The sequence below is a fragment of the Pseudomonas sp. BW16M2 genome (assembly GCF_014268865.1).
Classification (GTDB): Bacteria; Pseudomonadota; Gammaproteobacteria; order Pseudomonadales; family Pseudomonadaceae; genus Aquipseudomonas; species Aquipseudomonas peradeniyensis.
In genome coordinates this window covers 56613-107105 of the sequence record NZ_JABWRI010000018.1, presented here as the reverse complement: position 1 = coordinate 107105, position 50493 = coordinate 56613, and the positions used below count along the sequence as shown (strand labels likewise).

Genomic DNA, 50493 nt, shown 5'->3' with positions numbered 1-50493 from the left:
GAAGACCTGCAGGTAGCAGACCTCGATATCGTTGCGATGGCGGCGGTTGTCGCGTTCCACCAGCACGGCGCTGGCCGTGCCTGCGGTGGTGCAGGTCGGCTGGACCTGGCTGGCGGCGTCCAGCACGGGGGCGAGCATACGGCACGAGGAAGCGTGCACCTGGGCCACCACCGGGCCGACGACCTCCACGGCGTAGTCCTGCTTGGCCTGCGGGCCGAAGTCGCCAAGGTGGTCGGCGCTGTAGTTGATGCCGCCGATGAACGCGCGCCGCCCGTCGATCACCAGGATCTTGCGGTGCAGGCGGCGGAACAAATTGGTGCGCATGCCAGCCAGCCGGGGTTGCGGATCGAACGAATGGAAACGCACCCCGGCCTCGGTCATCGAGGCGATGAAGCCGTCGGGCAGGTCTGCGGTGCCGTAGCCGTCCACCGCCACCTCGACCCGCACCCCGCGCCGCGCGGCGTCGATCAGGGCCTGGCGCAAGGGTTGGCCGACCTTGTCGTCGTAGATGATGAAGGTCTCCAGGAGGATTTCCTCCCGTGCCTGGGCCATGGCCTCGAACACGCGCGGGTAGTACTGCTCGCCGTTGATTAATAGTTCGACACGGTTGCCGTCGCTCCAGGACTGCTTCATAGCGTCACCTGCGCCACCAGCGGGGCATGGTCGGAGAGGTATGACCACGGGTATCGGGACAACACCCGCGCCTCACAGGCTTGTGCATTGCGCAGGTAGATGCGGTCAAGGCGTAGCAGCGGCAGACGCGCGGGAAAGCTGCGCGCCGGTTTGCCGAAGGCTTCGCGCAGATGGCTCGACAGTCGCGCATCGGCTTTCAGGCGCCAGTCGTTGAAGTCGCCAGCGACGATGACCGGCTCGTCCGGCGGCAGGCTGTCGAGCAACGCCAGCAGCAGGCCGACCTGGCGCTGACGATGGTCTTCGCGCAGTCCCAGGTGCACGCAGATCGCGTGCACCTGCTCATGGCCGGGCACTTCGAGGAGGCAATGCAAAAGACCGCGCTCCTCGTTGCCGTGGATCGTGACGTCGAGGTTGTCGTGGGCGCGGATCGGAAACTTGGACAGCAGGGCGTTGCCATGGTCGCCATGGGGATAGACCGCGTTGCGCCCGTAGGCGAACTGCGGCCACATGCTGTCGGCGAGGAATTCGTACTGAGGTGCCGTCGGCCAGGTCGGATGGCGTTCGGCATGCCGCTGGTGGCTGCCGTGCACCTCTTGCAGGAACACCAGGTCGGCCCCGGTGGTTCGCACCGCCTCGCGCAGCTCCGGCAGGATGAAGCGGCGGTTGAACAGGGTGAAGCCCTTGTGCACGTTGAGGGTCAGCACCGTCAGGCGGTGCACGGCGGTCACTTTGTCGATGATGCAGCGGGGGGCAGGCAGGGTCCCGTTCATAGCGGCTCCTGCGGCTCGACGCCAGGCTCGGTCACCAGCTCGCCTTCAAGGCCGAGCTTGGCCAGCAGGCGGCGGGCATCGTAGGGGGCATGCACTTTCTGGTCGTTGTCGAAGTAGCAGTACACGTCACGGGAGGCGCGTTTTGCCGGGGCGCGGCCTACCACGCGCTGGGCATCTTCCGGCTGGCCGCCGGCAGCCCAGGCCTGGATGCGCAGGCGCCAGCGGCGTAGTGCGCTGGCGGTGTAGCCGCTGCTATAGACCTCGACATCGCCATGCAGGCGCAGGTACACGAAATCGGCCGTGACCTCCTCGACATAAGGCCATTTGCCCGCGCTGTCAGCAACCACCAAGGCAATCTTGTGCTTGCGCAGCAGGCTGATGAAGGTGTCGCAGAGGAAGCTGGGGTGGCGAATCTCCACAGCGTGGCGCAGGCGTGCGTTACCTCGGATGGCAATGCCGCCGTTGCCTTGCAGGCGCTCGGCCGCCTGGCGGGCGAGGAGGCGGGCAGCATCGCGGTCACGCGGCAACTTGGCCAGAAAGTCGCTGAAGCGTTGCGCGTCGAACTTCAGGTTCGGCGGAAACTGCCACAGGAATGGTCCCAGCTTGTCGCCCAGCAGCAATGGGCCCGATGCAAAAAAGTTGGCAAGCGCTTCATCGATCTCGCGAAGCCTGCGCACATGGGTGATGTAACGCGGTGCCTTGACCGAGAACACGAAACCCTGCGGTGTCTCGTCACGCCAATGACCATAGCGTTCCGGTGTCTGCAGCGCGTAGAACGAACCATTGATCTCGATGCTGTTGACCGCCCGCGAGGCGAACGCCAGCTCGTCGTCCTGGCGCAGTCCCTTGGGGTAGAAGTCCTTGCGCCATGGGCCATAGCGCCAACCGGAAATGCCAATGCGGATCTCGCTCACGAGAGCCCCCTGCGTTCGAGTACTCATCAGTAGCGACTGGTAGCGGGATGGGAGGGTTCAGCATGATTGACGAGTGGCGCTGACGGGAAAGTCCTGGTCGAGCGCGGAGTTTCTGTCTGATACTGTCAAGTCAGCGACAACTTCGCTCAACTTTTTGAAAAGGTTCCAGAAATTCGATCAGCGGTCAGTCTCGTTTCCGACAATGTGTCTTACTTACATCTCACCCTGGGAGAAAGTGATGAGAGAAAGAGGCCAGACTTATTGGGATTGGATGGATGCCCAGCTGCACTGCCGTACGCACACTGAAATACTTGATTGCGGCTGGACTATCGATGTCCAGGTGCGCCTATCACGCGTGGGTACCACGCAATTGTTCATGGGCATCTATGGTCACGAGGGCGCATTGATCCACGAAGAGGCCTATGGAACGCGTCCAGGGCAGTCCATGACGACCGCCATGCTGTGGGGTGTCGCCAGAGCGCGTGAACTGGCGTCTTCTCAATCTTGTTCGGATGCCGCTTCCCACTGAAGAGGGAGCGACCGGCCTATGAGTAACTTCCTAGCAAATTTGTCCTGCCCGCTTGAGCAGGTCCAGGTTGGTAGGTTTCACCGTCACATGAACCAACTCGATGGGGGTAAACCAGCGGCATTCGACTATCTCCCCGGATGCGCGCGGTACCTCTGAACACTCGACAGGCATCCGGTAAAGGTAATGTTCTTCCATCGCATAGGCGTGATGGCCAAGGTACCGAGCGTTTCGCAGTGTCAGGCTTGTCTCCTCCCGCAGTTCCCGACGGACCGCCTCGAGTGGTTGTTCGTCCGGTTCGAGCTTGCCGCCGGGCAAAGACCACTCTGGCGCCTCTTTGCGCACGAACAGGATCTTTCCCTCCTGCACGCAAATGACGGTTGAATGCAACTCTCGGGGTTCACTCATGAGGCCTCCCGGGGCAAGTGCTGAATCGACAGCACTCAACCCGCCAGTGCCTTGATCAACTGCTCGTTGAAGGCCGGGATATCGTCTGGCTGGCGACTGGTGATCAGGTTGCCGTCCACCACCACTTCTTCATCTACCCAGTTGCCACCGGCGTTGCGAATATCATCCTGCAACGTCTTGTAGCTGGTCAGCCGCCTTCCTTTGGCCAGATCACTTGACACCAGCAGCCAGGCACCGTGACAAATCACCGCCAGTGGTCTGCCTGCCGAGTTGTGGCTTTTCACCAGTTTCTGAGCCGCGGGTATCAGGCGAATGGTATCGGCGTTCTGTACGCCACCCGGCAGCACAATGGCATCGTACAGATCAAGGTGGGCGCTCTCGAAGGTGGCGTCCACTGCAAACTCGTCGGCAAGCTTGTCGTGATGCCAGCCGCGAACGGTGCCTTCCTTGTTACTCAGAATGTCGATTATCGCCCCATTGGTTTCGAGAGCTTCGCGAGGGCCTGTCAGCTCCACCTGTTCGAAGCCATCAGTGACCAGGAAGGCCACACGCTTGCCATTCAATTGAGCTGTCATTGTTCGATCTCCGTTTTCGATGAGCCTGCGCAAGCGAGGGACTTTGTCATCCGTCGGATTGCTCCTCGGGTGGCACCTGGCCTTCCGGCCAGTCGGGTGCCTCATGTTCCGGATCGGGCGGTGGTACCTTTTCGCCGGGATCGTGTGGTACTTCATCGACGTAAGGGTCTGGATGATTGGGGTCGATCATGGGCTGTTACCTCGTCAGAGAATTTTCGGCCTTGCATACCGCCAGTACCGGGATTGTCAATACGATCCCCAGGGCGAACGCTGTCGCCCTGGGTGGACCCCAGTGAAATCAGCGTTCCTTGTCCATGCCCTGGTCTTGGTCGCGTTGTTGACCACCAACTTTTCCAGGGTCGGTAAGGTTCTCCCTGTCATCAGGCTGTTCCACCGATTGCCCGCCTTGTCGCCCGGTATCCTGGGACTGCGCCCAATCCTTGTCGGTCTTGTCCTCAGGCCGCTGACCGCCTTGCTGGCCGCCTTTCTGCCGGTCGGTCATGTCGCCTGCCGAGCCGTGGCCCCCTTGCTGGCCGGCGTTCCCCATGTTGTTGTCGGCGTTGCGGTCGCCGCCCTTGTCTTGATTGTTAGCCATGATGGCTTACCTCTGGTCGAACACAGGAAGGTCTGTGTTCAGTTATGACTGGGCTGTCAGTCATCGCAGTAAAAATATTCTCGAGTTTTCGGACCAGTTGCCTGAAGGACCGCGAGGCAAATATTTAGCGGGTGAACAACCGCAGTACAGGTCATGGTCTGGGAGAAAAACTGGAACTTTGCGCGCCTTGCGAGCCTCCACCGCATGCCGGCGCGTAAACCGAGGTGAGCCATGAATAGCGACGACGATTTCGACGACGATCAACCGGAACCCCCGGTGCAACCGGATGAGGGGGAACCGGAAGTGCAGCCGGACGACCCGGACATCGAAGGCCTCCCTGACGAAACCGGGCAACCGGCCTGAAGGAGATCCAGCCATGAAATTCGACCGGTTTGCCCAATGGCTGGCCAACCACAGTGGACGCCCGGTGACCTTCGCCATCGCATTGATGCTGATCATCGCCTGGGGCGTGAGCGGGCCGTTTTTCCACTTCAACGACACCTGGCAACTGGTGATCAACACCTCGACCACGATCATCACTTTCCTAATGGTGTTCCTGATCCAGAACACCCAGAACCGCGACAACGATGAGTTGCACATCAAGATCGACGAGCTGCTGCGCACCACCAAGCGGGCGCACAAGGCACTGCTCGACCTCGAGGACATGGGGCCGGCCGAACTGCATGCGCTGCGCAAGCATTACCAGCAGATGGGCGAGCACGATCCGGCGACGCCGGGCAGTGACGCTGTGGAAAAGAACACGCCTGACTGACCCTGGAGGACGACATGGCCAGACACATCATCCACTACACCGGCCCGATCAACTCCGCGACCTGCGGCAACCTGATCAATACCTGCTCCAAGGCCCTGCAGCAGGGCGCCGAGGTATTGCAGTTGAACATCGCCACCATGGGCGGCGAATGCAGCTATGGCTTCACCCTGTACAACTTCCTGCGTGCCTTGCCGGCGCCGGTGCATACCCACAACCTGGGCACGGTCGAGTCGATGGGCAACATCCTGTTCCTGGCCGGCGTTCATCGTACGGCCTGTGCCTGCAGCAAGTTCCTGTTCCATCCCTTCCATTGGACCTTGCATGGCTCAGTGGACCATGCGCGCATGGCCGAATACGCCATGAGCCTGGACTACGACCTGCGTCTGTATGCGCAAATCGTCGCCGAGCGGACCGAAGGCGCCAGCGACGTGCTCGACGTGCCGCGCTGCCTGATGGCCTATCCGCGTATCCTGGCGCCGCAGGAGGCGCTGGCCAGTGGAATGATCCATGCCATCGACGAAATGCCCATCGCCGCGGATGCGGTGCAATGGAGCGTGCATGCGTGAGTGGGGCACATGCCAGTGGAATTAGCGTTGATGGCGCTGTGCCGGTTCAATAGGGCACCGACCCGCACAGTGTCTCTATGGCCTCGACCAATTCGTCATAGCCCACCGGTTTACTCAGGTGGCGGTCAAAACCTGACTGGCGCGAGCGGTACTGGTCGGCGCTGGCGCCATACCCGGTCAAGGCAATGGCCGGTGTATAGCGCAGGTGTTCCAGGCCACGCAGCGCCTTGATCAGGGCGTGGCCATCCATTACCGGCATGCCGATATCGGACAGGATGATATCGTAGCGCCCGCTGGCGGCGGCCTCGAGCGCCACTTGCGGGTCGCTGTAGGCCTCGACTTCCGCGCTTTCCATCTCCAGCAACTGCTGCATGACCTCGAGAATTTCCACCGAGTCGTCCACCAGCAGCACCTTGATACCGTCCAGGCGGCCCTCGCTGGTCTGTTCGGGCGACGTTGACGGCGCCTGGCGCCCGGGCGCGCACAGTGGCAGGCTGACCGTGAAGGTCGTGCCGCAACCAAGCCCCGGGGAATACGCCGCCACCGTCCCGCCATGTGCCTCGACCAGCTGGCGCACCAGTGACAGGCCGATACCCAGGCCGTCGCGGTGGTTGCCGGACAGCTGCGGAGCGGCCTGGGTGAACAGGTCGAAAACGCTCTCCAGGCTCTCCTCGGTCAGGCCGACGCCTTGGTCGATTACCTCCAGGCGGGCCTGGGTGTCCCTTCTGCTCAGCACTACGCGAATCTCGCTGCCCGCAGGGCTGAATTTCAATGCGTTGTTCAGCAGATTCCAGACGATCTGCTCGAGCCGCGTGCCATCGGCCTCGATGTGGACAGGTGCGCCATCGGCCGGCAGTGCCAGGCGCACGGCGCAAGGATGCTGTTCGTTGAGTACCACGGCATGGATACCCTGCAACACCGCGCACAGGTCGATCACCTGGGTCTTGAGCTTGAGCTTGCCGGTGCGAATACGGGCGACATCGAGCAGGTCATCGATGATCCGCGCCTGACTGGACACCGCGTCGCAGATGATTGCGGCAGCCTTGCTGGCAGTACTGGCGGCTTTCACCGAGGGCGACCGGCGCAGGATTTCGGCGTTGAGCTGAATCAGGTTTAACGGATGCTTGAGTTCGTGGGACATGACGGCGAAAAATTCGTCCTTCATGTGGCTGCTGCTCTGCGACTCGGCCAGTTGCTTGCTCTGCTCGTCGTGCAGGCGCTTGTGGCCGGTAAGGTCGCGAGCGATCTTGACGTAGCCCCGCAGGCTGCTGCCCTTGAGCCGCGACACCTCGCCGCTGCAGTAGAAACGGCTGCCATCCTTGCGCACGTGCCAGCGCTCGTCCTGGCCGCGGCCATGGAGGCGGGCGCTGCGCAGTTCGCGCTCGGGCACACCGCTGGCCTGGTCCTGCTCGGTGAAGATCAACTGGTAATGGTGGCCAAGGACCTCATCCTTGCCATAGCCGAAAATCAGCGCGGCACCGGTGTTCCAGTCGGTGATCAGGCCTTGTTCGTCAAGCAGGATGATGGCGAAGTCGTGGGTGCTCTCCGCCACCAGGCGCATGCGCTCCTCTCCTTGGCGCAGGCGTTCCTCCGCGGCGCGGCTCTGGCTGATGTCGATGAAGGTCAGCACGGTGCCGTCGACGTTGCGCTCGCTGGCCCGGTAGGGCAGCAGGCGGGCCAGGTACCAGTGCTGGTTGTGGCCGACCACCTCGCGTTCGATGGTGGTCTCGCGCTCGACTACCGCGCGGGCGTCGTCGGCCAGGCCGGGATAGTCGAGGCGATGGGTGATGTCGAGCAGCGAGCGCCCGGTGTCCACCGGTAACATGCTGAAGATGTCGGTGGCCCGGGGGGTGAACCAGCGGATGCACAGGTTGCGGTCGACGAACACCGTGGCGATGTCGGTCGAGGCGATCAGGTTGCTCAGGTAGTCATTGACCTTGTCGGTTTCCTCGACTTTGGTCTTTAGCTCGTAGTTGACCGTCAGCAGCTCTTCGTTGATCGACTGCAGCTCCTCCTTGCTGGTTTCCAGTTCCTCGCTAGCCGAGCGCAACTCCTCGTTGATCGCCTGCATTTCCTCGTTGGAGGCGGTCAATTCCTGGCTGGAAAACTCCGATTGCTCGATGGTTTCCTGCAGTTGCAGGCGCGTGCGATGCAGTTCGCGCTCCAGGTTGGTCAGCAGCATGCCTTCGCTCTGCTCGACGGCGGGGCCGGTGTTGCTGTCGGTTTCGACGCATTGGAATACCACCAGCAGGCAGTCGGTGCCACTGGGGTCATCCTGGTGCGACTGAATCAGGATCTGTACGGAGGTGGGGTGTTCGTCGAGGCTGACCGCGACCCTGCGCGATGTTACCGCCTGGCCGCTGCCTTGTGCCTGCAGCAAGGTGCTGCGCAGGGCAGGCCGCAACGGCGCGATGACCAGGCTGAGCAGGTTGTGGCTGAGCTCGCCACCTGCGTGACGCAGGAAACGTCCGACGCCTTCGCTCATGTGCAGGATATTGCCCTCGGTATCGACCACCAGGCTAGGCGGCGTGCAGCGGGCGAGGGCGCGGTGATGAATCTCGGCGTAGGACAAGCGGCGACTGCTACGCGCGCGGGCAGGAGACGCCAGCGCAGGTTCCGGGGCCTGCAGGCGCGCCGGATGGCTGGTGGTCTGCACCTCCCGGGCACGGAAGATACGATTGCGTTTGTCTACAGCGACAAACAGGTCGGCGGCAAGGTCGGTCGACTCGGAGCTGCCCAGGAACAGATGGCCACCAGGACGCAGGGCGAAATGGAACAGGCGCAGGATGTCGCGCTGCACATCGCGGTCCAGGTAGATCAGCAGGTTGCGGCAGACGATCAGGTCGAGTTGGGAAAAGGGTGGATCGGATAGAAGGTTGTGGCGGGCGAACAGGACCTTTTCCCGAATTTCCTTTCGCACCCGGAAATGCTGGTCCTCCTTGATGAAGAACTGGCGCAGACGTGCCGCCGACACATCGGTGGCGATGGCGTCCGGATACCGCCCGGCGCGGCCAATGCCGATGGCACGTTCGTCGAGGTCGGTGGCGAATACCTGCACCTGGGCACTGCGCTGTTCCACCGCCGACTGCTCGGCCACCAGCATCGCCAGGCTATAGGCCTCCTCGCCAGTGGAGCAGCCAGCCGACCAGATACGTACCTCGCGCGCGGACTCTTCATTGGCATCCTTGCTGACCAGACCCGGCATCACATGGCGCTGCAACGCGTCGAACGCCTCGCGGTCGCGGAAGAAGTTGGTCACGCCGATCAGCATGTCGGCCAGCAACGCCCGCGATTCCTCAGGGTGGCGTTGCAGGAAGTTGAGATAGCCGGCCAGGTCTGTCTGGCCGGTCACATGCAGGCGGCGCTCCAGGCGGCGCAGCACGGTGGCGCGCTTGTAATGGCTGAAGTCGTGCCCGGTCTCGCCTTGCAGCGCCAGCAGGATCTCGTCCAGCAACGGGTCGCTCGCCGCCGGATCGCCCTCACGCTCCCCCAGTGGCGGCGGCAGGCTGTCGTCTTCGATTTCCGGAAGCTTCACCTGGCGCGCCGTGCGCCACAACTCGACCAGGCGCGCGGGCATCTCATCCACCGGCAGCAGCAGGTCGACCATGCCGGTGGCCAACGCCGCACGTGGCATATCGGGATACTCGGCATCGTCAGGTGCCTGCACCAGGGTCACACCACCTTGCTCCTTGATTCTCGACAGGCCTACGGCGCCGTCGCTGCCCGTACCGGAGAGCACCACGCAGAAGGCGTGATCCTTGTGAACGTCGGCCAGGTCGCGAAAGAATAGGTCGATGGCCACATGATCGCCGCGACTGCGCTTGGCCGGGCTGACCCGCAGGTAGCCGTCGTTGGTCGACAGGCGATTGGCCGGTGAGATGACGTAGACATGGTTGCGTTCGATCGGTACCGGCTCGCTGACCTGGCGCACCGGCATGCGGGTGACGGCCTGGATGATCCGGTCGGCCTGGCTCTGATGGTCCGGGGACAGGTGCAGCACCACGACGAACGCCATGCCGGAATCGTCCGGAGTGTGCTGGAAGAACCGGCGAATCGCCTCCAGGCCGCCGGCCGAGGCGCCGAGGCCGACCACAGGGAAATCCAGGTGGCTGGGGCTGAGCGCCGGATTGTGCGGCGAGGCGAGGGGCGATTTGCTGGACGACTTCATGGCATCAGCCTTGTACGGAGCGGGAAATGGCCCTGAGCGAATCGCCGGGCACTGGGCGCAGATTATAGGCTGCTGGTCACCATGGCGACGAGCGGTTGTCCTCGATCAGCGCATTGGCAGCATGGTCAAGTTGGTAGGCGCCGCAGAACAGCCGGCAATTCTGCCCCAGGGCAAGCTGTTCGCAGGACCGGGCCAGGGGCATGGAGACTCCGTTATCCGATATGGGTAATAAAACCTGTGACTGCTGACGAAGCGAATAAGTGCGAACGACTGACAACGTCTTGCATCACCCAGTGCGCCGTCACAGTGCCTGAGACTGAACGAGGGGTTGCGGCAGCGCCGTAACTTTGATGGCACGCACTGGCACGGCAAATTTGGCGCCGATTCGGGTGAAGCGTTCGAGCAGGTGAAAGTTGATGGCCTGTTGAATATCCATGTAGAGGTTGTAGCCAGGGTCTCTCACGATATAGACGCATTCGAACTCCAGCGCCTCTTTGCCAAAGCCCCGCAAGTGAGCGCGGTCGAAACGCACCTGCTGCTGGGCCTTGATCGCCTCTTCGACGATGGTGGGTGCCTGTTTCACCGCATCGGTGGGCGTGTCGTACGACAAGCCGAACTCGAACACGATGCGTCGCTCCTCCAAGCGCTTGTAGTTCTGGATGGTGCTGCTGATCATGCTGGCATTGGCCATGACGATCTGCTCACCGCCCAGGCTGCGAATGCGTGTAGTCTTCAGCCCAACATGTTCCACGGTGCCGGCCAGTGGGCCGATGACGATGAAATCGCCGACTTCGAAGGGTTTGTCGACGGCAATCGACAATGAAGCGAACAGGTCACCCAGAATGTTCTGCACGGCCAGGGCCACGGCAATGCCGCCCACACCCAGGCTGGCCACGAAGGCGGTGATATTGACGCCGAGATTGGACAGCATGGCCAGCAACACTACCGACCACAGCAGCACCCGTGCCCCCCAGGCCGAAAGCGTGGCCAACGCGCTGCCTTGATACAGGCCGTCGGCGCTATGTCGGCTGAAGTAGCGGTTCAGGCCCAGCGCGATGGCGCGATTGGCCCATAGGCCGATCTGCAAGGCGGCGACCACGAACCACAAGCTACTGACCCGGCCCAACCAGCGCTCGGGCAGGTCCAGCATGCTCAAACCGACCAGCAGCGAAGCGAGCAGAAGCAGGCTGTTGCTGGTACCAGCCAGTACCTTGGCCAGCACCTGACTCATTGCCCCGTCATGTTCGGACCAGCGCTGCACCCGGCGCATCAACAGGCCGATGACAGCTCTGGCAATCACGAACGTCAGCACGGCAACGCACAGCGCTACCAGCAGGTTGAGGATGGAAATGCCGAAAAATGTGGCGTCGGTGAACAGTTCGATGATTCGATCATTCATGGGGAGCCCACCTCCAGATGGCTCAAGTTAGGGCCGCAAGGCGGCCCCTGGGATTGCGCGGTGACGTGTGGGTTACTTGCCGTGGGTGGCTTGCAGCGCCTTGGCCTGTTCCAGATGGTGTTGCAGCGTTGGCAGCTTGTCGCTGGCAAAGGCTTTCAACTCAGGCTTGTCAGAGGAGGCGGCCTCTTTCTTGAACAGTTCCACGGCCTTTTCGTGCGCGTCGACCTGGTTATTGACGTAGGACCGGTCGAACGACTCCTCGCGCCATTCGAGAATCATCTTTTTGACCTTGTCGGTCAGCGCCGCCTCGTCGGGCACGCTGATGTCCAGCTTGCGGGCGATATCACCAAGCTCCTGGTTGGCTTTGGTATGGTCTGTGACCATTTGCTGGGCGAATTGCTTGATGTCTGCGCTTTGGCTCTTTTCCTGCGCCAGGTTGCCGGTGACCACTTCGGCGATACCGGCTTCAGTGGCCGCATCGACGAAATCGTCCGAAGACGCTGCCTGTACCTGCAGTGAAGCCAGGCCCATCAACAGGGTTACCCCGGCGATTTTCAAGAATGGTTTGTTCATCTGTCACTCCTTCGCTTGGTGGCTGCGACCTCTATGCCGCAGTCGGTTGAGCCGTAGGAGCAGGTGAAGGTTTAATTTTTCTGGAATAAACGGCCACCGTGAGGGCGCAACCGGCGTTTTGGGCACCGCTCATCCACTATGTCGGAATCAGAACGAACTCGCGGATACCGTTCAGACTTATCCAGCAGATGGCATGTAAAAGGAACTTTACCGGTCTTGCGATCCTCCACCGGATGCCGGTGTCTCACCGAAATATTTCATGAACAGCCCATTCAGAAAGGGGGCAATACCCTGACGGTGAATAAATCACACTTCGGAGACTGCAAAATGAACAAATCCGACGATCAGCAGCCGAAAGGCCCCCATTCTTCCGATCATGCAACGACTGATCAGGACCTGGGATTCGATCCGGACTCTCCAGACCTGGACGACCCTCAAGTGGACCCCCAAGGCCCAGCGAAAGCGCCCAAGGATGTGGAAAAGAAACCGTGAGCTTGCCTAACCTGAACGCTTGCCTGAGCAGAGCAGTAGGTTGAAGTGTTTGCTTGCCCATGGTCAGCAAGTGAACAAAGCACGGGCTCGGATCAACTGATCATTGAAGGCGGTTATATGATCCGGCATGCGGCTGGTGATCAAATTCCCATCCACCACTACCTCTTCATCTACCCAGAGGCCAGCTGCATTGCGGATATCATCCTGCAAGGTCTTGTAGCTGGTCATCCGATTGCCCTTGGCCACTCCACTCGATACCAGCAGCCAGGCGCCGTGGCTGATTACCGCTAAAGGCTTGCTGGCCGAGTTGTGGCTACCCAATTTTGCACTTATCGTTCAATCTCCGTTTTCGCCAAGTGTGGACGTGGGACGTGTCGGACGGGGTGAGAAGTTCCAATGCACTACTTCAGCGGTAGGGTTGCTGACCGACTGACCGTTGCGGTTGAACATTGCGCGGCGCTTGGGCTCTCACTAGCAGGGATAGAACGAGGCGGCCGTCATGAGCATCGAACGCAGCATTCCTGAACTTGAAGCCTGGTACGCGCAGTACGACGACATCAGCTACCGGCGCGAATCGCCGGACGCCTACCACCATGAACTGGTTCGCACCGCCGAGGCGCTACGGGACGACGGTGCCATTGATTGGGATGACTGGTTGGCGCTGAAGGCACTGGCCGACGAGGCACATATCCGGGCACTGGAAGATGCCGTACAGGCTCACGTGAGCGACCCTGACGCATGAAAGCGCTTAAGATCGCCACCTTCAATATCAATGGCATCCGCAGCCGCCTGCCCGCGCTGTTGGCTTGGCTGGAGCGGGAGCAGCCGGACATTGCCTGCTTGCAGGAGCTAAAGGCGGCCGACCAGCAGTTTCCTCGCCAGGCCATCGAAGCGGCAGGTTATGGGTGCCTTTACCAGGGGCAAGCCTCCTGGAACGGCGTGGCTATCCTGGCGCGCGATAGCGAGCCGCTGGAGGTACGTCGCGGGCTGCCTGGCCTACAGGACGATCAGCAAAGCCGCTATCTGGAAGCTGCGGCGCACGGTGTATTGGTGGGCTGCCTTTACCTACCCAATGGCAATCCGCAACCCGGCCCGAAGTTCGATTACAAACTGCGCTGGTTCGAGTGCCTGATCAAGCATGCTCAAACACTGCATGTCAGCAGCTATCCTGCGGTGTTAGCGGGGGACTTCAACGTTGTGCCCACCGATCTGGACATCTATAACCCGCGCTCATGGCTCAAGGACGCGCTGCTGCAACCTGAATCGCGGGCGTATTTCCAAGAGTTGTTGGCCCAGGGCTGGGTCGATGCTGTTCGCCACCTTTATCCCGAGCAGCGCATTTACACGTTCTGGGACTATTTTCGCAATCACTGGGCGCGTAATGCCGGGCTTCGTATCGATCACCTGCTGCTCAACCCGGGTCTGAGCCCTTATTTGAAGCGGGCGGGCGTGGATGCCTGGGTGCGTAACGAAGCCAAGGCCAGTGATCATGCGCCGGTCTGGATCCAGTTGGGCGGGCGCCGCCAGCAATGCTAGGCTGTTCCCGGGAACGTATGGGCAGGACAGGCGTCTTTGGCCTGTTCATTGTAGGCGAGATCGTAGCGCGGCATGGGGGGGCGATAGACGTGGAACTCAACACGTCTACAGGCACCACATTGCGCATATCGCTGCCAATGGCATGAGCATGGTCACGCCGAAGCTTGCAGTTGTGTATTTTTTCGCCACCCTCGCAGATTCATGGCACAGAGGCAGAACTGCAGGATGATCAATGCCCAGGCTTCCGCTTGCCAGCCCCAGACGGCCCACAAAACGTTGCTTGCAAGAAAACAACAGAAACCTGCCTTCCTCCGCTCCGGACGGCGCGAACCGATGCACCAGGCTGCCAGCACGGTCATCAACATCGCAGGCCATTCAAGTAACCCAATCCAATGTTCCATGAAACCTTCCGACTGATGATGGGGTATCTGAAGCTGATCGCCTGCCAGCGTCTTGAGCGCTGGCAGGTGAACGCTCGACTAAGCTGCTCGCTGCTCGCCCTTGAGCATCTTTTTCTGCATTTCCATGGTTTGCCCAAGCTCCTCGAGAGTGTCCTTGCTGAGCAGCTTCTTCGCGGTGGGGAAGAGCTCGCCTTCCTCTTCCTCGATGTGATGCTCCAACAACTCCTTCATGACCTTGACCCGCCCGGCGAATTCGACGGTGCCGGTTTCGGTATGCAGGAGGTCGGGTAGGACGAGGGAGTCAACAGTCCGGTGTTCTTCCTTAGCCTCGTAGTACATCTTCGCTTCTTCCTTGCCACCCGCTTGCTTGATGGCGGGGTAGAGGATTTCTTCCTCGAGCGTGGTGTGGATCTGCAACTCCTGCTCGATCCTGTGGAGTAACTCGGCCCGTTTCTTCACTGCGCGCTCGGTGGTGGTCGACAGTTCTTCGAGCAGTTTTTTCACCAGCTTGTGGTCTTGAATCAGTAAGTCGATAGCGTTCATTGGCGTTACCTCATCACGGATTGAGTTAAGAACTTGCTCGTGGTTGAGTACGCGTAGAGTGACACGGTTCAATGCTTACGATGGCTGGCATCATCGCGTGTGCATGCGAAACGATGGTCGCAGCTTTACTGTTGCCAAAAGGCCTCACTTGGCAGGAATGATCGAAATCTTTCCATTGCGTTCGACGATGGCAAACTTGACCTGCTCAATGTTCTCGATGCCTTGGCTGTCCCGCGCGGACTCCAGGATATCGTCCTCCGTGAGGCGTGCCCGACGCATGCGGTGATGCAGAAAGCGCCCATTCTCGACAACCAGGGTAGCGTGCCCATCCAGAAACCTGGCCAAGGGCTTGGAGTTGAGCTTCGCGAGCGAAAGGCCGACGTCCAGAACGATCAGCGTGGCAATCACCAGCATGGCATTGGTGAACGAAAAGTCCTCGCCCAGAAGCGCCTGTTGGGTGGCCTCCCCGATGATCAGCAGCAAGACGAAGTCAAAGGTCGTCAGGTCGGCCAGCGAGCGCCGCCCGGCTACGCGAAACAGCAGCATGAGAGCCACATACATCCCGGCTGCGCGGAGGATCGAATCCATGACCCACTCCTAGGGGTAAAGGAAAGTGGAGAAGCGAACGGCGCTTTTGGGGCCAGCCCTGACTCTGCCCTCCAGAGTGCCTACGTGCTCACTTTGAAGGGTCAGGTACAACGTGGCCACGCCATCTTGCCTGGTACCCAATTGGAACAGCATGGCCTGGCCATGCGACATCGACCGTTGCGGCTCCGGTTGTAACGTCTCGATACTGGCATCACGTAGCAATGATCCTTCGAGCTGCACCTCTACCGCCTGATCAGGGGTACCCTGAACGGTGATGAAAAGGCTATCTGTCGTGCCGCTTCGGCTGAGGCGCTGATACTCAACCCGTACCCTGCCATCCTGGCTCACCACCTCGGCATCGCTCAACGGGCCATTACCGAACAGGCCTGCCAAGGCAAGCAGTACAATGGTCACGAGTACATACCACCCCACGCGCTCGAAGCGCCATACACGCTGCTGCATCGGCATGTCTTCTTGAACAGGGTGACGCCGGGATACCAGTTCATCTTCCGACATGTTCACAGCCCTCAGGCGCGCTCACCGTGTAACCAGCGCTGGTGATAGTGGGAAAGCCGGGTCAGCCCGAACAGGGCTCCTTCGCGCATGACTTCAGACCGCTCGCCGAAGAAACGTTGAGTACGCGTGAAAACGGCAATTGGATCGCCGGCGAAAGCCCACGCAAAGCACATCGTCCCCGGTGGTACTCCAGATTCGGGCGCCGGGCCGGCTACCCCGGTGGTGGCGATAACCACATTGGCATCGCTGTCTCGCAAGGCGCCCAAGGCCATTTCCCAGGCCACTGCTTCGCTGGTCAAACCGTATCGTTCGATGGTTTCGGCGCTGACGCCCAACAGACGTTTCTTGGCGCTGGGTGAGTAGACGACGTAGCCGCTTTCCAGCACCTCTCCGGTACCCGGTGCCGCCGCCAGCAAAGCCACCATGCAGCCCGCAGTGCACGATTCTGCTGTGGTCAAAATCAGTTTGTTGTTTTTGAGATAGCCGAGGGCGGCTAGTACAGGGTCGTTTGCCATTCCAGTGTCGACTCGCTTGTTTTGCGGTGGACGCGATCCTGGGGTATTTGGTTCATCGCATCTATTGCCCGGCTATCTCGAGAAGTGAATGTGACGTGAACTTTGCTCGTGCTTCGGCTTCCCTAGTTCAAAGGCAATGGCAGGAGAGCAACATGATGAAATTGAGCGATAGACAAAAGGAAGGAGCGCAGACGAGGCCGCATGGGGAAGAGGAGCGAGACAACGATGCTCATCGTCCGGATGGATCCACCGGTACATCACATGACTCGACAGCGCAAAAAACGGCCCGTGATCACGATCGGCACAAACACTGAAACTGCCACGCAAAAAGGAGGCCCGCCAGCACGGCGAGCCTCTTTGCGCTAGAGGATCGGTTTGCCGCCAGTCACTGCGTAACGTGAGCCACTGATGTAACTGGCCTCGTCGGAGCCCAGCAGCACGTAGATCGGCGCGACTTCAACCGGCTGCCCCGGTCGCCCCATCGGGTAGCTGGAACCAAAGGCCTTGACGGCCTCGTCCGGCATGGTTGCCGGAATCAAAGGCGTCCAGATAGGGCCTGGCGCGACACTGTTGACCCTAATGCCTTTCTTGCCCAGCAACTGAGCCAAGCCAGCAGTGAAGTTGGCAATGGCCCCCTTGGTCGTGGCATAGGCCAGCAGGCTGGGGGATGGATCGTCGGAATTGACCGAGCTCGTATTGATGATCGAACTGCCCTTGGGCATGGAAGGCAGTGCCGCCTGGCAGATACGGAAGATGGCGGTGATATTGATATCGAACGTTTTCACCCATTCATCATCGTCAATTTCCTCCAAGGTCTCGTGGGACATTTGGAACGCCGCGTTGTTGACCAGGATGTCGATACGCCCGAACTGGCTGACAGTCTTTTCGACGATGTCGTAGCAGTTCTGTTTCTGCGCCAGGTCTCCAGGCAAAAGTAGGCATTGATGGCCCGCGGCCTCGACCCAGCGCGCGGTTTCTTGCGCGTCTTCATGCTCATTCAGATAAGCGATGGCGACGTCGGCACCTTCACGGGCATAGGCAATCGCTACTGCCCGCCCGATGCCGCTGTCTGCTCCGGTGATGAGTGCGATCTTGCCTTCGAGTCGATTGTGGCCGGTATACGACTGCTCACCACAATCCGGGTAGGGTTCCATCTTGCGCTGTGAGCCAGGAACATTTTGAGGCTGCGAAGGGAAGGGTGGGGTAGGGAAGTCTCGCATGGTCGAAGCTCCTGCAGTTGAGAACGTTCATACCGGTTCGAAAGGCCTGGTCCCGGCGTGTTGGTTTCAATCTGCGGTTGGTACGACGAGCGGTGCGGGATATCAATCCAATTGAATTCCATGCTCCATCGCCTGTTCTACCGAACTAAGCTCCAGGCACATCTCGTCGCTCGGAGCCCCAATTCCCGGAGTAGCGAGTGCCTCGAATCATTACCCCAGAGACCCCTGAACACGAGATCAGCGCGCACAATGCCAGGATGTTTGGCTCTCCCAAGGAACGTCTGGATTTTTACCGGCGTGAGATCCAGTACGAAACCAGCATCCTGGCCAACCGCACGGATGCCTACCTGACGGCGCAGTCATTCCTGGTCATCGCCTTCGTCTCCTCCATGGGCAACCTCAATCAAGGATGGGGCGAGATGTTCACCCTGATCGTACCCGCGTTCCTCGCCTTGCTCGGGGTGCTGAGCTCGCTCAATGCCTGGCCTGGCATCCGTGCGGCCTACAACATCATCGATCATTGGCAGCTCAAGCAAAGCCACCTGCTGCGCAGCGAGCCGTTGATGGGACTGGCTTACGATGAATCGCCGCTGTTCTGCGAGGCAGAAACCTCGCGTGCAGGCCATCGGAAATCACTGCTGTTTTCGCTGCGCACACCGTGGATCTTTCTGGTGTTCTGGGTGCTCCTGGGTAGCTATTCGGTGTACATCCAACTCGCCTGACAGTCCGCTGCATGAATTGGCTGCGCGTCGTCCTGCGAATCCGATGGAATTATCTCTTCCAGGAGTCGCTCAATAGCGTATGAACAAGGGAGCGGATCTTGTGCCAGCATTTCAATTATACGTAATCGAGTATGACCTTCACGGTGACCAGCGGACGTTCATCATCCGCCTGGAAAAAATGGACAACGCCGAGGCTTGGCACTGGGCCAGTTGCGATGCCGGCGTTGGCATCATCCCAAGATTCAGTCAGCAGAAAATCAAGCTGGTCAGTCGACCGATGGCTGAGCGCTACGGCATCGCCAAGGTGAAGTGGCGGCTCGCTGGCGATGGCCCTGAATTCGTAGCGCCACCTATCGACGTCAAAAAGTTTTCGGGCGTTTGAAGGTACTTAAGCTCCGCCCCCGATCCATCTGCTTTGAGGTAATGCCATGCAGCCGAAAACCGAAGGCTCCGGAGAAAAAGGGCCAAGCGATCTGCCCTTCATCAATGATCCCCAAAAGCCAACGTCGCCACCTTTGAATGACGCTGATGCCACGGAGGCAGCCGAGGCAGAGGAAGACATCCAGGATACCGGAGAAGCCATTTAGCCAAGAGGAGCTCACGATGGACAACTCCCACCTCAGCCTTACATCAGAAGGATGGGAATTGGCCTTTAGCCCCCATCGACGCATTTCCGGGTGAGTGAAATACTCGACAATCTCACCATGGACTGGAGAAGGTGATGAAGCTCGACCTCGAGGGTTTGTCGTTGTCAGGTAAGACGGTAATTGTGGTCGAAGACGATCCAACGCTTCAAGCCCTGCTGGTGGACATCCTGATCGAGTTGGGCGCCACCTGCGATGCGTTTGATAACTCAGAAGATGCCTTGATTCACTTGATGGGGGTTAAGGGCGACTGCTCGTTGATCGTTGTTGACCACGGTGTACCCGGAAGCATCAAAGGTATGGAGTTCATCTCCATGGCACACGAAAGGTGGCCTGGACTACCCGCCGTTCTGACCTCGGGTTACCAGCTTGATGCTTCTCAGGTCACACCACCCGTTACCTACCTCTTCAAACCGTGGTCGGTAGACGAGCTCGCTCAAGCTATTGGCCAGGCGCTTCACCCTGCAAATGTACCTTCAACTCTCCGGCCGTTCGACCAACAAGGTCTCTAGCGCTGCAGGTTATCCCGAGCAACATCGTCCGCCTGATGCTCAGCACACGCCTGATGGTGGAGATCACATTCGCTACCCATCCCCTGGTATTCCATGCGAAGTTGGCATTTCCCGGGGTATTGGGTGAACCCACCAGCTTAGCGGAACGACGTGGCGTGCCGGAAAGTCAAAAAAGTACTCGATAACTTTCCCAAGGCTTCTGCGCAGATGACCTTCATCGTCTGGTTCGCCATGCTGGGCGCAGTCTTGCTGCTGCTCGCACTCTCATCCGCCTACCTGCGCTGGATCCCTGTGACCTCGTCTTTAGTGTGCCTTGCCCTGGGTATCGGCCTGGGTACGTCGGGGCTGGGTTTTCTTCAGCTGGATTTGAGCAAGTCGAGCCGGTGGATGGAGCACCTCACAGAGGTCGCGGTGTTGTTTTCGCTGTTCTTCAGTGGTTTGAAATTGCGCTTGCCCTTGCGCAACCGCAGATGGTGGAGCGCCTTCTACCTTGCGGGGCCTGTGATGTTGCTCTGCATCGCTGGGGTTACGCTGTTGCTGCGTTACGGCCTGAACTTGGGATGGGGTATCTCGGTGCTGATCGGAGCGATCCTTGCACCCACTGACCCTGTGCTCGCAACCCTGGTGCAGGTGGTTGATGCCCGGGACGATGATCTTGTCCGTTTCAGCTTGTCGGGTGAGGCAGGGCTCAACGACGGCGTGGCGTTTCCCTTCGTCATGCTTGGACTGTTCCTGCAACAGGACAATGGCCAGGCCTGGTTCAGTGACTGGTTGCTCAAGGACACGCTGTGGGCAGTAACCGCAGGCCTTTTGCTTGGCTACTGGATGGGGCGCGGCCTGGGCAAGCTTACGCTGTTCTTGCGTCTGCGCAACGACGACAGCACCGTCTCGCCCAATGACTATCTGGCCCTTGCCCTGATAGCGTTGGCATACGTGAGCGCAGAGTCGATACAGGCTTATGGGTTCCTCGCAGTGTTCGCTGCGGGCCTGGGTTTGCGGCAGGCGGAGGTTCAAACCGCCAATAGCCCAGAAGAGCCGGCTGCTGAACATCTTGTACAGCCTGTGATTGGTCATCAGCACGTGGCGCCGGAGCTAGCCGTCAAAGGCGATGTGAAAGGGCTCGACGACTCGCAGGTTGCAGCGGGGATCATGTTGGGTGACATGCTGGCTTTCGGTAGTCTGATCGAACGGGCAATGGAAGTATTTCTGGTGACCCTGCTCGGGGTAGTGCTCATTGAGCATTGGGACTGGCGGGCAGTGCTGGTTGCCGGCGCTTTGTTTTTTGTCATTCGCCCCATCAGCATCCTGCTGTTCCCGGCTCGAGGAATGCTAGATGTCCGCCAGCGAGGGCTTTTAGGGTGGTTTGGCATCCGAGGTATCGGCAGCTTCTACTACCTGTTTTATGCCCTGAATCATGGTCTGCTTCCCACCTTGGCCGAGCAGAGCATCAACCTGGTGCTGTCAGTAGTGGCGTTGAGTGTTTTGCTGCATGGGTTGAGTGTCCAGCCGCTGCTTGCCAGATACGAAGCGTGGAAGGAGAGGGTCTCCTGAGGGCTGCTCAACTTAAAAGTGCCAGGGCGGCAATTGCGCTCACGCAGATGCCGACCCGTCAGCCACACCGGCGTTGTTAAGCGATCCTCTGGATGCATCAACGCCGCTGGCACAGCTTTACTGAACCTCTTGAATGTTCATGACTCAACCCTCCATCAGCGTGTGAGACTTACTGATGCGAACATTGGAGAAAAACCTCTCCGCTGACCAGTTGCTGAAGCTCAACTGTTTGGCAGCCTGGTACGGCGTGCTGGAAAGTCGGGCCTTAAGAATGGACTCGCCTGACGACTATCACGAGGAATTGCTTCGCCAGGCCGATGAGATGGATCGTCGAGGGATTATCTGCTGGCAGGAATGGCGCGATCTTCGTCTGGAGGCTGACGCTGCTTACCTGAAAGCGATAGCAGGGGAGGACTATCGCCCGGTTAATTCCACGAGTTCGTCCCCGGAGTAGGGATCGAACGTGATCTCGCAATGAAACCACGCTCACTCCTCTGTTAGCAGACCTGCTCTATCTATCCCTGCGTCGTGAATGTGTGAGTGTAAAACCCACAAGGATTCCCAGCGCCACTACGCCGATCAGCAGCTGCGTTTTGTCTTTTGGCTTCCTCCAGCCTCCATCGATACCCCTCCTGCCACTCGGAGGCTCAAAGAGGTTGCCTGATGATGCTTCGGCTATCGGGCTGCGATTGATCCCCCAGCGCGTCAGCCTCCCTGACAATAGAGGCAGCCCGGGTATCAGGTAGCTGGCCAAATGCGCGAGGCGTGCCGCAGCGCCAACCGTGGTGTTAGCCCGAGGCGAGATTGCGCAGGCCACCATAGCCTTGGCCACCCTTTCGGGATCGTATACGGGGCCTGGCGGTGTCAGCGCATGTCCGGTGTAGTTGCCGCCGTCTCGGAACCCCGGTGTGTCCATGACTGCTGGATAGATATCGCAGACATGGATATTGGGAAATTCAGTCAATTCGCCCCGCAGCGCCTCTGTCAGTCCACGCAAGCCGAACTTGCTCGCCGAGTACGCGGCTGCATAGGGCTGGGCCACCCAGCTGCCCAGCGACAGCGTGTTGATCAGAATGCCGCTGCCCTGCGTTTTGAAGAAGGGAAGGGCAACATAGGCCCCCCGCAGATAACCGATCAGATCGGTCTGGATGACCTGTTCGTGTGCCTCCAGTGGGGTGTCCTCGAAGTTGCCGACCGCTCCAACTCCGGCGTTGTTGACCCAGACGTCGATTCGCCCATGGCCAAATTCTGCGGCCTGCGCCGCCAGCGCTTGAACCTGGTCGTTGTGGGTGACATCGGTCGTGATCGCTATGGCATCGGTTCCGCAATCGGTGCATTCATCCAGGACGTCGAACAACGCCTCTTCGTCGCGTGCTGCGAGTACCAGGCGAGCGCCCTTGCACGCAAACGCGTGCGCCGCGGCTCGGCCTATACCGCTGGAAGCGCCAGTGATCACCACAACCTTGCCGCGCAGAGGCCCGTTGATCGAAGTGTCACGGTTAGGCGCTTCTCGTTCTGTACCCGAAGCACTGTGGTCAAGGGGAGCCACAGTTTCGCTGGCCTCGATCCGCGAAAGTTCGAGGGCGGTGCCATCGACCAGGGTCAACGTCAGCCCTTCGACCGTGCCTGCCTCTCGGTTTGGAAAAACGGGTTCACCTTCGGCATCCAGGCTGTCGTAGATGAAGCGAGTACCTTCAAGCCAGCCCACGGCGGTGAGAAGTTCAGGGCCGAGATAATACTTCCCATCTTGAAAGAAGCCTGGAAACTGATGAGCGCGCTCCACGTTTTCCACGCGATAGCGTTCGCCTGATTTCATGCCTGTCGCTTGATCGATCATGTTGAAATCCCTGTAAGTGGAGCTCGGAAATGTCAGCCTTTGCTGTGCTCGTCGGAAGTGGGCCCGGTACCTCGCTTGATACCGCGCGGACCGGCAACGCCCCAGATACCCAGGCCAACCAGCGGTAGCGCGACGATCAGCAGGGCCCAGGCCGCTTTGACTGCATCTGATTTATCGCTTCTGAACACGCTGACGATGGCCCACAGATCAATGAGTAAAAGGATTGCCGCCACGGCAATCCAGAAGTAGCTGGCGAGACCGTTCATGACTTCGCTTCCTCTATACGTAGTCAGGGCCCAGGGTGCCCGCTGCAGCGCCTGGCACGAGGATGACCTTGCGACAGTCATCCTGCTTCTGATCGAACAACTTGTAGCCCATGGCTGCTTCTTCGAGAGCCAGGCGGTGAGTGACGATCAATTCCGGTTGTAGACGTCCTGCTTCGATGTGCTCCAGCAGTTCAGGCAGGTATTTCTGGACATGGGTCTGGCCCATCTTGAAGGTAAGGCCCTTGTCGAACGCGTCGCCGAACATGAATGCGTGAATGAAGCCCGCGTACACACCGGGGACACTCACGACGCCGCCACGCCGCACGGTAGCAATGCTCTGGCGCAACGCTTTGCCACTGCTGCCTTCAATCTTCAGGGCCGTCATCACCGTTTCGGCAGTGCTGCCCTTGGCCTCGAAACCGACCGCGTCGATCACCGCATCGACCCCGCGCATGCCGGGTGTCTGACGGATGATGCTGTCTGCGGGATCATCGTCCCGCTCGAAGTTGATGGGTACGACACCGTAAGCTTGTTGGGCATACGCCAGGCGGTAATCGCTGTCATCGACCATGAAAATGGTCTGCGCGCCGAGCATTCGCGCGCAGGCGGCGCTCAGCAAGCCAACTGGCCCGGCGCCGTAGACTGCCAACGTTGAACCCGGGTCAATCTCGGCGTTGATGACTGCCTGCCAAGCGGTGGGCAGAATGTCTGACAGGAACAGCACCTTGTCATCGGCCAGCTCGGTGGGAACTTTGAACGGGCCGACGTTACCCTTGGGCACCCTCACATAATCCGCTTGGCCGCCAGGGATACCGCCATAGAGATGGCTGTACCCGAACAATGCGGCGCCCGGTGGAATGCCCTTCTTGTTGATGAGCGAACCACGCCCCGTGTTCGTGGTTTCGCAAGCAGCGAACAGATCACGCTGACAGAAAAAACAGTGGCCGCAAGCGATCACAAAGGGAATCACAACTCGATCGCCGATCTGGAGATGGGTGACTGCACGCCCGGTGTCTTCGACGATACCCATGAACTCATGGCCAAAGATATCGCCCGCTTCGGTTTCTGGAATTTTGCCTCGGTAGAGGTGCAGGTCGGAACCGCAAATGGCCGTAGCGGTGACCCTAAGGATGATGTCGTCTTCTTGTTCGATGATGGGATCAGGGACGTTATCGACCCTGACGTCGTTTGCTCCGTGGTAGGTCAGTGCTCTCATGAAAGTCAGCTCCTGCAGCCGCGTGTTTGCGTTATCGGTATGCAGGGGAAGCCATGACGGACAGTAAAGTTCAGACCAACAAGTCTGGCGGTACTGATTTGTTGCAGCCCCGAAAACTGGCTGAACCATTCAGATCATCTTGGTATCTGAGCAATCATCGTCGTACCGAGGAGCGCGAGGTCTGGTGCGGACGATCCTGCCGATCTGGCTGCTGCTGACCGCAAAGCGGGTGGGGGGACTTGGCCCCCGCCCGATCAGAGCACTTTGTCGAGCGTGATCGGAAACTCCCTCACACGTTTGCCTGTGGCATGGTAGACCGCGTTGGCCACCGCAGCGGCTACTCCAACGACACCGATTTCGCCCACACCCTTGGACTCCAGTTCGTTGACAATGTCATCGTGCTCTTCAACGAAGATCACTTCGATATCCCCGCAGTCTGCATTGACCGGGATGTGGTACTCCGCGAGGTTGTGATTGACGATGCGGCCTAACCGATGGTCGGTCAACGCTGCTTCGTGCAGGGCCATGCCCACCCCCCACACCACGCCACCCAGGATCTGACTGCGCGCGGTTTTCGGGTTGATCACCCGTCCTGCCGCCACAGCGCTGACCACCCGGGCTACCTTGATCGTGCCAAGGTCCTCATCGACGTGGACTTCCACAAATACCGCCGAATGCGTGGCGGTGGAGAACGGTTGGCGCCGGGCGCCGGGCTCGGCGTCGATCTGCACTTCGAACGCACCGGCGGGCGCGCTGGCGACGATGTCCGCCAGGGCCAGGCGATGGCTGCCAGCGTGCAGGTAGCCATCGGCGAAACCGATCTGCCGCTGGGGTATGCTGGCCACCTCGGGGTACATGGTGCGCGCTTGTGCCAGCACCTTGGTGCGCAGTACCTGGCAGACCTGGCGCACCGCCGAGCCCACCGACGACACCGTGAATGATCCACCCTGAAACGGTGCGGTGGGCAGTGATGAGTCGCCCAGCACGAAGGTGACATCCTGCACCCTGACGCCAGCAGCATCGGCTGCGATCTGGGTCATGACGGTATAAGTGCCGGTCCCGATATCGGTGGTGGCACTGCTGACGGTGAGGCGGCCCTGGGCATCGATGCGCGCCCTGGCGCTGGCCTTCATCTGCATGGCTTCCCAGACGCCGCCGGCCATCCCCCAGCCGACCAGCTGGTTGCCCTTGCGCATGCTGCGCGGTTGGGGCGTGCGGTTATGCCAGCCAAAACGATCGGCACCTTGCTGGTAGCACGCCAGCAGTTCCTTGCTGGAGTAAGGCTTTCCCTCGTTGGCGTTGTTGACGGCAAAATTGCGCCGGCGCAGGTCTATCGGGTCGATCTGTGCTGCACTGGCGAGCTCATCCATGGCGCATTCGAGTGCAATCATCCCGGACGCAGCCCCAGGTGCCCGCATGTCCAGCGGGGTGTACACATCGAGCGAGGCCAGGCGATAGCTGAGCGCAACGTTGTCGCACTGGTAAAGCATGCCGCTCCATTCCACCAGGTGCTCGGTGAAGTCCTCGAAGCGGGAGGTCTGGCCAAGCGCATCGTGAGCGATCGCCAGCAAGCGCCCGTTTGCGTCTGCCCCCAGGCGCAAGCGTTGCTCGGTGCGGGGCCGGTAGCCAAAGGTGAACATCTGCTGGCGTGTCAGGCTCACGCGCACCGAGCGCTTCAGGTGCAACGCCGCCATCACTGCCAGCGGCAACGGGTACTGCGGGCGCAAACCCGAGCCGAAGGCGCCGCCGACGAATGCCGCACGCACACGGATGTCTGCCTTGGACAACCCGAACACCTTGTGCAGGTAGTCCTGGCAGTTCTGGGTGCCTTGGGTCTTGTCATGGATTTCCAGGGCGCCGTCGGCCTTGTAGTGCGCGGTCGACGCATGGGGCTCCATCGGGTTGTGGTACTCGTTGGCCGTCAGGTAGGTGACATCCACCTGAACCGGCGCCCCGGCAAACTGCCCGGCGAAGTCGCCACGTGGCGCCGGTGTTTCGGCGGGTGCCGCATGCGACTGTTGGCATGTGCCCAGGTCTGTCTGGTGAGCCTCCTCGGCATAGTCGATTTTGATCAGCGAGCCTGCATACCGGGCCAGTTCGAGGGTTTCGGCGATCACCAGCGCCAGCGGTTGCCCACTGTACAGCACTCGATCATTGAACAAGGGCCGAAACGGCGAACCCTTGGCAGAGTCCGCATCGCTGTAGTCGTCGTCATAACTGGATATATGCGGGCGATGGCTATGGTCGAGCACGGCGATTACCCCGGGCACGCGCATGGCTTGGGTACTGTCGATGTCGAGTATCCGGCCGCGGGCGATGGTACTGGACACGACGCTGCCGTGTAGCAGGCCCGCCTCGGGGTACTCGCCCGCATAGCGGGCCTGCCCGGTGACCTTCGTCACACCGTCCACGCGGTCCAGGGGTGTGCCGACTACGGGTGTGCTTTTGATCATGAGCGTGCCCCCCCGTTAGCGGCACCGCGCGCTGCGTCATCCAATGCCCGCACGATTGCTCGCTGAGCGAGCGTTACCTTGAAACCGTTGTGGCTCAGGGGTTGTGCACCTTGCAGCAACGTTTGCGCGGCGCGGGTGAAGAGCGCTTCAGATGGCACCTGGCCGGCCAGCATGCACTCCACAAGCGGGTTCCGCCAGGGTTTGTGGGCAACGCCGCCCAGCGCCAGGCGCGCCTGCTGGATCACTTCGCCATCGAAGTTCAAGGCTGCAGCGACTGACACCAGCGCGAACGCGTAAGAGGCGCGGTCGCGTATTTTCAGATAACGGTAATGGTGTTCGAACACCGGGGGCGGCAGTTCGATGCCTGTCACTAGCTCATCGAATGCTAGGCGATTGTCGCGCTCGGGCGTGTCCCCGGGCAGACGATGGAAATCCGCGAAGGGGATCTGCCGTTCACCGGACGGCCCCTGTACGTGCACCATGGCTTCGAGCGCTGCCAATGCCACGCACATGTCCGAGGGATGAGTCGCGACACAGGCATCGCTGGCACCGAGAATGGCATGGATGCGGTTCATGCCTGTACGCGCGGGGCATCCGCTGCCGGGGTCACGTTTGTTGCAGGGGGTGCCGGTGTCGTAGAAGTAATAGCACCGGGTACGTTGCAGCAAGTTGCCACCGGTGCTGGCCATGTTCCTCAACTGCGGTGACGCCCCGGCCAGGATAGCGTCTGACAGCAGTGGATAATGCTGCTCGATCATCGGGTGCCAGGCCAGCTCGGCATTGCTCACCAGAGCACCGATCAGTACACCGCCGTTCGAGGTGGGATGGATACCGTTCAACTCAAGGCCGGTGATATCGATGAGCCGCTCGGGACGAACGACGTTTTCCTTCATCAGGTCGACAAGGTTGGTGCCCCCGGCGATGAAATGCGAGCGTGTGTCAGCCAAGCTCACCGCTTCGCGGACTGATGCGGGCTTGTAGTAGTTGAAGGGCATCATGAATTTGGCCCTCGTTGCGGCTGGGCTGCGCCTTTCATCAACGGCAGCGCTTCTTCCACCGCTGCGACGATGTTGCCGTAGGCACCACAACGGCAAAGGTTGCCGCTCATCTGCTCGCGGATAGCCTCGCGGGTGTCGGCACGTCCCTCGTGAACCAGCCCGACCGCAGAGCAGATCTGCCCCGGGGTGCAGTAGCCGCACTGGAAAGCATCGTGGGTGATGAAGGCGCGCTGCATCGGGTGCAGCGCGTCACCGCTGGCCAGCCCTTCGATGGTCACCAACTCGGCCCCGTCGCACATAATGGCCAAGGTCAGGCAGGCATTGACGCGTTTGCCGTCGCGCAGCACTGTGCAGGCGCCGCACTGACCATGGTCGCAACCTTTCTTGGTGCCAATCAGGTCCAATTGCTCACGCAGCAGGTCGAGCAAGGTGACCCAGGGATGCACCTGCAGTGTTCGGGGCTGACCATTGAGGGTCAGACAGATGGGGTGCTCTGCAACTCCGTTGGAAGCAATCGCGCTCATGGTAGGTCCTCACGGTCAGGGTTCGCGCAGTCGGCTGCGTCTCAGTTGTGCGACCGGGCCGGCCGAATAAACGTTCAGCCGGCTCGCCGAGGTGTCGATTACTTCTTGCCAGGCAGCACCGAGCCGAGCACCTGCTTGGCTGTCTGCACGATGATGCCCGCCTGGTCGGGGTCTCCCTTGAGCAAGGTACTGGCAAACTTCTTCGCCTGTTCCAGCGTGATGTGGGGGGGCAGGGGCGGCACATTCGGGTCGGTCTTGAACTCGATCAGTACTGGTCGATCAGCCGCCAGGGCGCGCTCCCACGCAGCGGCAACGTCCTCTTCGCGATCTACGTAGATACCTTGCAGGCCAATGGACATGGCGAACACATGGTAGGGCACGTCAGGGATTGTCTGCGACGCTTCGAACTTGGGGTCCCCCTCCATGACCCGTTGCTCCCAAGTCACCTGGTTGAGGTCCTCATTGTTGAACACGGCACAGATCCATCGAGGGTTGTCCCACTGCTGCCAGTATTTGGCCACGGAGATCAGTTCGGCGAGGTTGTTCATCTGCATCGCCCCATCGCCCACCAGGGCAACCACAGCCCGTTGCGGGTGGGCGAACTTGGCTGCAATCGCATAGGGCACGGCTGCGCCCATGCAAGCCAGGCCGCCGGACAGCGAGCATTGCATACCCTGGCGAATCTGCAGGTCGCGGGCAAACCAGTTGGCGCAGGAGCCGGAATCGCTGGTGACGATGGCATGGTCGGGCAGGCGAGGGGACAGCTCATGGACCACGCGTTGCGGGTTGATCGGGTCAGCCTTGACCAGGGCGCGCTTGGCCACGGTCTTGTCCCACTGCGCACGCCAGGTCTCTACCTTGTCGCGCCAGCGCCGGTCTGACTTGTGCTCGAGCAACGGCAACAGTGCGCGCAATGTTTCGCTGGCGTCGCCGACCAGGTTGACCTCCATAGGGTAGCGCAGGCTGAGCATGTCGGGTTGCAGGTCGATCTGCACGCCACGCGCCTGACCTCCCTTGGGTAAAAACTCGGAATAGGGAAAGCCGGAGCCGATCATCAGCAAGGTGTCGCATTCGGTCATCAACTGATAACTCGGTTCGGTGCCGAGCAGGCCAATCGACCCGGTGACCCACGGCAGCTCATCCGGCAGCACAGCCTTGCCCAACAGCGCTTTGGCAACCCCGGCACCCAGTTTTTCGGCGATTGAAATGACCTGGTCTGTCGCCTGCAGTGCGCCGGCACCCACCAGTATCGCCACCTTGTGCCCAGCGTTTAATACATCGGCGGCGCGCTGCAGGTCTTCGTCGAACGGCAAGACCCGAGGCTTGCTGTAGCCGATGCCGGAATGCACCGTACCGTGGGCCCTCTGGGGTTCGTGGTAGGGGAGGTCCTGCAGATCGTTGGGCAGAATGATGGCGGTCACGCGACGTTCGCCGACGGCCGTACGCACCGCACGGTCGAGCAGGTGTCGCACCTGCTCGGGGGTCGATGCCTGCTGAACGAACGCACCGGCAACGTCCTTGAACATCGACAGCAGGTCCAGCTCCTGCTGGTAGTGCCCGCCCAGTGCCGCACGGGCCTGTTGACCAACGATGGCCAGTACCGGCTGGTGATCCATGCGTGCATCGTACAGGCCGGTAAGCAGGTGCGAGGCGCCCGGGCCGGAGGTGGCGATGCACACGCCGAGCTCGCCGGTGAACTTGGCATGGGCGCTGGCCATGAAGGCGGCCATTTCCTCATGGCGGGCCTGGATGAATTGAATCTTGCCATTGGCCCGACTCAGCGCGCCGAACACACCATTGATGCCGTCGCCGGGGTAACCGAAGATGCGCCGCACGCCCCATTGATACAAACGCTCCACCAGAAAGTCGCCTACCGTGCCGGTCATTGCCTGCTCCCGTTCTGTTATCGATAGGCGTCTGGAGTTGGCACGTGGCAGGAAAGTTTCATCGGTCTGTGCAGCGGTCTGCCGGCTGGAACCTGGCAACAGCCGACGGGCTCGAAGGTGAACCAATCACTCGATCAGGAGGCGCATCATGACGCTTATGAATACGGAAGATGCCAGCGTGCAGGCCTTGTTTTTCGAAGACGACGGCGCGACGCCGAATAGCCGTTTTCCGGTACTGCTCTACCGGCTGAAACTCGATCAGGCAGGGGATACTGCCAGCGCCTTCGAGGCCCTGTTTGCGGCTCACGAATGGACCCCGCTCTGGCGCGACGGGATCTTCGATTATCACCACTTTCATTCTAACGCCAACGAGGCACTCGGGATCGCCTGTGGGCGGGCCCGATTGACGCTTGGCGGGGAATATGGGCAGAGCGTGAGCGTGGAGCGGGGTGATGTGCTGGTGCTGCCAGCAGGCACGGGCCATCGTTGCATCGAGTGCAGCGATAACTTCCTGGTGGTCGGCGCCTATCCTCATGGGCAGGAAGACTACGACATTCAGCGGCCCGACAGCGCAGCACACCCGCGCAATGTCGCGCGCATCGCTCAGGTGCCGTGCCCTGAACAAGACCCGGTCTGCGGTATGCAGGGCATGTTGATGACGCAATGGCGTTGTTGAGTGTGAGGCTAGTGAGCCCTATGCTGCGCCGACCTTTTCCGATCACCCCTGTTTCTGCAGGGCTTCGACCAACTGAGCCCTGTTCATGCTCGAGCGCCCCTTGATGTCTTTGCTGCGCGCCTCCTTCAGAAGGCTTTCCTTGCTTTGCGATTCCAGCGACGCGCGCAAAGTGCGTGAATGCCCCTGGCGAGACACAGCGGCGCGCTTGGCTGAATCCGTGCGTGCTTTCTTCTTCTCGCGCGACGGCGTCCTGCTCCCCGAGCCTCCCGGCTTTTCACCGCCACCGGATTGTTTGTTCACGGTGGCCCAGGCGCGTGCTTCAGCTTCGTCCTTGCCCACGCCCTTGTCCTCGTACGATTGCTCGATGTGCTCGGCCTTGCGTTTCTGCTTGTCCGTATACTTATCCTTGTCACCGCGTGGCATGGCATTCACTCCTGAGTGAGTTGCTTGATCAATGGCGAAACTGAAACGCCGGGCCATAAACGGGAGATCCACCGCCATTTGGCCATTCCACCTAGCTGCCCGATCCTGCACCTGATCCACTACCGGTTGAGCCATCGCTCCCACTCGCCGGCCCTGCACCGCTACCATCCCCCCCGTTACCGCCGGAGCCCGAGTCAGTATCGGTACCGTCACCTCCCGTGTTGTCCGTTCCATTGTCATGGGTACCGCCATTACCCGTGCCCATGCCATCGGCTGGTGTTCCTGAGCCTGTCGCACCGCCTTGGCCGTTCATGTGCCCGTTGCTGTGCGGTTGCGTGCCCGAGGCGCGCTGATCGTTCAGGTCTGTGGCGGCCAAGGCAAGTGGCGCCGCGCAACCCAAGCACATTGCGAGCAGCAACGCGTACGTTTTTTCTGCTTTCATGGGGAAACTCCCTTTCTGGTTGTTCACCCTGTGTTCGGCCTGCTGTTTACCGAAGGGGTGCCCGCAGAGCGACGGAAGGTTCTGATGCAGAAAGGCCGGGTCACGGTCAGGCCGATCGCGATCGAGGGGATTGGGAGGATCAAGAGCTCTTACCTGCCGAAGCGGATGAACAGACGCCCCCTTCTGATGACCGGTGTTCAACCGGAAAGGCCCGACTTCGACGAGCTGCTACGCCACTTGTCTAGCTGCTGGCACTCCTGAGCCTCGCCCGCTTCTCAAGTTTAGGTGCAAATACCATCTGCCTCTGAACGGAGATAGGACATGGTCATTGATGAAAACGCTCCCGGTAAGGTATCGCAGCAGGGCATCGGCGTTAAACGTGATGATGAAACACCGCAGGGTCGCGGGACCAAAGAGATTGAGGTCCCATTGCCGCCTGATGATGCGTCACCCATAGAAGAAGAGATGGATGATGCGGATGCAAACAACTCAGTATCCAGTAAACATCCAAACCCTAGCGGTGCGAGCAATCGGCGGGATGTGCGGCGGGATGCTCAGCTGAAGGACGGGGCTCAGGTACCTGACCACCCTCGCATACCTGATGATCCGGATACCAATCCCGGTCTTGGCAATGACAAGGAAAGCCGGCGTTCCCCTGGAGTTCCGGCTAGCGACCCTGAGTCAGGGGCGTAGCGCGCCTGAAAATTCTGGGAGCCCAAACCGCCTTCGGTCAAGTGCAGCGTTTGAGGCAAGGTTCCGTTCTAACCTTTCGGTGGTGTCACCGACGGGCTGCCGCTCGATTTGAATGTTGAATGAATTTCTATGTAGAGCGACCGGCTTGGTCGTCGACTAGGTGATGGCTGTAATTCTGCAAGCCAGCTGGGTTGTGCTGGCCTCGACCAGTAGTCCTCTAACGCTGGCTGAAGCCTGCGGGACAGAGCTCGGTGACAATCCTTTCATCACCAGAGCGTGCCATTCTCAAGAGTGACAAAATGCAGCCGCCCAGACATGCCGGGCTCATTCCAATCTCTGCTGACCTCATTTTATTTTTCTTGGCCGACGACGAGGTTGGCACTAGAGTGAAGTTTTTGTCTTTTTCGTATGATAAAATACGTTAAACGTAATAAAAAATAAGATTTATATTAATAAGGTCGGATAAGATTTAATTATCAGACCTAAATGGGTGGAGGGTAGGGCATGGCGGTAGGCGTACCGGAAAATGACGTATTCGCGGCGGCGGACGCGGTGCTCGCCCGTGGCGAGCGGCCGACGGTGGAGCGGGTGCGCCTTGAGCTGGGGCGGGGGAGTCCGGCGCGGGTTGGGGCCTTGCTCGACCAATGGTGGGAACAGCTGGCCGGGCGCTTGCGCGGCGAAACGCGCCTGCCCGGATTGCCGACGGAAGTGGCCCAGGCCTTCGTGGCCATCTGGCAGCAGGCCACCCTGATGGCGCAAGGTGTCGCCGAACAGGCCCTGGATACCCAGCGTCAGGTGCTGGCTGAGGAGCGCGAGACACTGGCGGCGCTGGAAGCCCGCGCCCGCCTGGAGGTGGCCAGGGCACAGCAGCAGGCCGCCGAGGCCGTTACCGCACGGCAAGGCGTCGAAACCCGCCTTGCCGACTTGGAACAATTACTAACCCAGCGCCAGGCACAGATCGACGATCTATACCGCCAGCGGGACGAACTCCAGGCGCAGCGCGATGATGGTCGCCACCAGTTGCTTGAGCTTCAGCAACAGCTACTCGATAGTCGCGAGCAGGCGGAGCGAGCGCGAGACGAACAGCAGCGTTACACCCGTGACGTTGAAGACCGGGCCTATCGCGAAATCGATCGGTCCCGCGAGGAAAGCAAGGCACTGGGCACACAACTCAAGGACGCCCAGGGCCGGCTCAATGCGGCCCAGCGAAGCGCGGAGGCGCATCAACTGGCCTTGGCCGATGCTCACGAGCAGGTTCAGGTAGTGCGTAGCCAAGCTCAATTAGCGACCGCGCAGCTGGAGCAGACTCAGCAACAAGTAAGGGACACGGGTGAACAGGTTAATTCCCTGCAATCCGCATTGCAGGCCGTGCGCGAAGAACTGGTCGCAGCCCGTGAGCGGGCAGTCGCAGCTGAAGCCCGTGCTGAGGCGCTGGGTAGCCGACCCCGGCGCTCAGTGAAAAGCCGCGAGTGATTCAAAATCATGCGCAATGTATTCGGTTCAGTGCGTATGAACCTGCCATCAATCAGGCGGGTAGCTCTCGCCGCCAACAGAGGGAGTAGGGTAGTTGTCATCTGTAAAAAAGAACCTGTGGCACTGGCTGTCTACCAAACCGGGCTTGCTCCTGGCCCTGTTGCTCAATGTCCTCCAGAGCTGGATTACGTACCGCCTCTTCGGGATTGATGTGTCCGCAATGGCGTACTTGATGGGCGCTTTTACCGTCTTCATCTTTTTAGTGGACAATCGCGACGACCGCTTTCTCAAAGGTTTCTTTCTGATTGCTTATGGCGTGATGATCCAATTTTCCTACGACTTGGTGTTCAAAAAAGCATTGGAAGGCTCGCCCTGGGCAGATAACGTCAAGATGCTGCTGATGATGATCACTATCGGCTCTACCGGGGCAGGCGGGAGCTTGATCGCCACGCACAGTGATCGCAGTTCAGCCGACCTGGAATCCGGTAGCAATCAGGCCAATGGTGAGTCAGCTTTCACTCGACTCGACACGCTCGAACGTCAGGTGCAGGGGCTGGACCGTAAACTGGATCAATTGATCAAACGGGCGGGACTGACGAGCGCTGGCCTGTTGTTTGTCGGGCTTATGTTAGTGATCTTGCTGCTGGGCCGCTGAGTCAGTGCGCAGGTGGCGCTGCAATTGGAGGCGCGGGGGTGCCGGGGCAGTTAGTCAGACCGCCACAGCGCCCGCGGTGAGACTCAGATGGCTAAGCGGCGCTTGAAACCCTCCAGCCAAGTCCGGGCCATTGCCGAATAGGGAGCTTCTGGTGCAGTTGCGGCTTTGAGTTCCTGCAGCATGCGGTCACGTAACAGCCGCAGCCGCGTGGCAACACCGGCTGCGGGCGTTCCTTGTAGCTGAAGCGCGGCATCCGGTGCCTCCAATGCGTCGATCGACGTGGCCAGGTCAATGATGAGGTCGCCAAGGAATTCCATGCTACGCAGCACGCGATTGCGATCTTGCAGGAGTTTGAGGCGATTCAATCCATACACCTGGATTGAGACAGCACCGCGCTTTTGCTGCGCTGGGGTACCGGTCGGCACGATCAACCCCGTGGGGTGCGCTGGATCCACGCTGTACAGCAGGTGAGCGGCCGGATCGTCATTGCAGGGGTTGAGGAGCAATGGCTGCTCCAGGGAAAAGTCTGTACTTTCGGCAGTGGTTCGTACCCCACCGGCGGCCAAGGGGAAGCTGTTTTTCTTTCCTGCTTGGGTCAACGGCGGAGAGGTGCTGGCGGCCAAAACGGCCAAACTTGAGGATGCCTCCACAATTACCTGACCGCGCTTGCGATTGCAGTCGATGCATGAGGGCAGCAGATTTTCCCATTGCATGGCGATCCACCAGTAGCCGCCATGCGTCGCTGCCTCGGTGACACCCCCCTTGGGCCGATAATGCTCGATATCGACCGGCGCCGAAGCGGCATAAAAGGTCTCACAGTACGCACACTTACCGTGAAACATTTTCTCTAACGCACGGCGGACATCATCCCCCTTGTAGGCCGTGTACTCGAAGCTCTTCTTCTTTTTATCAGCCGGCGCGGGGGTGGCGCGGTGCACGCGTACCCGCGCAAGTTCATCGCTACCGGCGGCCCCAAGTTGAAGGGAGGCGGGAGTAGGCGCACGCTGGACCTGACGCATGATCACAAGTCCTCCAACGCGGCGAGGATTTCGTCCTTGGCTTTACGTCGTAACGCATGCAATGCCTCACTACTCGCGGCGCGCCGCCGGGCCAGGTATTCGGCGACAGCCTGCTGCACGAGGCGATGTGCCTCGCTTGAGCCGATGGGGAGGGCACTGCTGATGTCGCGTTGGAAAACGCTCAACATCTGCTGATCCTCGATACTTAAAAGGTCGCCACGGCTACGCTTGGCCATCAAGTCGGCAACATTGGCCAGATGGCGATCGGTATAAGCGTCGTCTGTGGAGAGCATCTGGAAAAAATCTGAAGTGAGTAGCTGTTCAAGGCGAAGCTCCGCTACCGCCGGAAGACCGGCGATGCTTTCGATGACCATCGGGAATTGACTGTCCAGCCGAGCCTCCGAAGTGGCGATGCGTTGCACTACCGCGACTTCACCGTCTGCCATGCCGCGCAAGCACAACGGGTCATGTGTGGTCACAATGAAAGTCATGTTCGGCAGGGCTGCGCGCAGACGGGACATCACCTGTACCTTCCAGCGCGGATGCAAGTGGGCTTCGATTTCATCAATCAGGATTACCCCGCGTGCTGCCTGAAAATTCTCGAATCCAGGATAAACTGTCGGACTCATCAGTCCTTTGAGGATGTCGCAGACCATTGCCAACATCGACCGATAGCCCGAGGACACGGCGTGAAGTGGTGTGTGGTTGAAGCGTGTTGAACCGTCCAAATCAGTCACAGTGGTGACCATGCACAATGCGCCGGTGCCCGGCATGCGTTGAATGACATCGAATTCACCATCGATTGCCAAGACATCGCGCAGTGTGCGAATCACCATGTCAAAGCGATCTTGGTGAAGCCTGCTTAGCCAAGGCTCAGGATTGGAGAGCGGATGACCGTCAAACAGGCTGCGTACATGGGTATGTGCAGTTGCACGCTGACTGGTCTGACCGTATCGACGAAAAGCACCGTAGGCAAAGACAGGGACTTGCTGGTTGCCCAGATCGCTGTCGTGGGTGGGCTGCTGTCGGTCGATGCTCAACTGAACCCAGCGTTGATTGGTCAGTTCGATTCGAACGTGGGCCGTCGCCATCTCCCCTAACTGATCAACGCCGAGCTGCGCAGGGTCAATTACCATGTCAGCCCAGGGCACATTGAGTGCGCTGCGTACCGCCGTGGGGACCAGGGTCAAGGCTATGGCTTCCAGAATAGAGCTTTTTCCGGTGGCGTTCTCACCCAGAATGACCAACGAGGGAGCCAGTGTTCCATGGTGCTCCGCGGTGCTTGCCGATGGCTCGTTGAGCCGGAGGTCCAGACGCTCAATAGCTTTGAAGTTACGAATTTGAATAGCAATCACGGCATCTTTTGCCGGGGGCAGGCGCCGCACCTGCGTGCCATGCACGCGAAGGTCCGCGTCTTCACGCTGCAGCAGGTGGCGCGCCTGTTCCAGTAGCGCGGCGGCATCGGGGGTCGCAGCCCATTTGTAAAGGGCAGGGCGCACGCGCTCGACAGCCAACTTCCGCCCGATGCCTCTGACCGACAGATGTTCGAGCAGGCGCCGGAGCAGCAAGTACCACGTACCCCCGAACTCCAGGCTCTTGAAATCAACCAGCGGGTCAATTTTCTTGAGCTCTCCTGAAAGCACACACGTGTAAAGTGCTTCCAAGCGCTTTTGATAGACCTGATAGCGTTGATCGCGGCGCTCCGAGCGATTGAGGTCGAAGATGGCAATGGTTTGCTCGCCACGAGTTGTGCCTGCCAGCAGTTCACCGTCGAGTGTGGGGATCAAGTGCTTGGCAAACTGTCGCTCCTGAGTGGGATCCAGCAGCAAGGGCTCCTCTTCGGGCGAGCCAAAAGGCCAAAGCCCTTTGCCGCTGCTGACATACGCCTGAACCTGGTCCAGTGCTGGTGGCCGGCAGCGCGCTCTGCGAACTGGAAACTGCGGCTCAATCGGCGTGCAGCCTTGACAGATGGGCAGCAGGTTCTGCCACGCGTCGGCAAGCCAGACGTAATAAAGATGCGCGTCACTGGAGCGCGCAACTGGCAGCGCGTTACCTGGCGGACGGAAGCGATGAATAACCAGCTTAGTGCTGGCTTCACAGAAAACGCAGCGCTGCCCGCTCATGTCGGCCAGCGCTTCCAGCAGGTGCGGCTCTTCCGGGTTAAATCCGATGGCCGGCACGCTTGTTTGCGCCCGCCGCTGAGGCTCCAGCTGCCAAAACTCCAGCATCGCTTTTCGTGACGTCTGGGCTTGGGGGGAGCTGAGTGCGGCTGGAGGAGTCATGGGGCGATCAACGTACTGCATGGTCTACCTCCAATGCCGGGGAGAGGAGGGTGCTGGTCCGATTGAGACGACGCGCAGCGTCAGCGACGTCCTCAATTCGCCATGGCTGCATATCTCCGTCGGTGGTTGCCCGGCTGACAGCACACGCGCGCATGTAGGTGCAAAAATGCTGAACAGGGTGTTTTTCGGCGAGCTCAAGGATCGCGCGGTAGGTGATCTCAGAAGATTGCTCCTGGAGCATGCCGAAGAGGCGTTCGCGCGCGTCCTGAGCATCATCACGTACCGTTGGGGAATACACCCCGCCTCCGGCACGATTAAGGTCGTTTTTCACTCGGATAACGCTGTGCATCAGGAGGTACAGATCTTTCAGGTAAGTTGGACTGTTGAAACCGCCAATACTCAGGACTGCATTCCGCCGGCCTCCCAGTAACTCTACGCTGAAGGTTTCGCCGAACCGCTCGGCAGCTGCTGGAGATAACTTTTTCAGGGCTGTTCTCAAGGCTCGGAGCGACAATGTCGGGTCGGCGTCGGTACGGACCGCGTACCAAATGGGCAATTGTTCGCGCGGCGTCGCAGGGTCGGCGATCTTGTCCAAAGCCAGTCCGGCGATTTCGGCCGCTGGTAAGTTGTCACTCCCGATGATGCGCCGGCTGTAGCGCAGGCATTCAAGGTTCTGTACCTGATGGCTCATCAGCCATTGCTTAAGCAACGGGGCCAGCGTCGAATGCAGCACGGGCGCATGATAGACCACGTCGTGCAGGACATAGAACGGACGTTGCTCGGGCTGGCTGGTGGTCAATTCCCACTCAATTTCGCGGTAGAAGAATGCGGTCGCCTCAGGCAGATGCTGTCGGCAGAGGCTATCGAGCCAGGAAGGGAAGCCATTGAGCTCGAAAAGCGCGTAGCGCAGGGCCGACTCCGCTTCCCGCGCGTCTAATTTGGTAATGTGGTCCTGGTTGTTCAATTCGATCGCGAGGCCAGTCAACCCGAACATGACCGCCGCGGGAATACTGTTCGGCTCGGCGCCTTCTGAGCGTAAAGTGGGTTGGTAGGCACGCCAGAAAGCGACGGCGGCATCCCGATAGGCTTCGGCAACCGCCAGGCCAAACTCCGGGATCAGTGCGCTCCAATTACTGCCATCGAGCTGCGTGGACGATCCGGAGCCTTCACGAATATGTTCCATCAGATGAAACTGAAAGTTACTCACCTCGCTCGGTTGTAAGCCAGGCGGGTGACGCACTAGATCGGGATTGGCTTTCAGGCGCTCGATGAAGTGCATCCACTGAGTGTTTTCTCGCTTTTGCTGCCGTGCATGCTGACGACGGTATTTTCTTTCCTGCTCCTGAAAGCGCACGAGGGTGGGGTTTGGTATCGGGTTGAGCAGTGCCTGCAAGGTTTCTTGCAAGGGTTTAAGGCCATGGGTACTGGCCAGTAATTGTTCACGCCAGAGTGGTGGCTTGTCATGCTCATTGAAGATGCGATAGGCCCTCGCCAGCGCGACAAGCTGGTCATCTTCTAACGGACGCTGCCGCACCCAGCCCAACACCCTGGGGAAGCTGTCTGCATCAAATGCCCAAAAGTGCCATGAACATTCAGCCGGCCAGTCGTCCTTGAGACTCTGCCCTCTGCGTGCCTGCTGCGCGCGGCATTTCGCGATGCACCACCAGAACAATGCGTCGTTCAGGTCTGGCCACGCAGGAACCAGGGTCGTCAATGCGCCTTTGATGTCACCCAGTTCGCTACCGAACCATTGCATCGCAAGAATACTCAGGGTCGTGGAGGACATGGCGGCTGGAGCCCGCTTAACGATCAAGTGCTCTACGCATCGCAAGGCGATTGGCATTAACCAGTAGTACGCTTTCGAAAGCTCGCACTCCCCACGCTCCAGATGCGGCTTTTTCTGGAGGTAACTCAGCAAACCGCTGGCAAACGCGTGCAAGTCATCGGTTGATGTGAGTTCTGCGCAGCCAGCCAAGCGGTTGACGAAATCCGTCAGGTTGCCAGCGAGTCCACTGGAGTCGTAACGCTTGTAGCCCACCGATCGGGCGAGTGTTTCCAGAATGAAGGCAATTGAGACCTTCTTTGGCGGTGCATACGCGACCAACTCAGCAAAGACCGCGCGGGGTATTTCCCCCTCGCTGTCCAGAATGGCCCGCCAAAGCTCGTTGAGGCGCTCGTTGTCCGCCAAGCATCCGATTGCGCGAACTGCAACCAGACGAGCGTAGTGACTGCGTTGTGGATCCGCAGCAATACGGCCTAGCGGCGCAAGGCTCTGAGTCATCTTTCCTTGCCACACCAGGCGTCCCAAAATGAACATCACCCGGTCATTTTCAAAATGCTCTTCGATGAGCTGGAGTGTGAAGGGTTCCAGCTCGGGGGTAGCAATTCGCACGATTGCACTGTTATCCAGCCCTCTGAGCGACGCAAGCGGGTCTGTGATCTGTTCAATCACCCGCTTTAGGGTTGCCTCGCGCTCCTTGAGTGGCAATGCTGCGGCGTCTCCACCCTCAACGACGACTTCTGGGTAGTGCGCAATGACGCGATTACGGATGCGTTCGTCGAACAGAATCAACCACGGCAGCAGAGGGCGCAGGCGTGCACTCAGCACTGTCAGTCCATAGCGTGAACGAAACATCCAGGGCTCGATTTCGTTGCGATTAGTCTCGGTACCCAGGTGCTGCTGGATCCAGTGCGCGGCGAGTAATTCCCGTACCTCGCGATGGCGGAAACGCACCTCTCCGTAGACTGGCTCCCCAAAAAGCCCGCTGGTGAGCAGAGCATGGCGTTCGGCCGCAGACCATTCGGGCAGCAACACCATCGGGTCGATGCCGTCACCGGTAGTTGTAGCTTGTAACCGCACGTTAGCGATGCCAGTCAGGACTACTGCGATGGCAAGCAATTGGGCGCCGTCCAGCAGACGTGTGAGTGTCAGCGAAGGTGCACACAATTCTGCTTGGCTTAACTGCCGGGTAACGCTTTGCTCCAGGATGTTCAACCGACTCCCCAACACCTGATCGGTTTTCCAGGCGTGGATCAGGTCGCGCAAGTCGAACGGCAGTTGTGCCAACGTGAACAGATTACTGCGCTCCAGTTCATGCAAGAACGTCGAGCTATTCGGAACTTCGTTGCACTCCGCGAAAGTCTGGATGTCCTCGACCGATAACGCGGTCATTTGGTAAATGTTGAGTGTGGGGAGAGGCTCTTCGTTGGTGTGCGCGGTAAGCCGTTGTGAAGTGACTTCGTCTGCGACCAGGCTGACATTGGGCTCATCTTGTTCACCCTCAAGCGTGGTCATGTCAGCATGAAACGGCAAAATTGCTTCAAGCAGTGTACGGTCTCGCTGCGGGCGCCAGGCATATGGGCGGCTCGACACATAAATGTGCGCGCGATTGCAGGCCGATCCCACTCGACCGGCAAAATTATGCAATGCTTGTTCGAATACCCGCGCTGCTGTAAGGCGAATTTCATCCACAGAATCGAGGAAGAACCAACCTTCGTCGGAACTTGCTAGCCAGCTGATGAATGCCTCTGCCGATCCTACTTCGAAGGCCTGCTCAAACTGCTCCGAAAGGTCTTCGATACGGATAAAAAACGCTGCTTTACCCTGGTCTTTTAGTCGTCGTGCGGCTCCTTCCAACTCGTAGGTCTTTCCGGCGCCAGCTTCGGCGAGAATGACAACACGGTACTCATCGAACAACTGTGGCCATGTCTTGACGTCAGACGAAGCGCTTGCAAGCAACAGTTCTCCAATTGGAATATCGTCCTTCTGATAGGTTTCCGGAACAAGGCGGAAACCCCGATTGAGCGGTACCTGAGGCATGTGGCATCCCTGCAATGAAGATTCAAAGTTTTTTTAGCGGTGTGCCTTATCAGTTGTCTGGTATTTCGCCATGCGCCTGCGTGTTTTTGACATATGAGCGCAAATGGGGCCTAGCCGCCGATTCTGCATCCAGGCCACGAAGCTCGGTCCGGCGGATTTCACCGTTTGGTAAATAAACCAGAAGGGTGTCGTCGCACACCTCATAATCCGCGTAGTGGGTAATGCCTTCATGGACCAAAGAGAACTGCTGCATCATCCAACTCCTGATGAAAATAGAAGTGAGCTCGCGTACGCGCGCTGCTATTCAAGACAATTGGGCTGGGCGACGCCAACTTAATCAGGTCAGCCCTCGTCGCCTCGCAAATGGCCACTATAGAGGGTGGCATCGCGCCCGAGAAGGTCCACTCTGCTGAAAATCTGCTCAGTAGCGTTCAGAGAAAAGCCGTGGATGATGCCAAGCCGCCTCCGCATATGTGCCAGTCACGCCGTTTAACCTAGTAGGCCTTTTATCAAGTCGGATGGGATCAGTGGCTGCCAAGGTTACGATGCCGAATCTGCTTCGTAGGGAGCGCAACGCGCGCGCTCTGCAAAAGCAGTCCCACGGAAGGCATTGGGCCAATTTCTCGACTACTGTGTGATAGCTATTGGCCTTGTTGTCTGAGGCTTACACAGGATCGGGAGCGGACGGATATGCGGGTTGCACGGCTGCAGATTGAGAATTTCCGTGGCATCAAGCGTGCGGATGTTTTGTTGCCCAAACATGCCGTCATCGTTGGTGATAACAACATTGGTAAGTCTACGCTCCTAGAGGCGCTTGATCTCGTACTAGGCCCCGAGCGACTCTCCCGTAGGCCAGTGATAGATGAGCACGATTTTTATGCGGGAGAGTATGTCGATCTGCAGGGGCAGCCAGTAAACATAACCATAGAAGTGGTCATCACTGATCTGAATATGGATCAGGAAATGCGTTTTAGGGATCACATCGAGTGGTGGGATAACGGCGCGGAAGATCTGCTCGGAGGCCCGCCAGCAGAGAGTACTGACGAGCAGATGGTTCAGGCCTGTTTGCGCGTCGTTTTTATCGGCAGCTATGATGCCGATGAGGATGATTTCACTGGTACCACTTACTTCTGTTCGCCGATGAAACAGGATGGGTCCTACGATTTCTTCAGAACTGCCGATAAGCGTGTCTGTGGATTTCTGTATCTGCGCACGATCCGAACCGGCAGTCGTGCGTTGAGCCTTGAGCGTGGTTCGCTCTTGGACATCATTTTGCGGTTACAGGACGACAAGAACTTCAAAATCTGGGAAGGGCTCTTGGTTGAGCTTCGACAGTTGCAGGTTGCAGCTGATCCGGAGATCGGGATCAACGACATCCTGGCGGATGTTCAGGCCTCGATCCGCGGCTACATGCCCAGCGATGATGGTAGCGATCCCCAAATGCGTGTCACGCAACTGACTCGCGAGTCTCTGCGAAAAGCGTTAACTGTCTTCATGGTAACCGGTGCGCAGCGCAGTGATGGCGAAGCGCATGCAGCACCATTCCAGAGCCAAGGCACCGGTACTGTTAACATGATGGTACTGGCACTTCTGTCACTGATCGCGGAGCTAAAGCAGAACGTGATTTTTGCGATGGAGGAGCCAGAGATAGCAATCCCGCCGCATATTCAAAAACGCATCATCAACGGTGTGCGCAGCAAGTCAGCCCAGGCGCTGTTTACCTCGCATTCGCCTTACGTGCTCGAAGAGTTCGACCCCGAGCAGGTAATCGTTATCAGCCGAAACGATGGAAACTTGAGTGCTATGCCTGCAGGGCTGCCGCCGGGCATCAAAGCAAAAATGTACCGGCAAGACATGCGGCTGCGTGTTTGTGAGGCCCTTCTGGCACGTCGGGTGCTGATTGCCGAGGGCCGGACGGAATATGACGCTTGGCCCGCCGTAGCGCGACTGCTTCATCTGCAGGAGCCGGAGTCTTTCATGCCGCTTGAGGCGTTGGGCATCCCAATCATCGATGCGACGACTGACTCGCTGATCGCTCCGATGGGTGCCTACTACCGCAGGCTCGGGAAGAAGGTCTATGCCGTTTTCGACGAGCAGGCACCCGAGCAATTGGAAGCTATTAGGGCGTCGGTCGACTACCCCTATCAAGCGCCTGAGAAAGGTTTCGAGAACGTCGTTCTCAAAGGAACCGATGAGGAAGTGTTGCGTGGCTGGGTTGCGTCTCTGGTCGACAGCGGTGCTTGGCCTTCAGACTTAAAGGACAAGGCCCCGGGCCCTGATGCCACGAAGGATGAGGTAGCAGCGATTCTAGGGGTGCTGCTGAAGCGCTGGAAAGGCGATGGTGCTGCTGCCAGCTTACTTTGTACCGCCATGACCCGACATCAACTCCCGGAATTCATTGTCAGCACCCTCGAGAGCATTACAGCCACAATTGTTCCCAAGAAGCCCGAGCCTGAACTTTCGGAACTGGATGATGACTTTCTCGATTTGGTTGGGCCTTAACAGATGATGGTGCTTGATCAGTCTCGACGGGATGTTATCGAGTCACCCAGACATCTGGTGGTGATGGGCGGCCCTGGCTCAGGGAAAACCACAGTCGCATTGCTCAAAGCTGAAGCATTTCTAGGCCGACTAGACCTCACAGAGTATCAGCAGGTACTGTTCCTGAGCTTCGCCAGGGCAACGGTCGCGAGGGTTGCGGAACAGGCCGGGAAAATGCTGCCGAAACTTGAGCAGGCTCGGCTCGAGGTCAACACCTATCATGGCTTCACGTGGAATTTGCTGCGCAGCCATGGCTACTTGCTCCGCAACGGGCGACCCTTATCGCTTCTTCCTCCGCCAGAGGCTGCTGCGCGATTGTCCACATTGAGCGAAGAACAGATAGCCTTGGAGAAAATCAGGCTGCTCGAGGAGGAGGGACTGTTGCACTTCGACCTGTTCGCCAGCAATGCTGCCATGTTGCTGGAGAGAAGCCAGTCGCTGCAGCGCATCTACGGCAACAGCTATCCACTGATCATACTCGACGAGTTCCAGGACACGAACGAGGATGAGTGGCGTTTCATTCGGGCGTTGACTCGGCATAGCCAGGTGCTGGCTTTAGCTGATCCGGAACAACGAATCTACGAATTCCGCGGTGCCAGTGCTAGCAGGATTCAAGAGTTCGAACAGGCCTACCGCCCCGCCTCCTTTTCTTTTGGAATGGAAAATCACCGGAGCACAGGGACCGACATCGTCCAGTTCGGCAACGATCTGCTGGCAGGAGTAAATCGGGGCAGAGCCTACACCCATGTGTCGGTTACACCCTATGCGCCGCGCAAGGGGATGCTCCATCGGGCTTTCAAATTTGCCATTCTGACTGCTATAGCACGGTTGAATAGAGACGGACGTGATTGGTCACTAGCCATTCTGGTTCCCAGCAAAAGCTTCATGGCTGAGGTTTCTGCGTACCTTTCGAGTGATGCGGACAATCTGCCCAGGCTTTCCCATGAGGTGGCGTTCGACCAGGAGGCAGCAGCGCTCTCTGCTACGGCGATCGCCGCGTTGCTGGAAGGTGGCGCGAATGCTGAACTCATTACTGAAAGACTTCTTAGAAACCTATGTGCTCATCTGCGTGGCAGGAAAGGCGAGAAAGCCCCAAGCAAGGCTCACTTGGAATTGGTACTCGCTCTGGAGCAGTTGTTCGGTGGGCAAGCACTTCGTCGAGCGCCGCACAAGCGGGTTCTTGCTGCCGCACAGCTTATTGCAGTCCAGCGTCTTGAGTTGCAATTGACTGGCGACCCCCAAGTTGACTGGGTTGCCGCACGACAATTTCTGGATTCAAGCACCGAGCAGGTTTTCAAGCAGATCGGTATAGATGGTCGGTATGTGCGCTTGCTTGGGAAGGGGTCGCTACTTCGAAGCCGTTTGAGCGAGATGTGGCGCTCAGCTGAAGGCTATTCAGGAGCAGAGAAGCTGGTGCGGGATGCTCTTATTCAGGACCACTTTCAAGCTGTCACCAGGGACTGGAAGGGGCTCCATCTGATGACCATGCACAAGTCGAAGGGAAAGGAATTCACAGAGGTCATTCTTTATGAGGGAGTGATGAAGGGGCGTTTCTTGCCGACCGAAGCAACCCCGGATCGCGTGCGTCAGGCCCGTTTAGCCATGCGTGTCGCTGTCACTCGTGCAATGAAGAAGGCGACTATCTTGACGCCGACTGGGCGAAATCGCTGCCCGTTGATTTGAACGCAAGATTGGGGGTGCCTCCAGGGACCATCGCATCATTACTAATGTGCGGCTGATCGGACGTTGCGATCCGCTAACCTAGAGTGAAAGACAAAATGCCCAGGCCCAACCACCTCGCCTTCTTTGTCTGGCGGATAATGGTGAACGGGTTCCAGATTAGTGCAAAACGGCGCTGGTTGATCAAGGTTGTACCATTACCCCTTTCTTACAGCTCGCGGATGATACTCCGATTAATCGGCTTCCGAGTAAGTGCGAGTTTGATCCTGTCCGATGTCCTGTGCGCTAGCTCTTTTCATTTTTCATCAGAGGCCTCGAAACTGATTGATATCTGCTGTTTGTGAATAATGATACTCCTTGGGTGAAAAGCGTCCCTGTGGGCCAAACAATAAATTGGCCGTTAGATATTCGAGATAGAGGATCGCCTCCGGTTGCGCATATCGCATAAAGCACTCGCGCTGGGCCGCAGATAGACAGGCTCGGTGCTTCAGACATGCTTTCACCATTTCCGCTAGTACATAGCCGCGTATGTCGTATCGCTCATCCATGGCGCAAAGGATGGTTCGATAGCATAAGTGATAGTTCGGTTGCTGGCCGGTCTGTAGGTAGGCGTCGTTACTCATCCTTGACTCCCGGCCTGCCAGGAGGCCAGAAATTGCAGCACCTGCTCAACTTGGCCCTGACTGACTAGTTGCTCCGCAGTTCGCCCCTCGAAAGTTAACAATTGATCTTGGCGGAACCAGCCAATTGCTTGCTCGATAGTCGCACCGGTCTCAGTCACCGTCAGAACCACACGTAGGACATCTGTTATGAAGCGTAGCGCTGCTTCGGAGTCAGTCGTGGTTGCACCATCTGACTGGCTTTTGCGATACGTAGCGAGGTAAACGTCAAACTCAGCTGGGTTGAGGCCAAAAGCCCTGGCGTAACGTTCCCCTGGAGAGGTTGTCCCTTTCGTGTTGCGTAGGTAATCAGCCAATTCAGCAGCTGACAGCGCGCTTATTTGAAATGCCTCTTGGTTCATGACTTGTTCCCCTCGCGACCTTTCGTTAACAGCATGCCCCCAAATCAACAGTAAGCAAAGCCATAGCTGTGTGGCTTTTATGGTCGACGTGGCAAGGGCGGTCGTTCAGCGGAAGCGTATGTACGCCACGGGTGTGGAGCTTTCACGCAACGGCCTAGGAGCATCCCCCGATGACACAGTAGACACAGAGAGGACCAGGCGGAACGACTGAGACCACGCGATGGTGGTGGGCGGCCTGGAACTAATGTTTAGGGAATGTGCGGTAGGGTCGATTTGGGGGTTTGACTTACCGCCTTTTGGCCTTTTCAGTTCTGATCACTGCGAGGCGGGGAGGGCCGGCGACGAAGGGGACTGTTCAGTGTTTTGAAAAAAGAGTACAAATGTACTCCATGGACACTTTATCCCCCAAACGCCGCGCCATCCTCGGCTTCATCCGCGAGCGCATCACCGATCAAGGCCAGCCACCATCGCTGGCCGACATCGCCGAGCGCTTCGGTTTCGCCTCGCGCAGCGTGGCGCGCAAGCACATCACCGCCCTGAGCCAGGCCGGGTTCATCGACGTCACGCCCAACCAGGCGCGTGGCATCCGCCTGGCCGAGCCTCTGCGCCGGCCCGAAATCCTCGAGATCCCGGTACTTGGCCAGGTCGCCGCCGGTGCGCCGATCGGCCCCGACCTCGACATCCACGAGCAGTTGCTGCTCGACCCCAGCCTGTTCCGGCGCACCCCCGACTACCTGCTCAAGGTGCGCGGCGATTCGATGATCGATGACGGCATCTTCGACGGCGACCTGGTCGGCATCCGCCAGCAGGGCGAGGCCCGCGACGGGCAGATCGTGGTCGCCCGGCTCGACGGCGAGGTGACCATCAAGCGCCTGCAGCGCACCCGCGATGGCTATCGCCTGCTGCCGCGCAACCCGGCCTATGCCCCCATCGACGTGACCCCCGGGCACGAGTTCTTCATCGAAGGCGTGTTCTGCGGCCTGCTGAGGCGTGACTGATGGGCGCCGTGGTCGAACTCGACCGGCTGCTCGACCAGCGCCAGGTATGGCGTGGGCGGCAGTCCCTGGCGCGTCCGCAGGGCCTGCAACCCACCGGGCATGCCAGCCTCGACCATCGTCTGCCGGAAGGCGGCTGGCCGGCGGCGGCACTGAGCGAGCTGCTGCTGGCCAGCCCCGGCTGCGGTGAGCTGCAACTGCTCTGGCCGACACTCGCCCGGTTGACCGGGGAGGGGCAACGGGTGGTGCTGGTGGCGCCGCCATTCATTCCCTACGCGCCAGCCTGGCAGGCCGCCGGGGTGGACCTGCGCTGGCTGGTGCTGGTCGATGCCGAGGCGGCCGATGCCTTGTGGGCGGCCGAGCAGTGCCTGCGCTCGGGCAGTTGCGCCGCCGTGCTGTGCTGGCCAGGGTATGCCGACGATCGTGCCCTGCGCCGCCTGCAGGTGGCCGCGGAGACAGGCGACGCGTTGGCGTTTGCCTGTCGCCCGCACCAGGCCGCGCTGAACCCATCACCCGCCGCCCTGCGCATCGCCCTCGACCTGCGTCCGGCACAATGGCGCGTGCTCAAGTGCCGGGGCGGCCTGGCGCCGGCCACGCCCATCGCCTGCCCGGGGCGGGAGTGATGCGCCATGCTCTGGGCTTGCATTTTGTTGCCACAGCTGGCGCTGGACACCGTCCTGCGCGAACGCGACGACCCCGAGGCACCGCTGGTGCTGCTCGGCGGGCCGCCCCAGCGCCGCGTGCTGCGGGCGGTCAACCCGGCGGCCGCTGAGCTGGGCCTGCGCGCCGGGCAGACGCTGACCGCCGCCCGCGCCCTGGCCGACGGTTTCACCTGTGTCGAGGTCGAGCCGGCACGCATCGAGCAGTTGCAGCAGTTGCTGGCAGCCTGGGCCTACCGCTTCAGCGCCCAGGTCAGCCTGCACTATCCGCGGGCGTTGCTGCTGGAGGTGGGCTCGAGCCTGCAATTGTTCGGCCCCTGGCCATTGTTCGAGGCCCGCCTGCGCCAGGAACTGGCGGCGCTGGGGCTACGTCAGCGCATTGTCGTGGCCAGCAACCCGGTGGCGGCGAGGATGCTCGCCAATGGCCATGACGGCCTGGCGCTGACCTGCCCGCAGGCCACCCACGCCGCCTTGCTCGAGATGCCCGTCGAGCGTGTCGGCCTGCCCGCCGAGGCGGCCGAAGCCTTCGCCCGCATGGGCCTGCACCGGCTCGGGCAGGTGCTGGCATTGCCGCGCGATGCCTTGGCCAGACGTTTCAGTGTCCAGGTGCAGTTGCACCTGGATCAGCTGCTCGGCCTGCGCAACCTGGGGCTGGACTTCTACCAGCCGCCTGATCGTTTCGAGGCGCGGCTGGAGCTGAATTTCGATGTCGAGTCGCACCAGGCGCTGCTGTTCCCCTTGCGCCGCCTCATCGGCGACCTGGCGGCCTTCCTCGCCGGGCGCGACTGCGGCGTGCAGCGTTTCGAGCTGCATCTGGAGCACGCCGAAGGCGCGGACACCGTGCTCAAGGTCGGCCTGCTGGCCGCCGAGCGCGACGCCTCGCTGCTGTTCGAGCTGGCCCGTGGTCGCCTGGAGCCGCTGCGTATTCCGGCGCCGGTACGCAACCTGCGCCTGCTGGCCGCCGACCTGCCGCCATTCGTGCCGCAACGCCAGGCGCTGTTCGACCCGCGTGCACAGCAGGCCCAGCCCTGGGAGCAACTGCGTGAACGGCTGCGGGCACGGCTCGGTGACGAGGCGGTCAGGGGCCTGCGCGCCGCAGCCGACCATCGCCCCGAGTGCGCCTGGCAAGGCGTGGAGCAGGGCGCCCAGGGCCAACGGGTGATGGCTCCTGGTCGTCGTCCCGGTTGGCTGCTGCCCACACCCCAGCTCTTGAGCGAGACCGGCCTGCAACTGCTGGGGCAGGCCGAGCGCATCGAGTCCGGCTGGTGGGACGGTGGCGACGTGCGCCGTGACTACTACCGCATCGAGACCCGCGACGGCCTGCGCGGTTGGGCCTTTCGTGACCTGGCGAGCCCCGGGCCGCTGTGGTTGCAGGGCTGGTTCGCATGAACAGCCCGGATTATGCAGAGTTGCACTGCCTGTCGAACTTCAGTTTCCAGCGCGGCGCCTCCAGTGCCGACGAACTGTTCCGCCGCGCCCGCGAGCAGGGCTACCAGGCCCTGGCGATCACCGACGAATGCACGCTGGCGGGGATTGTCCGGGCCTGGCAGGCAGCGAAGCAGCATCAGCTGAAGCTGATCGTCGGCAGCGAGGTGCGGGTGCACCAGGGGCCGAAGCTGGTCCTGCTGGTGGGGGACCTTGTCGGCTACCAGAACCTCTGCGCGCTGATCACCCGCGCCCGGCGGCGTTTGGAGAAGGGCAGCTACCAGTTGCTCGCCGAGGACCTCGAGGCCCACCACCAGGGCCTGCTGGCGCTGTGGGTGGCCGAGCCCGACGATGGCGACGCGGCCTGGTT

At 59.8% G+C, this 50493-nt stretch carries 54 protein-coding genes and 1 pseudogene (1 of these 55 cut by a window edge); 23 read left to right on the top strand and 32 right to left on the bottom strand.

Features of this window, described 5'->3' with window-relative positions; genetic code table 11:
• From clsB to HU735_RS17215, 3 genes are all read right to left on the bottom strand, one after another.
• The coding region (gene clsB, locus HU735_RS17225; protein ID WP_186714493.1) for a cardiolipin synthase ClsB at positions 1-633 on the bottom strand (633 nt) is incomplete at its 3' end.
• Positions 630-1403, bottom strand: coding sequence for an endonuclease/exonuclease/phosphatase family protein (locus tag HU735_RS17220; protein ID WP_186714492.1), 774 nt, complete (start codon positions 1401-1403; stop codon positions 630-632). The genes clsB and HU735_RS17220, both read right to left, overlap by 4 nt.
• Positions 1400-2317, bottom strand: coding sequence for a DUF72 domain-containing protein (locus tag HU735_RS17215; protein WP_186714491.1), 918 nt, complete (start codon positions 2315-2317; stop codon positions 1400-1402). Before HU735_RS17215 ends, HU735_RS17220 begins: the two co-directional genes overlap by 4 nt.
• Positions 2318-2555: 238 nt before the next feature.
• On the opposite strand from HU735_RS17215, the gene HU735_RS27140 reads away from it, so the two are divergent.
• Complete coding sequence (locus HU735_RS27140) at positions 2556-2846, top strand: hypothetical protein (RefSeq protein WP_238349838.1); 291 nt, start codon at positions 2556-2558, stop codon at positions 2844-2846.
• Between the two features lie 30 nt (positions 2847-2876).
• On the opposite strand, the gene HU735_RS17210 is transcribed toward HU735_RS27140, so the two are convergent.
• From HU735_RS17210 to HU735_RS17195, 4 genes are all read right to left on the bottom strand, one after another.
• Positions 2877-3251, bottom strand: coding sequence for an NUDIX domain-containing protein (locus tag HU735_RS17210; protein WP_186714490.1), 375 nt, complete (start codon positions 3249-3251; stop codon positions 2877-2879).
• Between the two features lie 35 nt (positions 3252-3286).
• On the bottom strand, positions 3287-3826 hold the full coding sequence (locus tag HU735_RS17205; RefSeq protein WP_186714489.1) for a type 1 glutamine amidotransferase domain-containing protein: 540 nt from the start codon (positions 3824-3826) through the stop codon (positions 3287-3289).
• Positions 3827-3872: 46 nt separating this feature from the next.
• Positions 3873-4016, bottom strand: coding sequence for a hypothetical protein (locus HU735_RS17200; RefSeq protein ID WP_156329633.1), 144 nt, complete (start codon positions 4014-4016; stop codon positions 3873-3875).
• A 108-nt stretch (positions 4017-4124) separates the two neighbouring features.
• The gene (locus HU735_RS17195; protein ID WP_186714488.1) at positions 4125-4421 is read right to left on the bottom strand and encodes a hypothetical protein; all 297 of its coding nucleotides are present in this window, start codon (positions 4419-4421) and stop codon (positions 4125-4127) included.
• 231 nt (positions 4422-4652) lie between these two features.
• On the opposite strand from HU735_RS17195, the gene HU735_RS27295 reads away from it, so the two are divergent.
• The 3 genes from HU735_RS27295 to HU735_RS17185 are packed head-to-tail and all read left to right on the top strand — an operon-like array spanning position 4653 to position 5759.
• On the top strand, positions 4653-4784 hold the full coding sequence (locus tag HU735_RS27295; RefSeq protein WP_273018721.1) for a hypothetical protein: 132 nt from the start codon (positions 4653-4655) through the stop codon (positions 4782-4784).
• A gap of 13 nt (positions 4785-4797) precedes the next feature.
• On the top strand, positions 4798-5193 hold the full coding sequence (locus HU735_RS17190; RefSeq protein ID WP_186714487.1) for a low affinity iron permease family protein: 396 nt from the start codon (positions 4798-4800) through the stop codon (positions 5191-5193).
• A 14-nt stretch (positions 5194-5207) separates the two neighbouring features.
• Positions 5208-5759: an ATP-dependent Clp protease proteolytic subunit gene (locus HU735_RS17185; RefSeq protein WP_186714486.1), complete on the top strand. Its 552-nt coding sequence runs from the start codon at positions 5208-5210 to the stop codon at positions 5757-5759.
• Between the two features lie 46 nt (positions 5760-5805).
• On the opposite strand, the gene HU735_RS17180 is transcribed toward HU735_RS17185, so the two are convergent.
• The 4 genes from HU735_RS17180 to HU735_RS17170 all read right to left on the bottom strand — a co-directional run bounded on the left by HU735_RS17180 (position 5806) and on the right by HU735_RS17170 (position 11899).
• Positions 5806-9927 carry a CheR family methyltransferase gene (locus tag HU735_RS17180; RefSeq protein WP_186714485.1) on the bottom strand — a complete coding sequence of 1374 codons (4122 nt, stop codon included), beginning with the start codon at positions 9925-9927 and terminating at the stop codon, positions 5806-5808.
• Positions 9928-10003: 76 nt separating this feature from the next.
• On the bottom strand, positions 10004-10129 hold the full coding sequence (locus HU735_RS27290) for a hypothetical protein (protein ID WP_273018720.1): 126 nt from the start codon (positions 10127-10129) through the stop codon (positions 10004-10006).
• A 99-nt stretch (positions 10130-10228) separates the two neighbouring features.
• The gene (locus HU735_RS17175; protein ID WP_186714484.1) at positions 10229-11326 is read right to left on the bottom strand and encodes a mechanosensitive ion channel family protein; all 1098 of its coding nucleotides are present in this window, start codon (positions 11324-11326) and stop codon (positions 10229-10231) included.
• A 72-nt stretch (positions 11327-11398) separates the two neighbouring features.
• Positions 11399-11899, bottom strand: a complete 501-nt coding sequence (locus HU735_RS17170) for a DUF4142 domain-containing protein (RefSeq protein ID WP_186714483.1) — start codon at positions 11897-11899, stop codon at positions 11399-11401.
• A 327-nt stretch (positions 11900-12226) separates the two neighbouring features.
• Between HU735_RS17170 and HU735_RS17165 the strand changes: the two genes are divergently transcribed.
• Positions 12227-12391, top strand: coding sequence for a DUF6021 family protein (locus HU735_RS17165; RefSeq protein WP_186714482.1), 165 nt, complete (start codon positions 12227-12229; stop codon positions 12389-12391).
• Between the two features lie 63 nt (positions 12392-12454).
• Here HU735_RS17165 and HU735_RS17160 read toward each other — a convergent pair.
• A pseudogene (locus HU735_RS17160) lies at positions 12455-12706 on the bottom strand (DJ-1/PfpI family protein); the annotation flags it as partial.
• A gap of 184 nt (positions 12707-12890) precedes the next feature.
• Between HU735_RS17160 and HU735_RS17155 the strand changes: the two are divergent.
• On the top strand, positions 12891-13133 hold the full coding sequence (locus HU735_RS17155; RefSeq protein WP_016486338.1) for a hypothetical protein: 243 nt from the start codon (positions 12891-12893) through the stop codon (positions 13131-13133).
• Positions 13130-13927 (top strand): exodeoxyribonuclease III, encoded by a 798-nt coding sequence (gene xth, locus HU735_RS17150; RefSeq protein ID WP_186714481.1) that lies wholly within the window; start codon positions 13130-13132, stop codon positions 13925-13927. Before HU735_RS17155 ends, xth begins: the two co-directional genes overlap by 4 nt.
• Positions 13928-14079: 152 nt before the next feature.
• Here xth and HU735_RS17145 read toward each other — a convergent pair whose 3' ends face one another.
• The 6 genes from HU735_RS17145 to HU735_RS17120 form a co-directional block, all read right to left on the bottom strand.
• Positions 14080-14328, bottom strand: a complete 249-nt coding sequence (locus HU735_RS17145) for a hypothetical protein (protein WP_186714480.1) — start codon at positions 14326-14328, stop codon at positions 14080-14082.
• Positions 14329-14406: 78 nt separating this feature from the next.
• Positions 14407-14871 (bottom strand): hemerythrin domain-containing protein, encoded by a 465-nt coding sequence (locus HU735_RS17140; RefSeq protein WP_050705375.1) that lies wholly within the window; start codon positions 14869-14871, stop codon positions 14407-14409.
• A 144-nt stretch (positions 14872-15015) separates the two neighbouring features.
• Positions 15016-15459: a YetF domain-containing protein gene (locus HU735_RS17135; RefSeq protein WP_050705376.1), complete on the bottom strand. Its 444-nt coding sequence runs from the start codon at positions 15457-15459 to the stop codon at positions 15016-15018.
• Between the two features lie 9 nt (positions 15460-15468).
• Positions 15469-15975, bottom strand: a complete 507-nt coding sequence (locus HU735_RS17130; RefSeq protein ID WP_186714479.1) for a hypothetical protein — start codon at positions 15973-15975, stop codon at positions 15469-15471.
• 11 nt (positions 15976-15986) lie between these two features.
• A complete protein-coding gene (locus HU735_RS17125; protein WP_186714478.1) occupies positions 15987-16490 on the bottom strand; it encodes a CinA family protein in 504 nt (167 codons plus the stop codon).
• 362 nt (positions 16491-16852) lie between these two features.
• A complete protein-coding gene (locus tag HU735_RS17120) occupies positions 16853-17710 on the bottom strand; it encodes an SDR family oxidoreductase (protein ID WP_186714477.1) in 858 nt (285 codons plus the stop codon).
• A gap of 197 nt (positions 17711-17907) precedes the next feature.
• On the opposite strand from HU735_RS17120, the gene HU735_RS17115 reads away from it, so the two are divergent.
• The 6 genes from HU735_RS17115 (at position 17908) to HU735_RS17090 (ending at position 21593) form a co-directional block, all read left to right on the top strand.
• Positions 17908-18432: a hypothetical protein gene (locus tag HU735_RS17115; RefSeq protein WP_186714476.1), complete on the top strand. Its 525-nt coding sequence runs from the start codon at positions 17908-17910 to the stop codon at positions 18430-18432.
• Positions 18433-18532: 100 nt separating this feature from the next.
• A complete protein-coding gene (locus HU735_RS17110) occupies positions 18533-18814 on the top strand; it encodes a DUF6555 family protein (RefSeq protein WP_186714497.1) in 282 nt (93 codons plus the stop codon).
• Between the two features lie 46 nt (positions 18815-18860).
• On the top strand, positions 18861-19019 hold the full coding sequence (locus tag HU735_RS17105) for a hypothetical protein (RefSeq protein WP_186714475.1): 159 nt from the start codon (positions 18861-18863) through the stop codon (positions 19017-19019).
• Between the two features lie 134 nt (positions 19020-19153).
• Positions 19154-19588 carry a response regulator gene (locus HU735_RS17100; protein WP_186714474.1) on the top strand — a complete coding sequence of 145 codons (435 nt, stop codon included), beginning with the start codon at positions 19154-19156 and terminating at the stop codon, positions 19586-19588.
• Positions 19589-19795: 207 nt separating this feature from the next.
• A complete protein-coding gene (locus HU735_RS17095; RefSeq protein WP_186714473.1) occupies positions 19796-21139 on the top strand; it encodes a cation:proton antiporter in 1344 nt (447 codons plus the stop codon).
• A 175-nt stretch (positions 21140-21314) separates the two neighbouring features.
• Positions 21315-21593, top strand: coding sequence for a hypothetical protein (locus HU735_RS17090; protein ID WP_186714472.1), 279 nt, complete (start codon positions 21315-21317; stop codon positions 21591-21593).
• Positions 21594-21650: 57 nt separating this feature from the next.
• Here HU735_RS17090 and HU735_RS17085 read toward each other — a convergent pair whose 3' ends face one another.
• The 7 genes from HU735_RS17085 to HU735_RS17055 all read right to left on the bottom strand — a co-directional run bounded on the left by HU735_RS17085 (position 21651) and on the right by HU735_RS17055 (position 30319).
• Positions 21651-22976: an SDR family oxidoreductase gene (locus tag HU735_RS17085; protein WP_186714471.1), complete on the bottom strand. Its 1326-nt coding sequence runs from the start codon at positions 22974-22976 to the stop codon at positions 21651-21653.
• 32 nt (positions 22977-23008) lie between these two features.
• Entirely contained in the window at positions 23009-23242 is a 234-nt protein-coding gene (locus HU735_RS17080) for a PLD nuclease N-terminal domain-containing protein (protein ID WP_014859183.1), read from the bottom strand.
• Positions 23243-23255: 13 nt separating this feature from the next.
• Positions 23256-24458 (bottom strand): zinc-dependent alcohol dehydrogenase, encoded by a 1203-nt coding sequence (locus HU735_RS17075; RefSeq protein WP_186714470.1) that lies wholly within the window; start codon positions 24456-24458, stop codon positions 23256-23258.
• Between the two features lie 254 nt (positions 24459-24712).
• On the bottom strand, positions 24713-26911 hold the full coding sequence (locus HU735_RS17070) for a xanthine dehydrogenase family protein molybdopterin-binding subunit (RefSeq protein ID WP_186714469.1): 2199 nt from the start codon (positions 26909-26911) through the stop codon (positions 24713-24715).
• On the bottom strand, positions 26908-27909 hold the full coding sequence (locus HU735_RS17065) for a xanthine dehydrogenase family protein subunit M (protein ID WP_186714468.1): 1002 nt from the start codon (positions 27907-27909) through the stop codon (positions 26908-26910). Before HU735_RS17065 ends, HU735_RS17070 begins: the two co-directional genes overlap by 4 nt.
• On the bottom strand, positions 27906-28433 hold the full coding sequence (locus HU735_RS17060; RefSeq protein WP_186714467.1) for a (2Fe-2S)-binding protein: 528 nt from the start codon (positions 28431-28433) through the stop codon (positions 27906-27908). The genes HU735_RS17065 and HU735_RS17060 overlap by 4 nt, the downstream gene beginning before the upstream one ends.
• A 98-nt stretch (positions 28434-28531) precedes the next feature.
• Entirely contained in the window at positions 28532-30319 is a 1788-nt protein-coding gene (locus HU735_RS17055) for a thiamine pyrophosphate-requiring protein (RefSeq protein WP_186714466.1), read from the bottom strand.
• Between the two features lie 148 nt (positions 30320-30467).
• On the opposite strand from HU735_RS17055, the gene HU735_RS17050 reads away from it, so the two are divergent.
• A complete protein-coding gene (locus HU735_RS17050) occupies positions 30468-30995 on the top strand; it encodes a cupin (RefSeq protein WP_186714465.1) in 528 nt (175 codons plus the stop codon).
• 42 nt (positions 30996-31037) lie between these two features.
• On the opposite strand, the gene HU735_RS17045 is transcribed toward HU735_RS17050, so the two are convergent.
• Positions 31038-31418 carry a termination factor Rho gene (locus HU735_RS17045; protein WP_186714496.1) on the bottom strand — a complete coding sequence of 127 codons (381 nt, stop codon included), beginning with the start codon at positions 31416-31418 and terminating at the stop codon, positions 31038-31040.
• Between the two features lie 763 nt (positions 31419-32181).
• Between HU735_RS17045 and HU735_RS17040 the strand changes: the two genes are divergently transcribed.
• From HU735_RS17040 to HU735_RS17030, 3 genes are all read left to right on the top strand, one after another.
• The gene (locus HU735_RS17040) at positions 32182-32553 is read left to right on the top strand and encodes a hypothetical protein (protein WP_186714464.1); all 372 of its coding nucleotides are present in this window, start codon (positions 32182-32184) and stop codon (positions 32551-32553) included.
• A 504-nt stretch (positions 32554-33057) separates the two neighbouring features.
• The gene (locus tag HU735_RS17035; protein ID WP_186714463.1) at positions 33058-34026 is read left to right on the top strand and encodes a DNA-binding protein; all 969 of its coding nucleotides are present in this window, start codon (positions 33058-33060) and stop codon (positions 34024-34026) included.
• A gap of 94 nt (positions 34027-34120) precedes the next feature.
• On the top strand, positions 34121-34681 hold the full coding sequence (locus HU735_RS17030; protein WP_186714462.1) for a hypothetical protein: 561 nt from the start codon (positions 34121-34123) through the stop codon (positions 34679-34681).
• Between the two features lie 83 nt (positions 34682-34764).
• Here HU735_RS17030 and HU735_RS17025 read toward each other — a convergent pair whose 3' ends face one another.
• Genes HU735_RS17025 through HU735_RS17010 form a run of 4 tightly spaced genes read right to left on the bottom strand, consistent with a single transcriptional unit; the run spans position 34765 to position 42058 of the window.
• Positions 34765-35700: an HNH endonuclease gene (locus HU735_RS17025; protein ID WP_186714461.1), complete on the bottom strand. Its 936-nt coding sequence runs from the start codon at positions 35698-35700 to the stop codon at positions 34765-34767.
• A 2-nt stretch (positions 35701-35702) separates the two neighbouring features.
• Positions 35703-38003 carry an AAA family ATPase gene (locus HU735_RS17020; protein WP_186714460.1) on the bottom strand — a complete coding sequence of 767 codons (2301 nt, stop codon included), beginning with the start codon at positions 38001-38003 and terminating at the stop codon, positions 35703-35705.
• Entirely contained in the window at positions 37990-41802 is a 3813-nt protein-coding gene (locus tag HU735_RS17015) for a hypothetical protein (protein WP_186714459.1), read from the bottom strand. Before HU735_RS17015 ends, HU735_RS17020 begins: the two co-directional genes overlap by 14 nt.
• Before the next feature lie 49 nt (positions 41803-41851).
• Positions 41852-42058, bottom strand: a complete 207-nt coding sequence (locus HU735_RS17010; protein ID WP_186714458.1) for a hypothetical protein — start codon at positions 42056-42058, stop codon at positions 41852-41854.
• Between the two features lie 434 nt (positions 42059-42492).
• Between HU735_RS17010 and HU735_RS17005 the strand changes: the two genes are divergently transcribed.
• Both HU735_RS17005 and HU735_RS17000 read left to right on the top strand, forming a co-directional pair.
• Positions 42493-44304 carry an AAA family ATPase gene (locus HU735_RS17005; RefSeq protein WP_186714457.1) on the top strand — a complete coding sequence of 604 codons (1812 nt, stop codon included), beginning with the start codon at positions 42493-42495 and terminating at the stop codon, positions 44302-44304.
• Positions 44305-44307: 3 nt separating this feature from the next.
• Positions 44308-46026, top strand: a complete 1719-nt coding sequence (locus tag HU735_RS17000; protein ID WP_186714456.1) for an ATP-dependent helicase — start codon at positions 44308-44310, stop codon at positions 46024-46026.
• A 302-nt stretch (positions 46027-46328) separates the two neighbouring features.
• Here the strand turns inward: HU735_RS17000 and HU735_RS16995 are convergent, their stop codons facing one another.
• Together HU735_RS16995 and HU735_RS16990 are read right to left on the bottom strand one after the other, a co-directional pair.
• Positions 46329-46646: a hypothetical protein gene (locus tag HU735_RS16995; RefSeq protein WP_186714455.1), complete on the bottom strand. Its 318-nt coding sequence runs from the start codon at positions 46644-46646 to the stop codon at positions 46329-46331.
• The gene (locus HU735_RS16990) at positions 46643-47044 is read right to left on the bottom strand and encodes a hypothetical protein (RefSeq protein ID WP_186714454.1); all 402 of its coding nucleotides are present in this window, start codon (positions 47042-47044) and stop codon (positions 46643-46645) included. Before HU735_RS16990 ends, HU735_RS16995 begins: the two co-directional genes overlap by 4 nt.
• A 380-nt stretch (positions 47045-47424) precedes the next feature.
• Here HU735_RS16990 and lexA point away from each other — a divergent pair, with 380 nt between their 5' ends.
• The 4 genes in view from lexA to HU735_RS16970 are tightly spaced (at most 6 nt apart) and all read left to right on the top strand, a layout consistent with a single transcriptional unit that may run on beyond the window.
• The gene (gene lexA / locus HU735_RS16985; RefSeq protein WP_050705618.1) at positions 47425-48042 is read left to right on the top strand and encodes a transcriptional repressor LexA; all 618 of its coding nucleotides are present in this window, start codon (positions 47425-47427) and stop codon (positions 48040-48042) included.
• Positions 48042-48662: a translesion DNA synthesis-associated protein ImuA gene (gene imuA / locus HU735_RS16980; protein ID WP_186714453.1), complete on the top strand. Its 621-nt coding sequence runs from the start codon at positions 48042-48044 to the stop codon at positions 48660-48662. The genes lexA and imuA overlap by 1 nt, the downstream gene beginning before the upstream one ends.
• A gap of 6 nt (positions 48663-48668) precedes the next feature.
• Entirely contained in the window at positions 48669-50087 is a 1419-nt protein-coding gene (locus tag HU735_RS16975) for a DNA polymerase Y family protein (protein ID WP_186714452.1), read from the top strand.
• Positions 50084-50493, top strand: the 5' portion of a protein-coding gene (locus HU735_RS16970) for an error-prone DNA polymerase (protein WP_186714451.1). The gene runs 2665 nt beyond the window's last position; 410 of the gene's 3075 nt are visible here — the first part of the coding sequence; the start codon lies at positions 50084-50086; its stop codon lies off the right edge, out of view. The genes HU735_RS16975 and HU735_RS16970 overlap by 4 nt, the downstream gene beginning before the upstream one ends.

Coding starts and splice junctions, on each gene's coding strand:
- HU735_RS17220 (WP_186714492.1), bottom strand. CDS start 1,403: ATGAACGGGACCCTGCCTGCCCCCCGCTGCATCATCGACAAAGTGACC.
- HU735_RS27140 (WP_238349838.1), top strand. CDS start 2,556: ATGAGAGAAAGAGGCCAGACTTATTGGGATTGGATGGATGCCCAGCTG.
- HU735_RS17210 (WP_186714490.1), bottom strand. CDS start 3,251: ATGAGTGAACCCCGAGAGTTGCATTCAACCGTCATTTGCGTGCAGGAG.
- HU735_RS17205 (WP_186714489.1), bottom strand. CDS start 3,826: ATGACAGCTCAATTGAATGGCAAGCGTGTGGCCTTCCTGGTCACTGAT.
- HU735_RS17200 (WP_156329633.1), bottom strand. CDS start 4,016: ATGATCGACCCCAATCATCCAGACCCTTACGTCGATGAAGTACCACAC.
- HU735_RS17195 (WP_186714488.1), bottom strand. CDS start 4,421: ATGGCTAACAATCAAGACAAGGGCGGCGACCGCAACGCCGACAACAAC.
- HU735_RS27295 (WP_273018721.1), top strand. CDS start 4,653: ATGAATAGCGACGACGATTTCGACGACGATCAACCGGAACCCCCGGTG.
- HU735_RS17190 (WP_186714487.1), top strand. CDS start 4,798: ATGAAATTCGACCGGTTTGCCCAATGGCTGGCCAACCACAGTGGACGC.
- HU735_RS17185 (WP_186714486.1), top strand. CDS start 5,208: ATGGCCAGACACATCATCCACTACACCGGCCCGATCAACTCCGCGACC.
- HU735_RS17180 (WP_186714485.1), bottom strand. CDS start 9,927: ATGAAGTCGTCCAGCAAATCGCCCCTCGCCTCGCCGCACAATCCGGCG.
- HU735_RS27290 (WP_273018720.1), bottom strand. CDS start 10,129: ATGCCCCTGGCCCGGTCCTGCGAACAGCTTGCCCTGGGGCAGAATTGC.
- HU735_RS17175 (WP_186714484.1), bottom strand. CDS start 11,326: ATGAATGATCGAATCATCGAACTGTTCACCGACGCCACATTTTTCGGC.
- HU735_RS17170 (WP_186714483.1), bottom strand. CDS start 11,899: ATGAACAAACCATTCTTGAAAATCGCCGGGGTAACCCTGTTGATGGGC.
- HU735_RS17165 (WP_186714482.1), top strand. CDS start 12,227: ATGAACAAATCCGACGATCAGCAGCCGAAAGGCCCCCATTCTTCCGAT.
- HU735_RS17155 (WP_016486338.1), top strand. CDS start 12,891: ATGAGCATCGAACGCAGCATTCCTGAACTTGAAGCCTGGTACGCGCAG.
- xth (WP_186714481.1), top strand. CDS start 13,130: ATGAAAGCGCTTAAGATCGCCACCTTCAATATCAATGGCATCCGCAGC.
- HU735_RS17145 (WP_186714480.1), bottom strand. CDS start 14,328: ATGGAACATTGGATTGGGTTACTTGAATGGCCTGCGATGTTGATGACC.
- HU735_RS17140 (WP_050705375.1), bottom strand. CDS start 14,871: ATGAACGCTATCGACTTACTGATTCAAGACCACAAGCTGGTGAAAAAA.
- HU735_RS17135 (WP_050705376.1), bottom strand. CDS start 15,459: ATGGATTCGATCCTCCGCGCAGCCGGGATGTATGTGGCTCTCATGCTG.
- HU735_RS17130 (WP_186714479.1), bottom strand. CDS start 15,975: ATGTCGGAAGATGAACTGGTATCCCGGCGTCACCCTGTTCAAGAAGAC.
- HU735_RS17125 (WP_186714478.1), bottom strand. CDS start 16,490: ATGGCAAACGACCCTGTACTAGCCGCCCTCGGCTATCTCAAAAACAAC.
- HU735_RS17120 (WP_186714477.1), bottom strand. CDS start 17,710: ATGCGAGACTTCCCTACCCCACCCTTCCCTTCGCAGCCTCAAAATGTT.
- HU735_RS17105 (WP_186714475.1), top strand. CDS start 18,861: ATGCAGCCGAAAACCGAAGGCTCCGGAGAAAAAGGGCCAAGCGATCTG.
- HU735_RS17100 (WP_186714474.1), top strand. CDS start 19,154: ATGAAGCTCGACCTCGAGGGTTTGTCGTTGTCAGGTAAGACGGTAATT.
- HU735_RS17095 (WP_186714473.1), top strand. CDS start 19,796: ATGACCTTCATCGTCTGGTTCGCCATGCTGGGCGCAGTCTTGCTGCTG.
- HU735_RS17090 (WP_186714472.1), top strand. CDS start 21,315: ATGCGAACATTGGAGAAAAACCTCTCCGCTGACCAGTTGCTGAAGCTC.
- HU735_RS17085 (WP_186714471.1), bottom strand. CDS start 22,976: ATGATCGATCAAGCGACAGGCATGAAATCAGGCGAACGCTATCGCGTG.
- HU735_RS17080 (WP_014859183.1), bottom strand. CDS start 23,242: ATGAACGGTCTCGCCAGCTACTTCTGGATTGCCGTGGCGGCAATCCTT.
- HU735_RS17075 (WP_186714470.1), bottom strand. CDS start 24,458: ATGAGAGCACTGACCTACCACGGAGCAAACGACGTCAGGGTCGATAAC.
- HU735_RS17070 (WP_186714469.1), bottom strand. CDS start 26,911: ATGATCAAAAGCACACCCGTAGTCGGCACACCCCTGGACCGCGTGGAC.
- HU735_RS17065 (WP_186714468.1), bottom strand. CDS start 27,909: ATGATGCCCTTCAACTACTACAAGCCCGCATCAGTCCGCGAAGCGGTG.
- HU735_RS17060 (WP_186714467.1), bottom strand. CDS start 28,433: ATGAGCGCGATTGCTTCCAACGGAGTTGCAGAGCACCCCATCTGTCTG.
- HU735_RS17055 (WP_186714466.1), bottom strand. CDS start 30,319: ATGACCGGCACGGTAGGCGACTTTCTGGTGGAGCGTTTGTATCAATGG.
- HU735_RS17050 (WP_186714465.1), top strand. CDS start 30,468: ATGACGCTTATGAATACGGAAGATGCCAGCGTGCAGGCCTTGTTTTTC.
- HU735_RS17045 (WP_186714496.1), bottom strand. CDS start 31,418: ATGCCACGCGGTGACAAGGATAAGTATACGGACAAGCAGAAACGCAAG.
- HU735_RS17040 (WP_186714464.1), top strand. CDS start 32,182: ATGGTCATTGATGAAAACGCTCCCGGTAAGGTATCGCAGCAGGGCATC.
- HU735_RS17035 (WP_186714463.1), top strand. CDS start 33,058: ATGGCGGTAGGCGTACCGGAAAATGACGTATTCGCGGCGGCGGACGCG.
- HU735_RS17025 (WP_186714461.1), bottom strand. CDS start 35,700: ATGCGTCAGGTCCAGCGTGCGCCTACTCCCGCCTCCCTTCAACTTGGG.
- HU735_RS17020 (WP_186714460.1), bottom strand. CDS start 38,003: ATGCAGTACGTTGATCGCCCCATGACTCCTCCAGCCGCACTCAGCTCC.
- HU735_RS17015 (WP_186714459.1), bottom strand. CDS start 41,802: ATGCCTCAGGTACCGCTCAATCGGGGTTTCCGCCTTGTTCCGGAAACC.
- HU735_RS17010 (WP_186714458.1), bottom strand. CDS start 42,058: ATGATGCAGCAGTTCTCTTTGGTCCATGAAGGCATTACCCACTACGCG.
- HU735_RS17005 (WP_186714457.1), top strand. CDS start 42,493: ATGCGGGTTGCACGGCTGCAGATTGAGAATTTCCGTGGCATCAAGCGT.
- HU735_RS17000 (WP_186714456.1), top strand. CDS start 44,308: ATGATGGTGCTTGATCAGTCTCGACGGGATGTTATCGAGTCACCCAGA.
- HU735_RS16995 (WP_186714455.1), bottom strand. CDS start 46,646: ATGAGTAACGACGCCTACCTACAGACCGGCCAGCAACCGAACTATCAC.
- HU735_RS16990 (WP_186714454.1), bottom strand. CDS start 47,044: ATGAACCAAGAGGCATTTCAAATAAGCGCGCTGTCAGCTGCTGAATTG.
- lexA (WP_050705618.1), top strand. CDS start 47,425: ATGTACTCCATGGACACTTTATCCCCCAAACGCCGCGCCATCCTCGGC.
- imuA (WP_186714453.1), top strand. CDS start 48,042: ATGGGCGCCGTGGTCGAACTCGACCGGCTGCTCGACCAGCGCCAGGTA.
- HU735_RS16975 (WP_186714452.1), top strand. CDS start 48,669: ATGCTCTGGGCTTGCATTTTGTTGCCACAGCTGGCGCTGGACACCGTC.